General features: G+C 74.9%; 45 protein-coding genes and 1 pseudogene. 26 read left to right on the plus strand and 20 right to left on the minus strand.

Translation table 11 applies throughout. The features are described 5' to 3' along the window. Window positions 1-500: 500 nt before the first annotated feature. Window positions 501-1,133: pseudogene (locus ABZV78_RS10295) on the minus strand (MFS transporter); the annotation flags it as partial. A 44-nt stretch (window positions 1,134-1,177) separates the two neighbouring features. Between ABZV78_RS10295 and ABZV78_RS10300 the strand changes: the two are divergent. From ABZV78_RS10300 to ABZV78_RS10315, 4 genes are all read left to right on the plus strand, one after another. After that, a complete protein-coding gene (locus ABZV78_RS10300; protein WP_355637251.1) occupies window positions 1,178-1,444 on the plus strand; it encodes a hypothetical protein in 267 nt (88 codons plus the stop codon). A gap of 120 nt (window positions 1,445-1,564) precedes the next feature. Continuing rightward, window positions 1,565-2,443: a hypothetical protein gene (locus ABZV78_RS10305; protein WP_355637253.1), complete on the plus strand. Its 879-nt coding sequence runs from the start codon at window positions 1,565-1,567 to the stop codon at window positions 2,441-2,443. Between the two features lie 78 nt (window positions 2,444-2,521). Further along, on the plus strand, window positions 2,522-2,959 hold the full coding sequence (locus tag ABZV78_RS10310) for a nitroreductase family deazaflavin-dependent oxidoreductase (RefSeq protein WP_355637255.1): 438 nt from the start codon (window positions 2,522-2,524) through the stop codon (window positions 2,957-2,959). A gap of 124 nt (window positions 2,960-3,083) precedes the next feature. Beyond that, window positions 3,084-3,395, plus strand: a complete 312-nt coding sequence (locus tag ABZV78_RS10315) for a hypothetical protein (RefSeq protein WP_355637257.1) — start codon at window positions 3,084-3,086, stop codon at window positions 3,393-3,395. A gap of 50 nt (window positions 3,396-3,445) precedes the next feature. Here ABZV78_RS10315 and dacB read toward each other — a convergent pair whose 3' ends face one another. Continuing rightward, window positions 3,446-5,029 (minus strand): D-alanyl-D-alanine carboxypeptidase/D-alanyl-D-alanine-endopeptidase, encoded by a 1,584-nt coding sequence (gene dacB, locus ABZV78_RS10320; RefSeq protein ID WP_355637259.1) that lies wholly within the window; start codon window positions 5,027-5,029, stop codon window positions 3,446-3,448. A 318-nt stretch (window positions 5,030-5,347) separates the two neighbouring features. Here dacB and ABZV78_RS10325 point away from each other — a divergent pair, with 318 nt between their 5' ends. Continuing rightward, the gene (locus ABZV78_RS10325; protein ID WP_091313043.1) at window positions 5,348-5,629 is read left to right on the plus strand and encodes an iron-sulfur cluster biosynthesis family protein; all 282 of its coding nucleotides are present in this window, start codon (window positions 5,348-5,350) and stop codon (window positions 5,627-5,629) included. A 1-nt stretch (window position 5,630) separates the two neighbouring features. Here the strand turns inward: ABZV78_RS10325 and ABZV78_RS10330 are convergent, their stop codons facing one another. From ABZV78_RS10330 to ABZV78_RS10345, 4 genes are all read right to left on the minus strand, one after another. After that, the gene (locus tag ABZV78_RS10330) at window positions 5,631-6,734 is read right to left on the minus strand and encodes a hypothetical protein (protein WP_355637261.1); all 1,104 of its coding nucleotides are present in this window, start codon (window positions 6,732-6,734) and stop codon (window positions 5,631-5,633) included. A gap of 142 nt (window positions 6,735-6,876) precedes the next feature. Beyond that, complete coding sequence (locus tag ABZV78_RS10335; RefSeq protein WP_355637263.1) at window positions 6,877-7,491, minus strand: PepSY domain-containing protein; 615 nt, start codon at window positions 7,489-7,491, stop codon at window positions 6,877-6,879. A 70-nt stretch (window positions 7,492-7,561) separates the two neighbouring features. Next, the gene (locus tag ABZV78_RS10340) at window positions 7,562-8,848 is read right to left on the minus strand and encodes a HAMP domain-containing sensor histidine kinase (protein ID WP_355637264.1); all 1,287 of its coding nucleotides are present in this window, start codon (window positions 8,846-8,848) and stop codon (window positions 7,562-7,564) included. Next, window positions 8,845-9,537: a response regulator transcription factor gene (locus ABZV78_RS10345; RefSeq protein ID WP_355637266.1), complete on the minus strand. Its 693-nt coding sequence runs from the start codon at window positions 9,535-9,537 to the stop codon at window positions 8,845-8,847. Before ABZV78_RS10345 ends, ABZV78_RS10340 begins: the two co-directional genes overlap by 4 nt. Window positions 9,538-9,640: 103 nt before the next feature. Between ABZV78_RS10345 and ABZV78_RS10350 the strand changes: the two genes are divergently transcribed. Both ABZV78_RS10350 and ABZV78_RS10355 read left to right on the plus strand, forming a co-directional pair. Then, window positions 9,641-10,111, plus strand: a complete 471-nt coding sequence (locus tag ABZV78_RS10350; protein ID WP_355637268.1) for a septum formation initiator — start codon at window positions 9,641-9,643, stop codon at window positions 10,109-10,111. A 404-nt stretch (window positions 10,112-10,515) separates the two neighbouring features. Next, complete coding sequence (locus ABZV78_RS10355) at window positions 10,516-10,908, plus strand: cupin domain-containing protein (RefSeq protein ID WP_355637270.1); 393 nt, start codon at window positions 10,516-10,518, stop codon at window positions 10,906-10,908. A 27-nt stretch (window positions 10,909-10,935) separates the two neighbouring features. Here ABZV78_RS10355 and ABZV78_RS10360 read toward each other — a convergent pair whose 3' ends face one another. Next, entirely contained in the window at window positions 10,936-12,123 is a 1,188-nt protein-coding gene (locus ABZV78_RS10360) for a threonine synthase (protein ID WP_355637272.1), read from the minus strand. Window positions 12,124-12,131: 8 nt separating this feature from the next. Continuing rightward, a complete protein-coding gene (locus ABZV78_RS10365) occupies window positions 12,132-13,166 on the minus strand; it encodes a DNA polymerase ligase N-terminal domain-containing protein (RefSeq protein ID WP_355637274.1) in 1,035 nt (344 codons plus the stop codon). Between the two features lie 118 nt (window positions 13,167-13,284). Here ABZV78_RS10365 and ABZV78_RS10370 point away from each other — a divergent pair, with 118 nt between their 5' ends. Further along, window positions 13,285-14,067, plus strand: coding sequence for an aldo/keto reductase (locus tag ABZV78_RS10370; protein WP_355637276.1), 783 nt, complete (start codon window positions 13,285-13,287; stop codon window positions 14,065-14,067). A gap of 37 nt (window positions 14,068-14,104) precedes the next feature. Continuing rightward, the gene (locus tag ABZV78_RS10375) at window positions 14,105-14,506 is read left to right on the plus strand and encodes a hypothetical protein (RefSeq protein WP_355637278.1); all 402 of its coding nucleotides are present in this window, start codon (window positions 14,105-14,107) and stop codon (window positions 14,504-14,506) included. Window positions 14,507-14,557: 51 nt separating this feature from the next. On the opposite strand, the gene ABZV78_RS10380 is transcribed toward ABZV78_RS10375, so the two are convergent. Further along, entirely contained in the window at window positions 14,558-15,682 is a 1,125-nt protein-coding gene (locus tag ABZV78_RS10380) for a cellulose binding domain-containing protein (RefSeq protein ID WP_355637280.1), read from the minus strand. 342 nt (window positions 15,683-16,024) lie between these two features. On the opposite strand from ABZV78_RS10380, the gene ABZV78_RS10385 reads away from it, so the two are divergent. The 3 genes from ABZV78_RS10385 to ABZV78_RS10395 all read left to right on the plus strand — a co-directional run bounded on the left by ABZV78_RS10385 (window position 16,025) and on the right by ABZV78_RS10395 (window position 19,330). Beyond that, on the plus strand, window positions 16,025-17,131 hold the full coding sequence (locus ABZV78_RS10385) for an FAD-dependent monooxygenase (protein WP_355637282.1): 1,107 nt from the start codon (window positions 16,025-16,027) through the stop codon (window positions 17,129-17,131). Between the two features lie 129 nt (window positions 17,132-17,260). Beyond that, window positions 17,261-19,018 carry a cytochrome c oxidase subunit I gene (ctaD, locus tag ABZV78_RS10390; protein ID WP_355637284.1) on the plus strand — a complete coding sequence of 586 codons (1,758 nt, stop codon included), beginning with the start codon at window positions 17,261-17,263 and terminating at the stop codon, window positions 19,016-19,018. 150 nt (window positions 19,019-19,168) lie between these two features. Then, window positions 19,169-19,330, plus strand: a complete 162-nt coding sequence (locus ABZV78_RS10395; RefSeq protein WP_355637286.1) for a hypothetical protein — start codon at window positions 19,169-19,171, stop codon at window positions 19,328-19,330. 133 nt (window positions 19,331-19,463) lie between these two features. On the opposite strand, the gene ABZV78_RS10400 is transcribed toward ABZV78_RS10395, so the two are convergent. The 4 genes from ABZV78_RS10400 to ABZV78_RS10415 all read right to left on the minus strand — a co-directional run bounded on the left by ABZV78_RS10400 (window position 19,464) and on the right by ABZV78_RS10415 (window position 25,322). Beyond that, window positions 19,464-20,681: an MFS transporter gene (locus ABZV78_RS10400; protein ID WP_355637288.1), complete on the minus strand. Its 1,218-nt coding sequence runs from the start codon at window positions 20,679-20,681 to the stop codon at window positions 19,464-19,466. Window positions 20,682-20,745: 64 nt separating this feature from the next. Continuing rightward, window positions 20,746-21,327, minus strand: a complete 582-nt coding sequence (locus ABZV78_RS10405) for an isochorismatase family protein (RefSeq protein ID WP_355637290.1) — start codon at window positions 21,325-21,327, stop codon at window positions 20,746-20,748. Window positions 21,328-21,340: 13 nt separating this feature from the next. After that, window positions 21,341-22,627: a nicotinate phosphoribosyltransferase gene (locus tag ABZV78_RS10410; RefSeq protein ID WP_355637292.1), complete on the minus strand. Its 1,287-nt coding sequence runs from the start codon at window positions 22,625-22,627 to the stop codon at window positions 21,341-21,343. A gap of 16 nt (window positions 22,628-22,643) precedes the next feature. Next, complete coding sequence (locus ABZV78_RS10415; protein WP_355637294.1) at window positions 22,644-25,322, minus strand: LuxR C-terminal-related transcriptional regulator; 2,679 nt, start codon at window positions 25,320-25,322, stop codon at window positions 22,644-22,646. Window positions 25,323-25,522: 200 nt separating this feature from the next. On the opposite strand from ABZV78_RS10415, the gene ABZV78_RS10420 reads away from it, so the two are divergent. The 11 genes from ABZV78_RS10420 (at window position 25,523) to rdgB (ending at window position 34,672) form a co-directional block, all read left to right on the plus strand. Next, a complete protein-coding gene (locus tag ABZV78_RS10420) occupies window positions 25,523-27,088 on the plus strand; it encodes a hypothetical protein (RefSeq protein ID WP_355637296.1) in 1,566 nt (521 codons plus the stop codon). 115 nt (window positions 27,089-27,203) lie between these two features. Then, on the plus strand, window positions 27,204-27,494 hold the full coding sequence (clpS, locus tag ABZV78_RS10425; RefSeq protein ID WP_091269570.1) for an ATP-dependent Clp protease adapter ClpS: 291 nt from the start codon (window positions 27,204-27,206) through the stop codon (window positions 27,492-27,494). After that, a complete protein-coding gene (locus ABZV78_RS10430) occupies window positions 27,491-27,994 on the plus strand; it encodes a DUF2017 domain-containing protein (protein WP_355637298.1) in 504 nt (167 codons plus the stop codon). The genes clpS and ABZV78_RS10430 overlap by 4 nt, the downstream gene beginning before the upstream one ends. A gap of 55 nt (window positions 27,995-28,049) precedes the next feature. Further along, the gene (locus ABZV78_RS10435; protein WP_355637300.1) at window positions 28,050-28,535 is read left to right on the plus strand and encodes a M67 family metallopeptidase; all 486 of its coding nucleotides are present in this window, start codon (window positions 28,050-28,052) and stop codon (window positions 28,533-28,535) included. 71 nt (window positions 28,536-28,606) lie between these two features. Next, window positions 28,607-28,942 carry a MoaD family protein gene (locus tag ABZV78_RS10440; RefSeq protein WP_254331931.1) on the plus strand — a complete coding sequence of 112 codons (336 nt, stop codon included), beginning with the start codon at window positions 28,607-28,609 and terminating at the stop codon, window positions 28,940-28,942. A gap of 12 nt (window positions 28,943-28,954) precedes the next feature. Then, on the plus strand, window positions 28,955-29,920 hold the full coding sequence (locus tag ABZV78_RS10445) for a pyridoxal-phosphate dependent enzyme (protein ID WP_355637302.1): 966 nt from the start codon (window positions 28,955-28,957) through the stop codon (window positions 29,918-29,920). Window positions 29,921-30,145: 225 nt separating this feature from the next. Beyond that, complete coding sequence (locus ABZV78_RS10450; RefSeq protein WP_355637304.1) at window positions 30,146-30,892, plus strand: MBL fold metallo-hydrolase; 747 nt, start codon at window positions 30,146-30,148, stop codon at window positions 30,890-30,892. Window positions 30,893-30,985: 93 nt separating this feature from the next. After that, the gene (locus ABZV78_RS10455; protein ID WP_355637306.1) at window positions 30,986-32,125 is read left to right on the plus strand and encodes a glycosyltransferase family 1 protein; all 1,140 of its coding nucleotides are present in this window, start codon (window positions 30,986-30,988) and stop codon (window positions 32,123-32,125) included. After that, the gene (locus ABZV78_RS10460) at window positions 32,122-33,276 is read left to right on the plus strand and encodes a glycosyltransferase (protein WP_355637308.1); all 1,155 of its coding nucleotides are present in this window, start codon (window positions 32,122-32,124) and stop codon (window positions 33,274-33,276) included. Before ABZV78_RS10455 ends, ABZV78_RS10460 begins: the two co-directional genes overlap by 4 nt. Before the next feature lie 56 nt (window positions 33,277-33,332). Then, entirely contained in the window at window positions 33,333-34,058 is a 726-nt protein-coding gene (gene rph / locus ABZV78_RS10465; RefSeq protein ID WP_355637310.1) for a ribonuclease PH, read from the plus strand. Beyond that, complete coding sequence (gene rdgB, locus ABZV78_RS10470) at window positions 34,055-34,672, plus strand: RdgB/HAM1 family non-canonical purine NTP pyrophosphatase (protein WP_355637312.1); 618 nt, start codon at window positions 34,055-34,057, stop codon at window positions 34,670-34,672. Before rph ends, rdgB begins: the two co-directional genes overlap by 4 nt. A gap of 8 nt (window positions 34,673-34,680) precedes the next feature. On the opposite strand, the gene ABZV78_RS10475 is transcribed toward rdgB, so the two are convergent. Genes ABZV78_RS10475 through ABZV78_RS10505 form a run of 7 tightly spaced genes read right to left on the minus strand, consistent with a single transcriptional unit; the run spans window position 34,681 to window position 43,847 of the window. Then, window positions 34,681-35,937 (minus strand): hypothetical protein, encoded by a 1,257-nt coding sequence (locus ABZV78_RS10475; RefSeq protein WP_355637314.1) that lies wholly within the window; start codon window positions 35,935-35,937, stop codon window positions 34,681-34,683. Window positions 35,938-35,976: 39 nt separating this feature from the next. Beyond that, window positions 35,977-37,515, minus strand: a complete 1,539-nt coding sequence (hutH, locus tag ABZV78_RS10480; RefSeq protein ID WP_355637316.1) for a histidine ammonia-lyase — start codon at window positions 37,513-37,515, stop codon at window positions 35,977-35,979. Then, window positions 37,503-38,780 (minus strand): imidazolonepropionase, encoded by a 1,278-nt coding sequence (hutI, locus tag ABZV78_RS10485; protein WP_355637318.1) that lies wholly within the window; start codon window positions 38,778-38,780, stop codon window positions 37,503-37,505. The genes hutH and hutI overlap by 13 nt, the downstream gene beginning before the upstream one ends. Then, window positions 38,777-40,129, minus strand: coding sequence for a formimidoylglutamate deiminase (locus ABZV78_RS10490; RefSeq protein WP_355637335.1), 1,353 nt, complete (start codon window positions 40,127-40,129; stop codon window positions 38,777-38,779). Before ABZV78_RS10490 ends, hutI begins: the two co-directional genes overlap by 4 nt. Beyond that, window positions 40,126-41,325, minus strand: a complete 1,200-nt coding sequence (locus ABZV78_RS10495; protein WP_355637320.1) for an allantoate amidohydrolase — start codon at window positions 41,323-41,325, stop codon at window positions 40,126-40,128. The genes ABZV78_RS10490 and ABZV78_RS10495 overlap by 4 nt, the downstream gene beginning before the upstream one ends. Next, window positions 41,322-42,986, minus strand: coding sequence for a urocanate hydratase (hutU, locus tag ABZV78_RS10500; RefSeq protein ID WP_355637322.1), 1,665 nt, complete (start codon window positions 42,984-42,986; stop codon window positions 41,322-41,324). Before hutU ends, ABZV78_RS10495 begins: the two co-directional genes overlap by 4 nt. Before the next feature lie 12 nt (window positions 42,987-42,998). Next, window positions 42,999-43,847 (minus strand): MurR/RpiR family transcriptional regulator, encoded by an 849-nt coding sequence (locus tag ABZV78_RS10505; RefSeq protein WP_355637324.1) that lies wholly within the window; start codon window positions 43,845-43,847, stop codon window positions 42,999-43,001. A 251-nt stretch (window positions 43,848-44,098) separates the two neighbouring features. Between ABZV78_RS10505 and ABZV78_RS10510 the strand changes: the two genes are divergently transcribed. From ABZV78_RS10510 to ABZV78_RS10520, 3 genes are all read left to right on the plus strand, one after another. Then, window positions 44,099-46,030: a trypsin-like peptidase domain-containing protein gene (locus ABZV78_RS10510; RefSeq protein ID WP_355637326.1), complete on the plus strand. Its 1,932-nt coding sequence runs from the start codon at window positions 44,099-44,101 to the stop codon at window positions 46,028-46,030. Then, window positions 46,027-47,832: a hypothetical protein gene (locus ABZV78_RS10515; RefSeq protein ID WP_355637327.1), complete on the plus strand. Its 1,806-nt coding sequence runs from the start codon at window positions 46,027-46,029 to the stop codon at window positions 47,830-47,832. The genes ABZV78_RS10510 and ABZV78_RS10515 overlap by 4 nt, the downstream gene beginning before the upstream one ends. Window positions 47,833-48,071: 239 nt before the next feature. Continuing rightward, entirely contained in the window at window positions 48,072-48,977 is a 906-nt protein-coding gene (locus ABZV78_RS10520; RefSeq protein ID WP_355637329.1) for a glycosyltransferase, read from the plus strand. Window positions 48,978-49,016: the final 39 nt, after the last annotated feature.

The following is a 49,016-nucleotide window of genomic DNA, read 5'->3' on the forward strand; positions in this document are numbered from 1 at the left end:
CCCGCGGTGGCTCCCCGCCGACTACGAACTTTATGACGTCAGCGACTCACCCGGTCCCCGCCGACCCCGCCGGCCGCGACGGCTCGGGCGCTCGCGGCTTCGGGTCCGCGGTGGCTCCCCGCCGACTACGAACTTGATGACGTCAGCGACTCACCCGGTCCCCGCCGACCCCGCCGGCCGCGACGGCTCGGGCGCTCGCGGCTTCGGGTCCGCGGTGGCCTCCTCGCCGACTACGAACTTGATGACGTCAGCGACTCACCGGGTCCCCGCTGGCCCCGCCGGCCCCGCCGGGCGCCCGCCCCGGACACGGCCGGGGCGATGTCGGACCGGCAGCCGATCCACTCACGACATCAAGTTCCTAGTGCGCGGCGGCCTCCCCCGCCTCCGGCGCCGATGGCGTGTCGCACTCCACGCCTGCACGATCTTGGCGAGTCTCCGTTCGTAGCGAACGGGAACTCGCCAAGATCGCACGCCGCTCGTGGAGGCCGGGGGCGCGGGGGTCAGCGGGCGGGGCAGGCGTCCGGGACCGCAGCGGTGGGGAGCGGGGCGGGGCGGCGGACGCGGGCGGTGAGGAGGGCGACCAGGAGGGCGGCGGTGACCAGGCCGGCGGCGACCGCGAAGGCGGACCGGTAGCCGAGGGCGAGGGCGGCGACCTGGTCGGTGCCGGCGGCGCGCAGCGCCTCGGTGCGGCTCGCCGCCAGGGTGGCCAGCACGGCCAGCCCGAGCGCCCCGCCGACCTGCTGGGTGGTGTTGGCCAGCCCGGAGGCGAGCCCGGCGTCGGCGGGCTCCGCCCCGGCCATGGCCAGGGTGGTGACCGCCGGCAGGGTGAGCCCGCCCGCGACGCCGAAGACCAGCAGCGCCGGGAGCACGTCGGCGGCGTAGCGGGCGTCCACCGGGAGGCGGGCCAGCAGCAGGAACCCGGCCACGGCGAGCGCCAGGCCGCCGACCAGCACGGTCCGGGCGCCGAACCGGGCCACCAGGCGCCCGGCCAGCCCCAGCGAGACGGCCGCGATCGCCAGCGGGGTGGGCAGGAAGGCGAAGCCGGTGGCGGCCGGGTCCAGCCCGAGGACGAGTTGCAGGTGCAGGGCGAGCAGGAACTGGAAGCCGAAGTAGGCGGCCACCATGAGGAACTGGGTGACGTTGGCGGTTCCAGCGTGGCACGGGAAAGAGCTTCGCGTTGAGCGTGGCCGGCAGCGGCGACCTGCGGACCGTCCGGCTCTTCGTCGGCGCGTTCTCGGCCGGCGCCCGCCTCGACGTGCGGCTCTTCGGTGGCGGCGACCCGGCCGTCCGCGAGGTCGCCCTCGCCGCCGGGGACCGCTTCTTCCAGTACGTCGTCCACTTCCGCGCGCCGCGCGGCGAGCGGCTGCTGCTCACCTGGCGGGCGCTGAGCGTGGTGGGCGGGGAGAACGACGGGGTGACGCTGGAGGCCGTCACGGTGAGTTGAGTCGCCGTCGCTACCGATTGGTAACGAAGTGGAAACTGCCTCCCGCCGACATATGGCGCACCGCCGCCCATGATGGAAACGTGAACCGGCGGCCGGAGCGCGGCGGTGAGCGGAGGTTCGGTGGGGCAGCAGGACCACGGTCGGGGCGGCGACCGGGCGTCGTTCCCGCACGGGCAGACGCGGTCGGCGCTCCGGCGGCTGGCCCGGACCCGGCGGCGGCGCCGCTGGCTGCTGGAGGCGCTGGCCGCGATCGTCTGCCTGACCGCCCTGGTGGCATATCTCGGCGGCGAGCAGCACGACACGCCCCGCGACGAGCCCGCGGTGCTGCCCGTCGCGCCGACCGGCCGTCCCGTGCTGCCGCCCCCGGGCAGTGCCCAGGCCGGGGCCGTAACGCCGGGCCTGCGCCCCCGCCAGCGCCCACCCTCGCCGAGCCCGTCACCGTCCACGCCCGCGGTGCCGTCGACGCTGACCGTGAGCCAGGCCGACGTGCCGGCGCGGGTCGACCTCAGCGCGGTGGGCGCGGTCGACTGGGTCCAGTGGGGACTGCTCGGCGCCCGGACGCCGGTGCGCAAGCGGCACGGCTCCGGCGACATCCGCGACGAGGGCGGTCGGGGCGAGCGGCAGAGCTACGACAACAACCCGGAGGCGTACGCCTGGCGCGACGGCGCCCCGGTCGGCTCGGCCGACGGCACCCTGTCCGGGGTGTACACCTGCGACCGGGGCAACGGGTTCACCCTGGCGGTGGCCGCCGACGGGCGGCCGCGCACCGTGCACCTCTACGCCGGGGTGTGGATGGCCCGTGGCCGCCTCGACCTGCGGATCTCCGGCGGCGGGCCGGCCAGCACCCTGCGCCTGGAGGACCCGCACACCGCCCGGACCGCCGACTTCACCATCCGGTTCCAGGCCCCGGCCGGCGCGAAGCTGCTGCTGACCTGGACGGTGGAGGAGTCCCTGGGGGACTGCGGCAACGTCAGCCTCCAGGCGGTCGCGCTGCGCTGACGCCGATCGTCCGGTGCCCGGCTCCGGCCGGGAGTAGCGTGGGCCCGGCGGGCCGACCGACGATCCGGGAGGGACACCATGACCCCGAGCGAGCAGGTGCTGGACAGCCCCGAGGGTTGGGTCGCCGAGCACATCCGGCGATACGTGCGGACCGGCGGCGCGGAGGGCCACGAGTGGCGTCCCGGCGTCTTCACCCTGCTGCTGACCACCCGGGGCCGGCGCTCGGGCAAGCTGCGGCGCACCGCGCTGATCTACGGCCGGGACGGCGACGCCTACCTGGTGGTGGGCTCCCAGGGCGGCGCCCCGCAGCATCCCGCCTGGTACCTCAACCTGCTCGCCGACCCCGAGGCGCAGGTGCAGGTCGGGCCGGACACGTTCCCGGTCCGGGCGCGCACCGCGACGGCGGAGGAGAAGCCGCGGATGTGGCGCACCATGACGGCCGCCTGGCCGGCGTACGACGACTACCAGACGAAGACCGACCGAGAGATCCCGGTGGTGGTGCTGGAACGGGTCTGACCGCGGCCCGGATGGGCGCCGCCGCCGGGCCGAGCCGCGGGGACAGTTTGTCCGTCGCGGCCGGGGCGGGCCGTCGTACGTTGCCGAGGTCCCCATCCGGCCATCCGCTGTGGAGGCTCACCCGATGAGCAGCAGTGCCCGCGTCGTCCGTTCCCTCGCGCCGTCCGACGGCCACGTGCTGCGGGAGATCCCGCTGCCGCCGTACGTGACCGGCGAGGACGCCCAGTTCGCGGTGCGGGCGGTGGTGGTGCACGCGCCTCGGCGCTGGTCGGGCGGGACGATCTGCCGCAACGACGCCAGCCCGCACCCGTGCCGGCTGCACCGCTGGGGGCGGCGGGTGCTCGCGCTGCGCGGCCTGCCGCCGGCCGAGATCGACGCGCTGATCGAGCGCGGCGACCCCGCAGCCGAGCCCCGCCCGCCCCGGCCCGGCGCCTGAGCCGGCCGCCCGGTGCCCCTGCCCGATCCCGCGGGCAGGGGCATCGGGTCTCAGCAGAGGGCGGGCTTCACCCAGGAGCACTCCAGGCCCTCGGGCACCCGGGGCGACTCCGGCGCCGTCGGCACCGCCAGCCGCGCCGTGGTCGTCCCCTTCTCGGTGTACGAGGCCAGTGCGATCGCGATCTGGTCCTCCAACCCCTTGACCGACGAGGTCAGGTAGTTGTTGAGCACGACGGAGAAGGCCAGCACGTGCCCGTCGGCGTCGGTGGCGTAGCCGGAGAGGCTGGAGGCCCCGGTCAGGCTGCCGGTCTTGGCGTGCACGTTGTCGGCCGCGGCGGTGCCGCGCATCCGGCTGCGCAGCGTGCCGCCGACGAATCGCTCGGGGTTGCCGGCCACCGGCAGGGCGGCGTACCAGGTGTCGAACCAGGGCTCGGCGCGGACCGCCGCGAGCAGCGCGACGAACTGGGCGGGCGGGATCATGTTGCGCCGGGACAGCCCGGAGCCGTCGCGCTGGCGCAGCGTGCCGGTGTCCATTCCGGAGTCGCCGACGTACTCGCTGATCGCGGTCAGCCCGGCGGACCAGGTGCCGGAGCCGGAGAGCACCCGGCCCAGCTCCTTGGTGAGCACCTCGGCATGGCCGTTGTTGGAGAGCTTGAGGAACGGCACCATGAGGTCGGCCAGCGGCATCGAGTCGTGCCGGGCGACCGGCTTGGCGTCGGCCGGGGTGGCCTGGCCGAGCACGGTCCCGCCGAGGACCCGCACCCCGTGCCGGTGCAACGCCGACCGGAAGACGTCGGCGGCGTACCCGGTCGGTTCCCAGACCGTCATCCAGTCGCTCTCCTCGGCCTGCCCGACCGCGATCTGGCCGGTCACCACGATGGTGTTGCCACCGTGCTCGCGCTCGAAGGAGATGGTCGTCTCACCGGTGGCGACCGTCTCGGCCCGGTTGTCGATCCGCAGCCAGCCGTTGGCCGGTGTCATGGTGATCTTCGGCCGCGCGCCGGCCTGCCCGCCCGGTGCGGCGTGCATGATGACCGTGCCGGCGTCGTAGTCCGTGTCCGGGGCGACGGTCAGCGCGGAGACCTGCGCCGCGTAGTAGTAGGACTCGTCGTCCCAGGTCCAGTCCGGGCCGAGCCGCGTCCTGTCGTAGCGGGTGTCGTCGGCGACCAGGTTGCCGGTCACCACCCGCACGCCCGCGGCGGCCACCTCGGCGGCCAGCCGGTCGTAGTCCTCGGCCAGCATGGTGGGGTCGCCCCCGCCGCGCAGGTAGAGGTTGCCGGAGAGCAGTCCGGCCCGGCGTACGCCGTCGCCGGCCACGTCGGTGGTGAAGCGGTGCCCCGGGCCGAGCAGTTCCATGGCCGCCGTCGAGGTGAGCAGCTTGGTGTTCGAGGCGGGGATCAGCCGCCGGTCGCCGTTGCGGTCGTAGAGGGTCTGCCCGGTGGTGGTGTCGACGACGACCACGCCCGCCTGCGCCCCGGCGAGCCGGGAGTCGGCGAGGATCGCGTCGATGGTCGCGTGCAGCCGGGTCTGCGCCGGGGTGGGCGCTTCGGCCGTGGCGGTGGGGGCGCCGGCGGTGGCCGCGGTGGCGACCAGCGCCAGCACCGCGAGCGCCCGGGGGAAGAGACGACGATGCATGTACCGATGCTGCCATGGAGCTTTCCTCCAGAGAAGGCTCCATCGCGAAAGTTATTGCCGGGTGCGGATCGAACCCGCCGGAATACCCCCAATACGGCGGGGAAAACATTCGCCGGCACGGCGTCACCGGTCCGGTGTCGACTGACCCGGCTCTATTTGACGGATGCCCGGGCAGGGGGCACCGTAGGCCATGAGGGGCTGTTCGAGCTGCCCCGGTTTGCACGGCGAAGCCTGATTCGCCTTCCCCGGGTCCCGACCGGCCACGTGGGCCGCGTCGACCGCCCGCGATTCCCGCACCAGCCCACGAGGAGTTCCGCCATGCTGACGATGACCGAAAACGCCATCCTGGTGATCCGCGACCTCGCCAACCAGCAGGACGTCGCCGAGGCCGGTGGGCTGCGCATCGCCGCCGACACCGACGCCGGCTCGCTCTCCATCGAGCTGGTCGAGCAGCCCATCCAGGGCGACCAGGTGGTGGACAACCAGGGTGCCCGGATCTTCCTCGACGCCGACGCCGCCGAACTGCTCAACGACACCTCGGTGGACGCGACGGTCGACGACGAGGGCATCGTCCAGTTCGGTTTCACCGAGAAGGAGTGACTCACCCGGCGCGGCGGGTCTCGCCGCCGCGCTGCGGCCGGCCGGCGCGCCCCCGCTCGGGGCTGTCCTGGTCGGCCCGCCACGGCCCGCCGCGCTGCTCCCGCTCCGGACGAAGCAGCGTGGCCAGCACGTGCGCCAGGTGGTGCGACGTGCTCCAGGCGACCCAGTTCGCCGGCGACCCGGCACCCGCGCCGCGCCGCGCCCGGCGCAGGATCTCGTGGTCGCCCCAGGAGAAGCTCGCGCCCGCGGCCGGCCAGTGCGGCGCCGCGACGAGCGTGCGGCAGAGGTCGGAGAAGCGGTCGTCGCCCCGGCCGCCCCGCCGCGACCACCGGTAGACCCACCACGCCCCGGTCGTGGTGTAGCGCAGCGTCGGCAGCCGGTCGCCCGGCCCGTCCGTCCCGGGCACCGCGCAGCCCACGCCGTAGTCGGCGTAGCCGAGACCGAGGTCGGCCAGGCGCTGCCAGAGCTGCCAGTCGAAGCGGTCGAGGGGCACCGGCTCGTCGGTGGGGAGCCGGGCCAGCGTCGGCGGCATCCCGCCGGCCGCCACGGTCACCGAGCGCCAGGCGTGCCGCCGGGCCCACTCCGCCAGCCGGCGGACCCGGGGCTCGGCCAGCCGGACGTCGGCCGGGCAGCACACGTCCCCCGCGTCGATGAGCAGGTCGCACTGCTCCGGCACCAGCCGGGCCAGTCGCCACACGCGTTCCACCGCGGCGGTGGTTGCGTCCGGCCCGGCCCGGTCCTGCCCGGTCCGCAGCCGGACCACCGCTCGCCGCGCGTACGCCCGGGCGGCCGCGCCGTGTGCCACCAACCGCCGGTTGCCGTCCGCGAGCCCGATCACCGGCACCAGCGGTACGCCCCAGCGGACCAGCTCGCTCTCCGGCGATTCCGGCAGCACCGACACGTCGACGGCGGGGAGGAGCCCGGCCGGCAGCCGGCCGAGCAGGTCCACGGTGCACGGATCCACCGCGTGGACGTCGATGACCGGAGCGAGCAGCGGAGCGGTGGCGTCGTCGAGATGGGCCAGCGCTTCCAGCTCACCCCGGCGACCGGCCAGCAGTGGGCGGTAGACCGGTTCCGCCGCCCGACCCCCGTGGGCGGGCACCATACTTCAATGTAGCGACCCGCTCGCGTTCCGCCACAGGCTTTCCGGCCATCGTCGACGCGCCATCCGTTCCGGTGCCCGCACCCGTGCCCCGACGCTGGCGGGTCCGGGCGGAACCCGTCCGCCCGGACCCGGGACCGGTGGCTCAGTCGTCGCCGCCGGACCGGTCCCCGCCGTGGTCGTCGTACCGGTCGTCGCCACCGTGGTCGTCGTACCGATCGTCGTCGCCGCGGTCGCCGCCGCGGTCGCCGCCGTGGTCGTCGTACCGGTCGTCGGTGCCGCGCCCGTCGTCCGCGCGACGGTCGCCGTCGGCCCGCCGCTCCACCTCGACCACGGCGCCGTCGCCCCGGTCGACCTTGACCTCGTACGTGCCGCCGGCGCGGGCCACCTTGACACTCCACACCGGACGGCCGTGCTCCGTCTCGGCCTCGATCTCCACGATCCGGCCACCGCCGAGCCGGGCCAGCGCGACCTTGCCGGCCCGCTGCCGATCGACCCCGCCGCTCGACGGTCCGGCGGCGCTCGGTGCGCCGCCCGGCCGGCCGGCGGTCGCGGAGTCGTCCGGCCCGGGGCTGTCGTCCGCCGTTCCGGTGTCGTCGCCGCACCCGCCCACCGTTGTCGCGAGGTCGTCGACGGTCACGGCGGCCGGCGCGGTGCCCGGAGCTGACCGGTCGGCCGCGGTCACGCCGACCGCCACGCCGGCGACCGCCAGCACCGCGGCCCCGCCCATCGCCGCCAGGACCAGGGAAGTTCGTCGCATCGTCCCCACCTCTCCTCGGGTTGTGTGTCGAGGATCGGGCCGGGACGGCTAGCGGCGGGCTACCCGAGCTCTAATCCCGGGTTAAGGCCGCGCCGGCAAGGAGCCGGAGCGTCACGGCCGCCCCGCCGTCGGGGCCGCCGCCCAGCTCCAGCCGGCCGCCGCCGGCCCGGGCGGCCCGGTCGGCGATGTCCAGGCCGAGCCCGGTCGACCCGGCCCGGCTGGCGCCCCGCCGGACCGAGCCGGGCGGCAGGCCCGGGCCGGCGTCCGCCACGCTCAACGCCACCTGCCCGGCGTCCGGGGCGAGCCGGACGGTGAACGGCGTGCCGTCCGGGGTGTGCGCGAAGACGTTGCCCAGCAACGCGTCCACGGCGGCCGCCAGCTCGTCGCCGGTCAGCCGCACCGGCAACGGTCCGGGCGCGAGGTCGAGCGTGACGCTCCGCCCGGTGTCCTCGGCGAGGACCGACCAGAACGCCACCCGCTCGCCGACCACCGCGGCCGCGTCGCAGCCGCCGCCCTCCGCCGCCGCACTGCGCCAGCGGGCCTGCCGGATCACGCCCGTGACCGCCCGTTCCAGGCCGTCCACGGCGGTGGTGAGCCGCGCCGCGTCGTCCGGATCGCGCAGCGACTCGGCCTCCAGCCGCAGCACGGTCAGCGGGGTGCGCAACCGGTGCGACAGGTCGGCCACCTGCTCGCGCTCCTCGCGCAGCAGCACCTGGATCCGCTCGGCCAGGTGGTTCAGCGCGCCCGCGACCTCCCGCAGCTCGGCCGGTCCGGCCGGCTCGACCCGGGCGTCCAGTTCGGCGTTGGCGAGCCGGTGGGAGACCGCCCCGAGGTCGGCGATCGGCCGGACCAGGGTGCGGGCCAGCCGGTCGGCGACGACCAGCCCGACCAGCACCAGGAGCACGCCGAGCAGCGCCAGCACGAGCCAGGCCCGGGTCACCCCGGCGGTCAGCTCCGCCCGGGGGACGACCGTGCGGATCACCGCGGTCCCGTCCGGCCGGCCCTGGACCGCGATGACCACCTCCCGGCCGGCGGCGGACTCGACCGTGAGGCTCTGCCCCCGCGCCGCGAGGGCCACCGCCGGGGTACGCGGCACCCGCGCGCCGAGCACGCTGCCGTCCGGCAGGAACACGCTCACCTCGCGGCCCGAGTCGGCGGCGAGCTGCTCGACGGTCAGCCGGACGGTGTCCGGCTCGGCCGTGCCCACCACCGGGACCAGACCCTGCGCGTCGGCGGCGGCCCGCACGGTCGCCCGGTCCGCGGCGACGGTGCGCACCAGCACGGCCAGCGGCACCAGGAACGCGACCATGACGAGCACCCCGACCGCAGCGACCAGCAGCGCCAGTCGGCCCCTCACCGGGCGCCCCCCGGGGCGTCCAGCCGCACCCCGACTCCCCGGACGGTGTGCAGGTAGCGCGGTTCCTGGGCGCTCTCGCCGAGCTTGCGGCGCAGCCAGGACAGGTGCACGTCGACGGTTTTGTCCGCCCCGCCGTAGGGGATCCGCCACACCTCGGTGAGCAGCTCCCGCTTGGTGACCACCTGCCCCGGCCGGCCGGCGAGGTGGTGCAGCAGGTCGAACTCGCGGGGGGTCAACTCGACCGGGGCGCCGTCCAGCATGACCTGCCGGGCCCGCGGGTCGATCCGCAGCCCACCGACCACAAGCACCGGGTCCGTCGCCGGGTCGCCGGCCGAGCGGCGCAGCACGGCCCGGGCCCGGGCGTCCAGCTGCGCCGCGGTGAACGGCTTCACCAGGTAGTCGTCGGCGCCGGCGTCGAGCATCCGGACGATCTCCGCCTCGTCGTCGCGGGCGGTGGCCACGATGACCGGCACCGAGCTGACCGCGCGCAGCATCCGCAGCAGCTCACCGCCGTCCAGATCGGGCAGTCCGAGGTCGAGAACGACGAGGTCGGGCCGGTCGTCGAGCGCGTCGCGCAGCCCGTCCAGCGCGGTCGAGGCGGCCGCGACGGCGTGTCCGCGTTCCCGCAGGGCCCGGAGCAACGGCGTACGGATGGTCAGGTCGTCCTCGATGAGCAGCAGCCGGGCCACGGTTGGCAGGTTAGCCCCTGCCGCCGCCCGGACCCGCCCCCGTTAACCGAGCCTTAGCGTTCCCCCGAGCCCGGCTCAACCCGGAATCGGGCAGACTCGGGACATGGGCCGTCGTCCGCTCGCCGCCGCCGCCGGTTGGCTGGCCACCACCGTCGCCGCGACCCTCGTCGGGCTGGCCGCGATCCAGTTGGTCGGCGCGGGGATCACCGGCACCCCCGGCGGCGTACGCGACGAGCGGGAGGTGGCTCGGGCGCTCGCCTCGCCCGCGCCGGCGACCACGACGCCGGCGAACCCCGCGGTGGGCGCGACGCCGACCGCCACGCCGGCGAGCCACCCGCCGGATGCGGGCGGGGCCCGGCGCAGCTTCGTCACGGACGGGGGCACCGCGGTGGCCGAGTGCGGCCCGGCCGGCGTACGCCTGGTGTCCTGGTCCCCGGCCCAGGGCTATCGGGTGAAGGACGTCGACCGGGGGCCGGACGACCACGTCGAGGTCCGCTTCGTCGGCACCGAGGGAGAACACGAGCTTCGCCTGCGCTGCCGTGGCAGCGAGCCGGTCGCCACCCCCCACGACTGAGTTTTCCCAGGTCAGAGGTCGACGCGAACGGCACCCTCATCCGTGGGCTCGGCGCCACCTCGGCCACACCGACCGCCCGTTCCACCTGGCCGTGCTCGCCTGACCCACGCGGGGCGTATCCCTGTGACAGCAGCTGCTGGCCGGGTGCCGGTGGGCGGAACGGGTGCACACACGAGCGCACGGCGCCGCCCGACCTGGGTCGTAACGTCGCCGCGCTCTGGCCGTCTCCCACCATCGCAGCCGTACGGCGGTACGAGAGCGGGGACCTGGCTCGACCGGCCTGTGCACCGGTCTCGTTGGCAGCACATGCCCGTCGAGAGGGGATCCAAACCCCGAGCGGGTGGGGAATTCCACCATTTGCCAGTCCCGGCGTGAGCGGCGCGGGGACCGGGTATGAGCGGGCCATGGAGCATTTCACGATCGCGACCGTCGCCGAGAAGAGTCCCGACTTCCGCCGCGTGCTCTGGACCGGGCAGCACACCCAGCTGGTGATCATGACGATCCCGGCGGGCGGGGAGATCGGCGAGGAGGTCCACGAGGACATCGACCAGATCCTGACCTTCGTCAGCGGGACCGGTGAGGCGCGGGTGGCCGGTGAGAAGAAGGAGGTCGTGGCGGGCGACCTGGTGGTCGTGCCGGCGGGCACGAAGCACAACTTCGTCAACACCGGCCCCAACCCGCTCGTGCTGTACACGGTGTACGGCCCGCCGGAGCACGCCGACGGGGCGGTGCACCGGACCAAGGAGGAGGCCGACGCGGCCGAGGCCGCCGGCGAGGACGAGCCGCCCACCTCCTGACCGCCCGCCGCTTGCGAGGTGCCCGCGTCACACCGTCGGCACGCCGGAGACGTCCACCGTCTCCGGGTACTTGATGCCCGCGCCGGTGTTCAGCACCACCACCCGCTCGCCGGAGCGGATCCAGCCGCCGGCCCGCAGGTGCCGGGCGGCGGTCAGGCAGGCCGCCCCCTCGGGGCAGAGCAGCAGCCCCTCCCGGGCGGCGAAGTCGCGCAGGTCGACGAGGATCTCCTCGTCCTCGACGGCGATCGCGGTGCCGCCGCTCTCCCGCAGCGCGGCCAGGATCAACTCGTCGCCAAGCGGGGCGGGCACGGTGATGCCGAACGCCAGGGTGTGCGCGTCCGCCCACGGGGTGGCCCGCGGCTCGCCGGCCGCGAACGCCCGGACGATCGGCGCGCAGCCGGTGGACTGCACGGCGACCAGCCGGGGCAGCCGGTCCTCCACCCAACCCAGCTCGCGCAGCTCGTGCAGCGCCTTGTGGATGCCGATCAGCCCGACCCCGCCCCCGGTCGGATAGATGATGACGTCGGGCACCTGCCAGCCGAGCTGCTCGACGATCTCGTACCCCATGGTCTTCTTGCCCTCGAGGCGGTACGGCTCGCGCAGCGTGCCGGCGTCGAAGACCCGCCCGCCCGACTCGGCGACCAGCCCGGCCACCCACCGGCCGGCGTCGCTGATCAGGCCGTCCACCAGCCGCAGGTCCGCCCCGGCGGCGACGCACTCGCGCCGGCAGATGGTCGGCGCGTCCAGCGGCATGGCGATGGTCGCGCCCATCCCGGCCCGGGCCGCGTACGTCGCCCAGGCCGCCCCGGCGTTGCCGTTGGTCGGCATGGCGATCCGCTCGACGCCCAGCTCCCGGGCCCGGCTCACACCGACCGCCGCGCCCCGGGCCTTGAACGACCCGGTCGGGGTCAGCCCCTCGTCCTTCACGATCAGGTCCGGGATCCCGATCTCGTGCCCGTACGTCGGGGCGCGCAGCAGCGGCGTCCAGCCCTCGCCCAGCGTGGTGACGAAACGGGGATCGGCCACCGGCAGCAGCTCCCGGTAGCGCCACAGGTCGGCCGGGCGGAGCCCGAACTGCTCGGGGGTGACCTCGGCGGCCACCGCGGCCAGGTCGTAGCGGGCCAGCAGCGGGGAGCCGCACTCGCACAGGTTCTGCAACTTGTCGGCCGGATGCTGCTCACCGCAGCGCGGACACTCCAGGTGCGTCAGGTGCACGGTGCTCCTCAGCTCGGGTCGAGGCTCAGCCAGTGCCGGCTGCGCCGACCCGGCTCGTACTCCGAGTCCAGGCGCTTGGCCACCACTCCGGGGAGCCCCTGCTCGCGGGCGGTCCGCAGGGCGTCCGCGCCGACTCCCGGGAACCAGGGCGGAGTCTGCCAGTGCGGGCCGGTCAGCGCCAGACCGTCGAGCAGCTCCCGGCGCTGCCTGTACGGCACGTCGAGGCTGGTCACGCCCTCCAGCCAGAGCAGGTCGACGGCGAGGAACTGCCCGTCTCGCTTCGTCGGCGGCTTGACCCGCCCGCCCGGGTCGATCCGGACCAGCACGCCGTCCAGCACCGCCTCGACGGGGGCCAGCTCCTCGGCCATCGCCCGCAGCCAGGGGTACGCCCCGGTGATCTCCTCGTCCGAGGCGTCGAGCAGCCGGAGCCGGCCGCCGGAGACGTACCCCATCGCCCGCACCCCGTCCCAGCGCAGCTCGTACCCCCAGGCGGCCGCGTCCTTCGGCAGCCCCTTGCCGGGGGTGGCGTGCATCGGCCGGACCAGCTCGGGCATCGGCGTCCAGCCCTCGGGGGCCGGGTCGGTGCGGCGGACCATCCAGTCCCGGCCCCGGCCGCCGGTGGCGAAGAGGACGTACCGCCCCTTCGTCCGCCCGCCGTCCAGGACCACGATCACCTCGTCGTCGCGCCACTTCTCCAGCCGGTAGGTGCCGGTGTCGTGGACGGTCATCCGGCCGCCGCCGTACTCGCCGGCCGGGATCTCGCCGTGGAAGGTGAGGTACTCCATCGGGTGGTCCTCGGTGTGCACGGCGAGGTGGTTGCGGCCCGGGTCGCGGGGCAGGCCGCGCGGCACCGCCCAGGAGGCCAGCACGCCGTCGTGCTCCAGGCGCAGATCCCAGTGCAGGCTCCGGGCGTGGTGCTGCTGGATCACGAACCGGGGCTTGCGCCGCGCGGCCCGCTTCCGCTCCGGGGTCCGTTCCGGCACCGGCTCCGGGGTACGCGCCGCGTCCCGTTTCCGCCGGTACTCCTCCAGCCGGTCAGCCACCCCCGCATTGTCCGGCAGGTCCGGCCCGATCGCCCGGTTCCCGCCGCTTCTGTCCCGTTCGGCCGCCGGTCGGCGGGTCGGCGGCATGGCGGCGGCCAACACGGGTAGAAGCGTCGGTATGGACCTCGACCAGCCCACCGTCCCGCTCACCGGCGACGTCCGGATGCCGCTGCTCGGCTTCGGCACCTGGCAGGCCACCGGCGAGGCCGGGTACGACGCCGTGCTCGCCGCGCTCGACGCCGGTTACCGGCACATCGACACCGCCACGATGTACGGCAACGAGAAGGAGGTCGGCCGGGCGGTCAAGGAGAGCGGGCTGCGCCGCGAGGACCTCTTCATCACCACGAAGCTGCCGCCGGACCGGGTGGGCCGGGAACGGGAGACCATCGAGGCGAGCCTCGCCGCCCTGGACACCGACCACGTCGACCTGTGGCTGATCCACTGGCCGCCGTCCGCGGCCGCCGACAGCATCCCCGTCTGGCGCGAGATGCTCGCCGCCCGCGACGAGAACCTGACCCGGGCCGTCGGGGTGAGCAACTACAGCATCAGCGAGATCGACGAGCTGATCCAGGCCACCGAGGAGACCCCGGCGGTCAACCAGATCCGCTGGAGCCCGTCCCTGTACGACCGGCAGGTGCACGCCGCCCACCGGGACCGGGGGGTGGTGCTCGAGGGCTACAGCCCGTTCAAGACCAGCGACCTCTCCAACCCGGTGCTGGTCCGGATCGCCCAGGCGCACGACGTCTCGCCGGCGCAGGTCGTGCTGCGCTGGCACATCGACCACGAGATCGTGGTCATCCCGAAGTCGGTCACCCCGGACCGGATCCGGGCCAACGCCGACGTGTTCCGCTTCTCGCTCACCGCCGAGGAGATGCGCGACATCGACGCCCTCGGCCACTGAGGGCCGCACCCTGGCGCGCAGCCGTTACAGTGCTGCGGTGTTCGACCGGCTGCGAGACCTCGGGACCGTTCGGTCCTGGTGGGGGTTGTCCGTCCCGGTGGCCGCCCGCGTCCTCACCGCCGCCCAGCTCCGCGGGCTGGTCGAGACCGAGCTGGCAAGCGGCTTCGGCCGGCGCGTCAGAGACCTGCCGGTCGAGCCGGACCTGGAGTACCTGCTGTTCCCGCATACGCCCGAGCTGTCTCCGGTGCCGTCCTGGAAGTGCGTCGCGGTCGTGCTTCCTGCCGGCGGCGTGCTGGTGCCTGGCTCCGGCCGGAAGATCCGGTACGGCCACCTGGACGTCTCGGTCGAGGAACTGCGCCGGCTGCCACGCGCGAGCCGGCGACGGCGGGACGAACTGCTGCACTGGCTGGCATACGAGGCGGCCTGGCGACGGCGCTGAGCGGAGGGGTGCGATCCGGTTCGGACCGCACCCCATGGTCGCTCGGCCCGCTCAGACGCGGGTGCAGGCCGCCCCGTTGAGGGTGAAGCTGGAGGGCGTGGAGAACGCGCCGTTCAGCGTCGCCTGGTAGCCGAAGCTCGTCGAGGCTCCGGGGGCCAGCGTGCCGTTGTAGCTCAGGTTCCGGGCGGTCACCGCGGACCCGCTCTGCGTCACGGTGGCGTTCCACGAGCCGGTGATGGTCTGCCCGGACGGCAGGTTGTAGTTCAGGGTCCAGCCGTTGACGGTGCCGGAGCCGGTGTTGGTGACCGTCACGTCGGCGGTGAAGCCGTTGTTCCAGACGTTTGTCGTGTACTTCACCGAGCAGCCGGCGTTGCCCGGCGGCGGGGTGGTGGCCGGCGGCGTGGTCGGCGTGGTGCCGCCGGTGTTGACGCTCTGCGAGAACGAGTTGACCGCCAGGCCGACGCCGCCCTGCCACGGCTCGAAGCCGGCCTGGATGCTGGTCAGGTACCAGTCGCTGGTGATCGCGCCCCGGCTCTTCGTGTCGTTGATGAACGCCATCGCGTCGAAGCTCATGCTGGGGATCGCCGACGGGGCCACGTACGAGATGACGTTGTTCGAGCCGTTGCTGCCCCGCCAGACGTCCCAGGTCCGGCCGGCCACGCTCGCGGTGCCCACCGACGAGCCGATCGGCTGGATCGGGCCCTGCCGGTTGAGCCAGATCATGATCTCCATCTGGTTCACCCCGTCCCTCTTCGGCGACGGGTCGAGCCAGATGTCGTACGCGGCGTCGTAGATCGCGCCGCTGACGTAGTTGTAGCTGATGCTGGCCGGCGCGCTGCTGATGCTCTTCACCTGCACCGGCAGGTTGGTGCCGGGCGAGCAGTTCGTGTAGTGGCAACCCACGAAGACCGACGGGTACGAGACCGGCGCGCCGCTTGTCGATCCGACGCCGTCCTGGCGGGTGATCGAGAAGCCGGTGGAGGTCACGTTGATGCACTGCTGGGCGCTGGTGCCCCAGCGGTTGTTCTGGACGACGTACTTGCCGCCGATGGTGGTCGACCCGTACTGCTCGCAGATCTGGGTGTCGGCGGAGGCGTTGCCGCCGAGCGCGACGGCGACGATCGAGCCGGCGGCCAGCAGGCCGGCCGCCACGAGGGCCCTCAGTGGACGCTTCATGATGCTCCTTGGCTCGGCGCGGGCGGCGCCGGTTCGTGTCGGGGGATGCGGCCGGGAGCGCTCCCAAGCCGGGGACAATACATTTGCATGTCTGAAACTGACGCGCAACCACACCGACCGATCCGATTGTTTCGGCAACCGCCCGTGAGCGACTGGTAGCTGACTGCTGCGGCGGCCGGTGCCCGGCTCACCCGGTCGGGGCGGGATTCCCGCCGGTGGGAGGGCTCCCGGTCGCTGACCGGGCGTCGACGCCAGGGCCGATGGGCACTTCCCCCCGTTGGTTGCGGCGAGTAATGTCTTGCCTCCAACGCGTTCCGAACCCCTCCGGAGGCGTACCCCACGATGGGTGGTTCCCCCCTGCGCATCCTCGTCGTCGGCGCGGGCATCGCCGGTCTCGCCGTGGCCCGGGCGCTGCGCCTGGCGGGGTTCCGCCCCGACGTGACCGAGAAGCTGCCCCCGACCGAGCGCGCCGACATCGGCCTCTACCTCCCGGGCAACGCGGCCCGGGCGCTGCGCCGGCTCGACCTCGACGGACCGGTACGCCCGCTCGGCGAGGTGATCCACCGGCAGCGCTTCCTGGACGCCACCGGCGCGCCGCTCTGCGAGGTCGACCTCGACGCGCTGTGGGCCGGGGTGGGGGAGTGCCGCGCGCTGCCCCGCGCCGAGCTGCACCGGGTGCTGCTGACCGGGGCCGGCGGCGCCGTTCGGCACGGGGCCGAGGTCAGCACCGTCGAGCCGCTGCCCGGCGGCGTCGCGGTCGGCTTCACCGACGGCACCAGCGGCGAGTACGACCTGGTCATCGGCGCCGACGGCCCCCGCTCGGCGGTGCGTACCCTGGCCGCGCTCGGCGGCCCGCCCCGCCCCGCCGGCCAGGTGGTCTACCGCAGCGTGGTGCGCGGCGGCCCCCGCGTGGCCGACTGGACGGCCCTGCTCGGCCAGCGCGCCGGCTTCCTGGTCGTGCCGCTCGGCGCCGGCCGGCTGCACTGCTACGCCGACGAGGCCGGCACCAGCCTGCCCGCCGACCCGCTGGCCCGGCTGCACGAGCTGTTCGGCGACTACGGCGGCCCGGTCCCCGAGGTGCTCGCCGCCCTGGAGGCGGTGGACGTGGAGCTCACCACGGAGGTCGAGCTGGGGCGCTGGTTCCACGGCCGGGTGCTGCTCGTCGGTGACGCCGCTCACGCCACCGCGCCGACGCTCTCCCAGGGCGCCGCCATGGCGCTGGAGGACGCCGTCGTGCTCGCCGAGTCGCTGAAGGCCGCCGGCAGCGTCGAGGCCGCCCTGCTGGCGTACGAGAGTCGCCGCCGCCCGCGTACCCGCTGGGTGCGGGACCGGACCCGGGACCGCAACCGCACCCGCGACGTGCCGCCGGCGCTGCGCGACCCGTTGCTGCGCGGGCGTGGCGGACGGATCTTCCAGGAGCACTACCGGCTGCTGACCGGCCCGCTGTAGAAGCGGCGGTGATCGTAGCCGCCCACCCCACGCGGCGGGGCCACCTTCCGGGGACTATCCTCCTTGCGGATGACGGCCGCGCAGATGAACAGCGCGCCGAGCGGGACAACCCAGAACCGGAGGCCACTCGTGACCACCGTCGCACCCAAGCCGGTCGTGACCCGGCCCTGGCCGGTCCGCGAGCCGGTCAAGGGGTCGGCAATCGCGCGGCTGCTGCGCACCACGGACGCGAAGCAGATCGGGATCATGTACATGGTCACCGCGTTCGCGTTCTTCATGATCGGTGGGCTGATGGCCCTGATCATGCGCGCCGAGCTGGCGCGGCCGGGCCTGCAGTTCCTGTCGCCCGAGCAGTACAACCAGCTCTTCACCATGCACGGCACGATCATGCTGCTGTTCTTCGCGACGCCGATCGTGTTCGCCTTCGCGAACTACGTGGTGCCGCTGCAGATCGGCGCGCCCGACGTGTCGTTCCCCCGACTGAACGCCTTCGCCTACTGGCTGTACCTGTTCGGCGGCACCATGGCCACCGCCGGCTTCATCAGCCCGGGCGGTGCGGCCGACTTCGGCTGGACGGCGTACACGCCGCTGAGCACCGCCGAGCACGCGCCGGGCGTCGGCGCGAACATGTGGGTGGTCGGCCTGGCCATCTCCGGTCTGGGCACCATCCTCGGCGCGGTCAACCTGATCACCACGATCCTGACCCTGCGCGCCCCCGGCATGACCATGTTCCGGATGCCGATCTTCACCTGGAACATGCTGGTCACCAGCCTGCTCGCGATCCTGGTCTTCCCGCTGCTGGCCGCCGCGCTCTTCGCGCTCGCCGCGGACCGCCTGATCGGCGCTCACGTGTACGACCCCGCCACCGGCGGCCCGATGCTCTGGCAGCACCTGTTCTGGTTCTTCGGGCACCCCGAGGTCTACATCATCGCGCTGCCGTTCTTCGGCATCATCACCGAGATCATCCCGGTCTTCTCCCGGAAGCCGATCTTCGGTTACAAGGGCCTGGTGGCCGCGACCATCGCCATCGCCGCCCTGTCGATGAGCGTCTGGGCGCACCACATGTTCGCCACCGGCCAGGTGCTGCTGCCGTTCTTCAGCTTCCTCAGCTACCTGATCGCCGTGCCGACCGGCATGAAGTTCTTCAACTGGATCGGCACCATGTGGCGGGGCCAGATCACCTTCGAGACGCCGATGCTCTTCGCGGTCGGCTTCCTGGTGACCTTCCTCTTCGGTGGCCTGACCGGTGTGCTGCTGGCCAGCCCGCCGCTGGACTTCCACCTGCACGACTCGTACTTCGTGGTGGCGCACTTCCACTACGTGCTCTTCGGCACCATCGTGTTCGCCGTCTTCGGCGGCATCTACTTCTGGTTCCCGAAGATGTTCGGCCGGATGCTCGACGAGCGGCTCGGCAAGATTCACTTCTGGCTGACCATGATCGGCTTCCACACCACCTTCCTCGTGCAGCACTGGCTCGGCGCCGAGGGCATGCCCCGCCGGTACGTCGACTACCTGCCCGGTGACGGCTTCACGTTCCTGAACACGCTTTCCACGGTCGGCGCCTTCATCACCGGCATCTCGACCCTGCCGTTCATCTGGAACTGCTGGAAGTCGTACAAGACCGGCCCGGTGGTCGAGGTCGACGACCCGTGGGGCCACGGCAACTCGCTCGAGTGGGCCACCAGCTCGCCGCCCCCGCTGCGGAACTTCGACCGGATGCCGCGGATCCGCTCCGAGCGGCCGGCGTTCGACCACAAGTTCCCGGAGCTGGCCGCCGGCCACTCCCTGGCCGGCCCGCCCGAGGGTGGCGCCAAGCCGCTGACCAGCGAGTCCGACGGTGGCGCCAGCTACCAGGAGGACACCGAGGGCCGGCTCGACAAGAGCTGACCCGCACCAACCGCCCGATGGGCGCCGCACCCACTGGGGGCGGCGCCCGTCGCCGTATTCGGCCCCTCCGTGGACGGGCCGAGCTGACGCAACCCGGCCCGGTCGGTCACCGGACCGGCGGCGCTCCCTTTCGGCGTATCCTCCGGCCTCGTGGACAACGACAACGGAGCTGATCCGACCCCGCCGCCCAGCTGGCCCGCCGGCCTGATCGACGCCTTGGCGGCCCTGGTCGCCGCCGAGCTCGGCGAGCCCGCGCCCGTGCGCCGCCCGGCCTGTCGCCCCGTGCCGACCAGTCGGCGTCGCCGACCCTGACCGCTCCGCCTGCTCCACGAACGAAGCCCCCGCCGCCGGACCGCGCCCGGCTGCAGGGGCTTTCGTCGTTCACACGCAGGGTCGGTCGCAGCGTGTGGTGGGAACCGGTCGCGTCGCGGCTGGCGAGCGGGAGTCAGGGGAGGGCGGGGGCGAGTTCGGGTTCGGGGGTGGTGGTGGCAGCCGCGGCGCGGCGGTGGCGGAGTTCGATCGGCAGGACGGCCAGGGCGACCAGCACGCCGATCGCGCCGGTCACCGCGAACCCCCAAGCCGGCGCCGAGGCGTCGATCACCGCGCCGGCCAGCGGCGCGCCGAGCGCGATGCCGACGGTGACGGCCGAGCCGTGCAGGCCCATGGCCTCGCCGCGGACGCCGGCCGGGGCGAGCCGGCTCACCGCGTCGGAGGTCGAGGCGATGGAGGGCGCGCAGAGGGCGCCGGCCGGGACGAGCGCCAGGCAGAGCAGCCACCAGTGCGCCCCGCCCAGCCCGACCGGGATGGTGGTCAGGCTCAGCGCCGCCACCAGGGCCAGCGGGGAGAGCGAGCGGGTGACCGCCCCGTACGCGAAGCCACCCACCAGCGAGGCGACCGCCCACATGGCCAGGACGGCGCCGGTCCAGCCGACCTCGCCGCCCTCGCGCAGCACGGCAACCACCGCTACGTCGGTGCCGCCGAGCACCAGGGTGGCGGCCAGGCTGACCGCCAGCACGGCGAGCAGCCGCGGGGTGAGCCACTCCCGCCGGGGCACCTTGCGGGCCGGACCGGCCGGCTCGTCGGCGGCGCGGGTGGGCGGGTCGAGCAGCCAGAAGCAGATGCCGGAGGCGACGATCCCGGCGCCGACCGCCCACATGGTGAGGCGGGGCGACACGGCGGCGGCCATGGCCACGGCCAGCGCGGGGCCGACCATGAACGAGAGCTCCACCGACATCGAGTCGAGGGCGTACGCGGGGCGGCGCCGCTCGGCCGGCACCAGCGCGGCGACCGACTGGCGGACCACCGAGAAGACCGGCAGGGCGAGCAGCCCGGCCAGGAACGCGGTGGGCAGCAGCACAGGGTAGGACAAGCTCGGCGCGCTGGCCCAGAAGACGCCCTCGGCGACCGTGGTGAGCAGCAGCACCGGGCGCAGCCCGCGCCGGTCGACCAGCCGGCCGAGCAGCGGGGAGCCGAGCGCGGCGCCGACGGTGGAGGCGGCGCCGACGAGCCCGGCCGCGCCGTAGCCGCGACCGAGGTCGAGCACGACGTGGAAGGTGAGCGTCACGCCGGTCGCGGTGAGCGGGATGCGCGCCAGCACCGAGATCAGCAGCAACGACCGCAGACCGGGCAGGGCGAGTGCCTCCCGGTAAGGCTTCAAGTTCACGACGGTCCGTACCTCCGGCCGCCATCCTCGACCGGGGGTACGACAGCCGCAACCAATTACCTGCTCAAGCGGTCCTGATCACAGGTTCGCCGACCAGGGTGACCCCGGCGCCGTCGAGTGCCCGCAGCGCCACGTCCAGCGTGTCGGGCGCGACGGCGGCGGTCAGGTCCAGCAGCACGGTGGTCCGGAAGCCCTCCTGGGCGGCGTCCAGGGCGGTGGCCCGGACGCAGTGGTCGGTGGCGATGCCGACCACGTCGACCCGGTCGACGTCGTGCCGGCGCAGCCAGTCGGCCAGGCACTCGCCGTCGTCGGCATGCCCCTCGAAACCGGAGTACGCGGCCGCGTGCTCGCCCTTGTGGAAGATCACCTCCACCCGGTCGGTCACCAGGTCGGGGTGGAAATCGGAGCCGGAGGTGCCCACCACGCAGTGCCGGGGCCAGGAGTCGACGTAGTCCGGCGGATCGCCGAAGTGGGCGCCCGGGTCGATGTGGTAGTCCTTCGTCGCGACCACGTGGTCCCAGCGCTGCGGTTCGGCGGCGAGCAGCCGGGAGATGCCGGCCGCGACGCCCGCCCCGCCGGTCACCGGCAGCGAGCCGCCCTCGCAGAAGTCGTTCTGCACGTCCACGACGATCAAGGCGTTGGCCATCGGATCGCTCCTCTCAGCTCGCGGGTACGACGGTCACCGGGACGGCCGGGTCGCCGCCGGAGAGCTTGAGCCCCTCCCACGGGATGGAGATCAGGCACTGCCGCAGGTGCTCTCGGGACTCGTCGAGGCTGGGCAGCGCCACCGGCTCGCCCTCGACCACGAACGAGCGCTGGAGCAGGCGGTCGTTGGGCTGCCGGTCCGGCACCCCCTGCGGCACGATGACCTCCTCGGTGGCGGTGCCGGTCGGCTTGTGCCGGCGGACGGCCACCTTCCGGCCGCCGATGGTGGCCTTGTGCTCGGAGCGCTTGACCACCGGGCGCCCCTCCACCTCGACCAGCTTGTAGACCAGGCCGGCGGTGGGCGCGCCCGAGCCGGTCACCACGGCGGTGCCCGCTCCGTACATGTCGACCGGCTCGGCGGCGAGCGAGGCGATCGCGTACTCGTCGAGGTCGCCGGAGACGATGATCTTCGTCTCGGTGGCGCCGAGCGAGTCGAGCAGCTCGCGGGACTGCTGGGCGATCACCGCGAGGTCACCCGAGTCGATCCGGACCGCCCGCAGCTCCGGCCCGGCCACCGCGATGGCGTTGCGGATGCCCTGGCTGATGTCGTAGGTGTCGACCAGCAGCGTGGTGTCCTTGCCCAGCGTGGCGACCTGCGAGGCGAACGCCGCCTGCTCGTCGTCGTGCAGCAGCGTGAAGGCGTGCGCGGCGGTGCCGGCGGTGGGGATGCCGTAGCGCTGGCCGGCGGCCAGGTTGGAGGTGAACCGGAACCCGGCCAGGTAGGCCGCCCGGGCGGCGGCCACCGCGGCCCCCTCGTGCGCCCGGCGGGAGCCCATCTCGATCAGCGCCCGGCCGCGGGCGGCGGTGACCATCCGGGCCGCCGCGGCGGCCACCGCGCAGTCGTGGTTGAGCACCGACAGCACCAGCGTCTCCAGCACCACGCACTCGGCGAAGGTGCCGGAGACCGTGAGGATCGGCGAGCCGGGGAAGAACAGCTCGCCCTCGGCGTACCCGTCGACGTCGCCGCTGAAGCGGTAGTCGGCCAGCCACTGGGCGGCCCGGTCGTCCACCACGCCGGTGCGGCGCAGGAACTCGATCTCGTCGGAGTCGAACCGGAAGTCGCGGATCAGGTCGATCAGCCGGCCGGTGCCGGCGACCACGCCGTAGCGGCGGCCGGCCGGCAGCCGCCGGCTGAACACCTCGAAGACGCAGCGACGATCGGCCGTGCCGTCCCGCAGGGCGGCGCTGACCATGGTCAGCTCGTAGTGGTCGGTCAGCAGCGCGGGGCGAAGGGTGCTCACCGCCTCAGCCTAGAGTTCAGGCGGGATCCGTGCCGTCGTGGCCCGGCATCGACCGCAGCGCGGCCCGCAGCTCCGTCCGGCCGGCCACCCCGAGCTTGCTGTAGACCCGCTGGAGGTGGTTCTCCACGGTGCGGGTGGACAGGAAGAGCCGCTCGGCGATGGTGCGGCTGGTCACGCCGTCGGCAGCGAGCCGGGCGACCTCCCACTCGCGCTCGGTGAGCGTCGGGCGGAGCAGCCGCAGCGCCGGCGTGGACATCTCGTCGCAGCGGCGGAGCAGGTCGGCGAGGCGCTCCCGGGCGGGGCCCGCGGCTCCGGCCCGGCGGCGGCCCATCCGGTGCAGCGCCATCGCGGTCGCCTCGGCGGCGTAGACGGTCAGCTCCCGGGCGGCGAAGCCGTCGGCCACGGCGAGCAGTTCGTCGGGGCAGTCGTCGACGCTGGCGCGGGCGTACCGGGCGACCAGCGGCGGCAGCACCCCGTCGACCTGCTCGGAGAGCTCGGCCACGCGCTGCGCCACGCTCCGCCGGCCGCCGTCGGTGCAGGTCGGCCCGACCGCCGCGGTGGCCTGGTCGAACCGGACCAGGTCGAGCAGCACGAGCAGCTCGTGCCCGGCCAGGCCGTCCTCGCGCAGCCGGTCGGCGAGCGCGCAGAGGTGCTTGGTGGCCGCCGGCAGGTCGCCGGCCGCCGCGTGCACCGCGCCCCGGGCCTGCTCCAGCCAGGGGTAGAGCACGGCCATCCCGGGCGCGTGGGTCCGGTCCGCCTCGGCCATCGCCTCCACCGCGTGCGTCGCGTCGCCGCGCAGCGCCGCCGCCTGGGCGCGCTCGGCGTGCGCCAGGCCGGCGTAGACCCGGCTGGTCGCGAGCACGGCGCAGGCGCCGAGGCTGGTCTTCAGCGCCTCGTCGCCGCGCCCGCGCAGCCGCGCCGCGTACGCCTTGAGGATGGCCAGGTAGCCGGTGCCGAGCCGGAAGTCACCGGCGCCGGCCAGGTCGGCGAACTCGTCGGCGACGATCGCGTCGATGCCGGCCAGGTCGCCGGAGAGCGCCAGCCGGGTGCCCCGGGCCAGTTCCATGGCGAGTTGGAGGTAGGGCATGTCGCCCCGCCAGTACGCCGCCTCGGCCTGCACCCGGGCGACGGCGGTGGCGCTGCGCCGGTACTGCCCCTGTGCGGCGTGGAGGTGCGCGAGGGTGCTGCGGGCCAGCTCGCGCGCGGCCGTCGGGGCGGCCGGCCGGTCGAGCACCGCCTGGGCCAGCCGGACCGCGGCGTCGGTGTCCAGCCGGTGCAGCCGCATGATCGCCTCGAAGGCGCGGACCCGGGCCCGGTCGGCGGGGTCGGTCAGCTCGGCGGCCCGCGCGGCGATCTCCTCCACGGTGGACTCCCGGCTGAGGCCCCAGTAGCTGACCATGCCCCGGGCGGTCAGCCAGCGGCCGCGCCGCCGGTCGTCCTGGATCTCCCCGGCGACCTGGTCGAGGACCTCGACGGCCTCCTCCGGCCGGTCCGCGAACATGAGGATGGTGGCGAGCAGTTCGGCGGCGTCCGAGCCGCCCCCGCCGTCCAGCGCCGCCCGGGCGAGCCGGGTGGCCAGCGGCACGTCGTACCGGCCGAAGGCCTGGGCGGCCGCGTCGAGCAGCAGGGCCGGGTCCTGCGCCGTGCCGGAGTCGAGCCGCCACACCGCGACCCGCAGCAGGTCGTCGCGGCGCCGCTTGCCGACCCGTTCCAGCAGCCCGGCCAGGGTGGCCTGGAGCCGGCGGGTACGGCTGACCGGGCACTGCCGGCGCATCACCTCGCCGTAGAGCGGGTGGGCGAGGCGGACGTTCAGCCGCCGGTCGTCGCGCACCATGGAGATCAGGCCACGCTCCTCGGCGACCTCCACGTCGGCCGGGTCGACCGCCTGCTCCAGCAGTTGCAGGCCGAGCGGCTCGCCGAACGCGACCAGCTCGACCACCGCCCGCACGCCCGGCGTGAGCTGGCCGATCCGGGTGTCGATCAGGTCGGTGAGGCTGGGCGCCAGTTCGAGGCGGCCGGTCCACTTCCAGATCCCGTACGTCCGGCTCAGCTCGTCGCCGCCGGAGGCGGCCAGCACCAGTTCGCGCAGCAGCAGCGGGTTGCCGGCGGAGAGCCGGAACAGCCGCTCGGAGGAGCCGGCGTCGACCGGCCCGCCGAGGATCGCGGCGAGCAGCCCGGTGGTCTCGTTCGGGCCGAGCGGCTCCAGCTCGACGAGGTCGACCAGGTCGTCGGTCCACAGAGCGCGGATCGGCAGCGGGATCTGCTCGCCGTTGCGCAGCGTGCCGACCACCGTGGCGTTCTCCGAGCGGGCGATGAGGTGCGCCAGCGCCGCCGACGGCGGGTCGAGCAGGTGCGCGTCGTCGATCGCCAGCACGATCGGCCGGCCGGCGGCCTGCTCCTGGAGCACGTCGACCGCCCAGCGCAGGACGCCGGCGGGGGAGAGGCCCTGCGGCTGCGCGGCCGGGAGCACCTGGACCAGCCCGCCGAACGGCAGGGCGGCGGTGGTGGCGCTGGCCGCGACGGACCAGATCGCGTAGCGGTCCGTGGAGAGGGCGGCGACCCCCTCGCGCAGCAGCCGGCTCTTGCCCACCCCGGCTTTGCCGCTGAAGAACAGCCCGCGTCCCTCCGGACCGCCGACCGCCGACAACAGGCGGTTGAGTTCATCCGTTCGGCCGACGAAGTCCCACCGACTCATCGGTGCAGCATATAGACGGTGTTCCGTCCGCGTGTACACCGTCACGCAGCGAAGTTGAGTAATCTGTCGATTACTCGTGAGTATCGGATGTGTTCGGTGTCGGATCCGCGACAGCCGTACTCTTCCGGCATCCCCCCTGCGACCAGGGAATTTCCACGCGACCGGACCGCAACCCGGCCGCCTGACCGGGAGACCACCTGATGAAGCCAGGTCCACTCCCCTCGGTCGACGTGCCCGAACCGGGCGAGCTGGCCGAGCCGCCCCGCTGCGCGCCGTTGCCCACCCGGCTCGGGGTGACGGAGCCGGGGCCGGACGAGCCGCTGGCCGTCGTCGTCACCGGCCCGGCCGGCGCCGGCCGGCGCGAGCTGCTCGCCGGCCTGCTCGGGCTGGACCCGGGGATGCTCGCCGTGCCCGCCGGCAGCCACCTTCTCGTCCACCACGCCAAGGCGTCCACCCGGGCCGCCTACGTGCCGGGCTACCGCCAGCCGCACTCCTACGGCGCCGACCCGCTCGCCGCCGGCCCGGCGCTGGCCCGCCCGCCGCGCCGGGTGGAGCTGAGCCTGCCGGACCCGCTGCTGCGGCACTTCGCCGTGCTGGACACGCCGGACACCGGTTCCCTCGGCGTGGCCGGCGGCCGCGTGCTGCTCGACGCGGCGGGGCGGGCCGGAGCCCTGCTCTTCGTGATCTCCGCCGACCAGGCGTTCAGCGCGGCCGAGCTGCACCTGCTTTCCGAGGTGGCGCGCACCCGGGTCGAGGTGTTCTTCGCCGTCACCCCCGGCGTGGCCGGCTGGGCGGCGCCGGCGGACGGCACGACGACGGACGACACGGGGGCGTCCGGGTCGTCGGCCGGCCGATCCGGCCCGCCCGGCCCCGCCGCCCGCGGCTACGACCCGGTGGACGTCTCCGTCGCGGCGCACCGGGCCGCGCTGCTGGCCGCGGTGCCCGCGCTCGCCCCGGCCGGCTGGTTCCCGGCCCGCCAGGGCGAGCACTCGGTGCTGCGCCGCGCGCTGGTCGGCTGGGCCGCCGACGAGGGGCTGCGCCGGGCCAGTTCCCGCCCGCCCGAGCCGCCCGGCGCGCACGGCCGGGTGCCCGTGGTGGCCGGCGCCGAGCCGGCCGACCTCACCGACCGGATCGACCGCCAGGCCCGCTCGTGCGCCCAGCGGATCCGCCAGCACCTCGCCCTGGAGTTGGCCAACGTCCACCTCCGGGTGGTGCAGGAGATCGTCTTCGGGGTGGGCTGCGCCGGCCTGCCGCAGCTGCTCGACCGCGAGATGGAGGCGCTGTCGCTGCTCGCCACCGCGCAGTGCGACGAGGCGGTCCGGGGCATCGTCGACGAGGCGGCCGCCCGGGTCTTCGGCGCGCCGCTCGCCGAGGGGGTACGCCGGCGGATCGTGCACGCCGTCCGCTGGGGCCTGGCCGACCACCCGGACGGCCGGGAGCTGGACCGCGTGCTCCTGGTCACCAGCACCGCCGGGGTGGCCGGGCTGGCCGGCGCCGGCGCGCTCGACGCGCTGGCCGGCTACCCGGACGCCGAGCGCGACGAGGCGCTCCCGCCCGTCGGCGTGGCCCTCAACGGCGGGTGCTGGCAGCACTGGCGGGTCCCCGCCAACGCCGACCCGAACGCCGCCCGCTCCTGGGCTCAGCGGGCGCTGCGCGAGGTGGAGCTGGAGCTGTCCCGCCAGGTGTCCCGTCGCTTCGAGGTGATCCGCCTCTCGCTGGGCGCGGTCCTCACCGATGCTCTCGATCACGGCATCCTGCTCGCCTGAGGTGGGGGCCGCCGCACGGCCACCCGGGTCGGCGCACGCGGCCCGGGCGGGTGATCCCGACCGCCGCGCCGTTCCGGTTCATCGGTTCCCCGGATCCGGTGGCACGATGGGGGGCATGGCGGCTCCACAGGTTGCGCCGGTCGAGACGCCGGACACCGAAGAGGTGCCGGTCTCCGACCGGCCGTGGGTGACCATCGTCTGGGACGATCCGGTCAACCTGATGACGTACGTGACCTGGGTGTTCCAGAAGCTCTTCGGATACAGCCGGGAGAAGGCCGAGCAGCTCATGCTGGATGTGCACCACAAGGGCAAGGCGGTCGTCTCCAGCGGCGCCCGGGAGCGGATGGAGCACGACGCGTCGCAGCTGCACGCGTACGGCCTCTGGGCGACGGTGGACCGGTCATGAGCATGTTCCGTCGCGAGGGCGACCGCTACGTGGCCACCTTCGCGGTGGACGAGGTCCGGGTGCTGCGCAAGGTCGCCTCCGAGGTGGTCGGCCTGCTCACCGACGGCTTCGACCACGGCGACCCGGTGGTCGGGCGGCTCTTCCCCGAGGTCTACCCGGACGACGCCGCGGGCAGCGCGGAGTTCCGCCGCTACACCGAGGGCGACCTCAAGACCGGCAAGATCGACCAGGCCGGGGCGATCCTCGCCGGGCTGCCCGACGGCGAGGCCGGCGGCGAGGTGCGGCTGGACGCGGAGGCGGCCGAGGCGTGGCTGCGCGCGCTCAACGACGCCCGGCTGGCCATGGGCGTCCGGCTGGAGATCAAGGACGGCACCGACCTGGGCGAGGAGCTGGACGACGCGGTCGCCGAGGACCCCACCTCGTCGCGGGTGTTCCAACTGTCGGTCTACGCCTACCTGGGTTACCTCCAGGAATCCCTGCTCAACGCCCTGATCGACTGAGCCGTGACGGCCGCCACCTCGCGGCCTCGGACCGCCAGGCGCTAGGCTGGGCGGCGTGCTGAGCATCGACCGGTCGATCATCGACGCGATCGTCGCCCACGCGCGTCGGGACCACCCGGACGAGGCGTGCGGCGTGGTCGCCGGTCCCGCCGGCAGCGACACCCCGACCCGGCACATCCCGATGGACAACGCCGCCCGCTCCATGACCTTCTACGAGTTCGACTCGATGGAGCAGTTGCGGGTCTGGCGGGAGATGGACGACCGCGACGAGGAGCCGGTCGTCATCTACCACTCGCACACCGCGACGGAGGCCTACCCGTCCCGCACGGACGTCTCCTTCGCCGGGGAGCCGGGAGCGCACTACCTGCTCGTCTCGACCCGCGAGCCCCACACCGAGGAGATCCGCTCCTTCCGGATCGTCGACGGCGTGGTCACCGAGGAGCCGGTCGAGATCGTGGCCGCCGTGGACCCGCACGCCGTCCAGTCCTACATGTTCGGGCAGAGCCCGGCGACGGTCGACTACGAGTGTTCCGACCGCTGATTCTCCAGCGCCGGCACACCTTTTCTTCTTCCCGTCACCTGGCACGACCCGAACAAGGAGCACGAGACATCATGGCCATCGAGGTTCGCATCCCCACCATCCTGCGCAGCTACACCGGCGGCGCGAAGGTCGTCGAGGGCAGCGGCGACACCCTGGGCGACCTGCTCGCCGACCTGGACTCCCGGCACGCCGGCCTGCGGGCCCGGCTGGTCACCGACGCCGGCGCGCTGCACCGGTTCGTCAACGTCTACGTCAACGACGAGGACGTCCGCTTCCTCGGCGCGCTCGACGCCAAGCTCAACGACGGCGACAGCGTCACCATCCTGCCGGCCGTGGCCGGTGGCGCGTTCGGCTTCGCGGCCGCCGCCGCGATCGCCGGTCACCGCGCGGCCGTCGCCGCCCGCTGAGGGCGGGCGGCCATGGCGCGGTACGACAGCCTGCTCGACGCCTGCGGCGGCACGCCCTTGGTCGGGCTGCCCCGGCTCTCGCCGACGGTGCCCGACGGGGCGCCGCCGGTGCGGCTCTGGGCGAAGCTGGAGGACCGGAACCCGACCGGCAGCATCAAGGACCGGGCGGCCCTGTTCATGGTCCGCGCGGCCGAGGAGGCCGGCCGGCTCCGCCCTGGCGACACCATCCTGGAGCCGACCAGCGGCAACACCGGCATCTCGCTGGCCATGGTGGCCAAGCTGCGCGGCTACCGGCTGGTCTGCGTGATGCCGGAGAACGTCTCCACCGAGCGGATCCAGCTGCTCCGGATGTACGGCGCGGAGATCATCTTCTCGCCGGCCGCGGGCGGTTCGAACCAGGCCGTCGCCACCGCCAAGCAGATCGCCGCGGAGCACCCGGACTGGGTGATGCTCTACCAGTACGGCAACGAGGCGAACGCCCGGGCGCACTACGAGACGACCGGGCCGGAGCTGCTGCACGACCTGCCGACCATCACCCACTTCGTGGCCGGGCTGGGCACCACCGGCACCCTCATGGGCGCCGGGCGCTACCTGCGGGAGAAGGTCGACGGCATCCAGGTCGTCGCCGCCGAGCCCCGCTACGGCGAGCTGGTCTACGGGCTGCGCAACATCGACGAGGGCTACGTTCCTGAGCTCTACGACGCCAGCGTGCTCTCCCGGCGTTTCTCGGTGGGCACCCGGGACGCGGTGCTGCGGACCCGGCAGCTCGTCGAGGTGGAGGGGATCTTCGCCGGTTTCTCCACCGGGGCGATCCTGCACGCCGCCCTCGCGGTGGCGCACGAGGCGGTCCGCGACGGCCGCCGCGCCGACGTGGCCTTCGTGGTCGCCGACGGCGGCTGGAAGTACCTGTCGACCGGGGCGTACGGCGGCACCCTGACCGACGCCGAGGACGCCCTGGAGGGCCAGCTCTGGGCCTGACGGCCCGGTGGTCGGTTCGGTCTGCGCCCGCCCTGGACCGAACCGACCGTCACCTCCCGGGACCGGACGCGTGCGGGTGTCACGTTGATGACAACTTCCGGCAGTTGATTCTTGCCCGACCGGGCCGACGCGTAGGCTGCGCAGCGTGGTGAACGCGTCGGTAGAGATCATCGGCGGGGCGACCGCCGGCGTGTCGACTACCGAGCGTGAGATCGAGGCGACCGGATGCGACTGACCGTCCTCGGCTGCGCCGGCAGCTTTCCCGGGCCCGAGTCTCCCTGCTCCGCCTACCTGCTGGAGGCCGAGGGGTTTCGGCTCCTGATCGACTTCGGCTCGGGGTCGCTCTCCACCCTCCAGCGCTACGTCGGGCTGCACGCCCCGGACGCCATCCTCCTGACCCACCTGCACTGCGACCACATGCTCGACGCGGTCACCTACGTGGTGGTGCGCCGGTACGCCCCGGACGGCCCGTACCCGCCCCTGCCGATGTACGCCCCCTCCGGCGCGCCGGACCGGCTGGCCAGCGCCTACGGGCAGGAGGACAGCACGGTCGAGGACGTCTACCAGTTCTACGGCCTCCAGCCGGGCACCTTCCCGATCGGCCCGTTCACGGTCACCGTCGACCGGATGAACCACCCGGTCGAGACGTACGGGGTGCGGCTGGAGCAGGGCGGCCGGGTGTTCTGCTACTCCTCGGACACCGCACCCTGCGACGCGCTGCTGCGCCTGGCCCAGGGCGCCGACCTGTTCCTCTGCGAGGCCAGCTACCTCGACGGGGTGGAGAACCCGCCGGATCTGCACCTGACCGGCCGGGAGGCCGGCGAGGCGGCCACCAAGGCGGGGGTGGGCCGGCTGCTGCTCACCCACCTCGTCCCCGCCTGGGGCAGCGAGTCGCACACCGTGGAGTCAGCGGCCGGGGCCTACACCGGGCCGCTCGAGGTGGTCCGCGCCGGCGCCTCCTACGAGGTCTGACCACGCCGGTCGGCGCGCCGCGTTGCCGCAGTGTTCGCCGGCCGGTCAGCGTCCGGTCGCCTGGCGCACCCGTCCGGCCCGCATCCTCGGGCCATGCGGATCGCCATCGTGACCGAGTCGTTCCCGCCGGACGTCAACGGCGTGGCGCACTCCGTCCTCCGGGCCGCCGAACACCTGGTGGCGCGCGGACACGAGCCGCTGGTCATCGCGCCCGCCCCGGCCGGCGGCCGGCGCCGCGAGGTGGACGGGCACGCGTACCCGGTGGTGCGGATCCCCAGCCTGCCGGTGCCCCGCTACCACGGCTTCCGGCTCGGCGTGCCGGGCGCCGGGCTGGCCGGCGCGCTGCTCGGCCACCGGCCGGACGTCGTCCACCTGGCCAGCCCGTTCGTGCTGGGCGCGGCGGGCGCCGCCCTGGCCGCCCGGCACGACCTGCCCACCGTCGCGGTCTACCAGACCGACGTGGCCGCCTACGCGCGGGCGTACCGGGTGGGCTGGGGTGAGGCGGCCGCCTGGCGCCGGCTCCGCGAGATCCACAACTCGGCGCAGCGGACCCTGGCCCCGTCGACCCGGGCCGCCGCCGACCTGATTGCGAACGGGGTCCAGCGGATCTGGCTGTGGCGGCGCGGCGTCGACGCGGAGCGGTTCCACCCGGAGCGGCGCGATGACCGGCTCCGCCAGACCCTGGCCCCCGGCGGCGAACTGCTCGTCGGCTACGTGGGGCGGCTGGCCCCGGAGAAGCGGGTGGACCTGCTGGCCGCGACCGCCGGGCTGCCGGGCGTACGGGTCGTGGTGGCCGGCGACGGACCGGCCCGCCGCCAGCTCGAGCGGGCCCTGCCCGGGGTGCGGTTCCTCGGCGTCCAGCAGGGCGAGGCGCTGGCCCGGCTCTACGCCAACCTCGACGTGTTCGTCCACACCGGACCGCACGAGACGTTCGGGCAGACCCTCCAGGAGGCCGCGGCCAGCGGCGTGCCGGTGGTGGCGCCAGCCAGCGGCGGCCCGGTCGACCTCGTCGAGTCGGGTGTCACCGGGCTGCTGGTGCCGCCGGGCGACGGCGACGCGCTGGCCGCCGCCGTGGCCGAGCTGGCAGCCGACCCGGCGCGCCGGGCCCGGTACGGCGCGGCCGCCCGGGCGGCGGTCAGCCGGCGTAGCTGGCGGGCCGTCGGCGACGAGCTGATCGGGCACTACGAGGCCGTGCTGGCCGGCGCCCCGCTGGCCGGCCGGCTCGCGGCGTGACCGGGCCGGCCGCCCACCCGGCCCGGATCGTCCGGGTGGCGAACTTCGTGACCGGCCGCTCGGGCGGGCTGCGGACCGCGCTGCGCCACCTCGGCACGGGTTACCTGGCCGCCGGCCAGGAGCCGGTGCTGGTGATCCCCGGCGAGCGGTACGGCGACACCCGCCGGCCGTGGGGCCGGGAGATCACCCTGCCCGGGCCGGAGCTGCCGGGCACCGGCGGCTACCGGGTGCTGGCCGACCGCCGGGGGTTGGCCCGGCTCCTCGCCGACCTGGCCCCCGACCGGCTGGAGGTCTCCGACCGGAGCACCCTGCGCTGGACCGGGCGGTGGGCCCGCGAGCACGGGGTGCGCTCGCTCATGGTCTCCCACGAGAGCCTGACCGGGCTGCTCGGCCAGTGGCGGCTGCCGACCGGGGTGGCCCGGCGGGCCGCCGACCGGCTCAACCGGGAGACCCTGCGCCGCTACGACCGGGTCGTCTGCACCACCCGCTGGGCGGCCGAGGAGTTCGCCCGGCTGGACGGGCCGCCGGTGGACCTGGTGCCGCTCGGCGTCGACCTGGCCACCTTCCATCCCCGCCGCGCCGACCCGGTGCTGCGCGAGCGGTACGCCGACCACACCGAGGTGCTGCTGGTGCACTGCGCCCGGCTGTCGGTGGAGAAGCGCCCCGAGCTGGCGGTGGCCGCGCTCGCCCGGTTGCGTCGCGCCGGCGTACCCGCGGTGCTGGTGCTGGCCGGCGACGGGCCGCTGCGGCCGGCGCTGGCCCGGCGCGCGGCGGGCCTGCCGGTGCACTTCACCGGCTTCCTGCCGGACCGGGCGGCGCTGGCGGCGCTGCTCGCCACCGCGGACGTGGTGCTGGCCCCCGGGCCGGTGGAGACCTTCGGCCTGGCCGGCCTGGAGGCCCTGGCCTGCGGCACGCCGGTGGTGGCGAACGCGGCCAGCGCGCTGCCCGAGGTGATCGGCCCGGGCGGGCTCGCCGCCTACGGCACCCCGGCGGCGCTCGCCGCGGCCGTGGTCCGGCTGCTGGACCGTCCCGAGGCGGACCGCCGGGCCGCCGCCCGGGCCCGGGCCGAGGAGTTCGGCTGGCCGGCCGCGGTGGCCGGTTTCCTCCGGGCGCACGGCGTCGACGCCGGTCCGGTGCCGGCGGCCGGCTGACCGGCTTCCCGGGCACCCGGGGCAGGTTCGATCACGGCACCGCATAAGGTGCAGGCATGGCGCGACCTGACGGGCGGCGGCCCGACCAACTCCGACCGGTGACCCTGACCCGGGGCTGGAGCACCCACCCGGAGGGCTCGGTGCTCGTCGAGTTCGGCGCGACCCGGGTGCTCTGCACGGCGAGCGTGACCGAGGGCGTGCCCCGCTGGCGCAAGGGCTCCGGGCTCGGCTGGGTGACCGCCGAGTACGCGATGCTGCCCCGGGCCACCAACACCCGCTCCGACCGGGAGAGCGTCAAGGGCCGGGTCGGCGGCCGGACCCACGAGATCTCCCGGCTGATCGGCCGCAGCCTGCGGGCCTGCGTCGACCTCAAGGCGCTCGGCGAGAACTCGGTGGTGCTCGACTGCGACGTGCTCCAGGCCGACGGCGGCACCCGGACGGCCGCCATCACCGGCGCGTACGTGGCGCTGCACGACGCCGTGACCTGGCTCGCCGAGCGCAAGGCCCTGGCCGGCCGGGTGGAGAAGGTGATGCACCGGTCGGTGGCGGCGGTCAGCGTCGGCATCATCGCCGGCGAGCCGCGACTCGACCTCTGCTACGAGGAGGACGTGGCGGCCGAGGTCGACATGAACGTGGTCTGCACCGGGACGGGTGACTTCGTCGAGGTGCAGGGGACGGGCGAGGCCGGCGTCTTCGCCCGGGAGCAGCTCGACGCCCTGCTCGACCTGGGCGTGGCGGGCTGCCTGGAACTGGCCGACGCGCAGCGGAAGGCGCTCTCATGAACACCGTGCTCCTGGCCACCCGCAACCGGAAGAAGCTCGTCGAGCTCCAGCGGATCCTCGACGGCGCGCTCGGCGCCCACCGGATCGCCCTGCTCGGCCTGGACGACGTCGAGGAATACCCGGAGCTGCCCGAGTCCGGCCTGACCTTCGGCGAGAACGCGCTGATCAAGGCCCGGGAGGGCTGCCGGCGGACCGGCCTGCCCACCATCGCCGACGACTCCGGCCTGGCGGTGGACGCGCTCAACGGCATGCCGGGCGTGTTCAGCGCCCGCTGGGCCGGCAGCCACGGCGACGACCACGCCAACCTCCAGCTCGTGCTGGACCAGATCGCCGACCTGCCGGACGAGCACCGGGGTGCCGCCTTCGTCTGCACGGTGGCGCTGGTGCTGCCGAGCGGCAAGGAGCACCTGGTCGACGGCCGGCAGTCCGGCCGGCTGCTGCGCACGCCGCGCGGCGACGGCGGCTTCGGTTACGACCCGATCTTCCTGGGCGACGGGCAGGAGCGGACCAACGCCGAGCTGACCCCGGAGGAGAAGGACGCCGTCAGCCACCGCGGCAAGGCGCTGCGCGAGCTGGCCAAGCTGGTGGCGAAGGTGCTACCGCCGGCCGCCTGACCGGCCGCTCAGCGGTGGTGCAGCGTGGTCAGCTCGCCGCCCAGCTCGCGCACGGCCACCCGGTCCTCCACGGCCAGCGCCGTGAGCACCCGCTCCACCTCGGCCAGGGTGGCGTACCGGCCCACCGAGACGGCCGCCTCGGTGTCGAGGTGCTCCACCCAGAGGCCGCCGGGCTCCCAGGCGGCCTGCACGCAGGCGCCGGAGCGGCCCACGCAGGTGAGGCAGTCGTAGCTGGACGGGCGCAGGGACCGAACCCGGGCCAGCAGCTCCGCCAGCTCCATCGGCACGTCCCGGTCCGACCCCTTCGCGTGGTCGCCGGTCACCTCGACGTAGCCGACCGGTGCGGGCACCGGCTGGCCGGCCGGGGGCAGGCCGCGCAGCGCCCGGACCAGCGCCAGTCCGTCGTGCCGGCCCACGGTCAGCTCCGGCATGTCCGGGTCGTCGTAACTGCCGACCAGCGCGTCGCCGCTGCGCCGGACCTCCACCGCGCGGCCCTCCCACTCCAGGCGGACCGGGGCGGCGGCCGGCAGCCACGGCAGCTGCAGGGCGGTGAACCGGCCGGCCGGCACCGGTCCCTCCGCCGGGGCGTGCACGCCGGTCCACCTGGCGAGCAGCTCCACGTCGACGTCGACGTCGTCCGCCACGACGGCGGGTACGGCGGCGAGCCGGCCGATCCGCCGCCGCCGCCACCGCAGCGGCACGTGGATCCGCCGGCCGACCTCCCCGTCCCAGTTGGCCGTCAGCCCGGCGGCCCGCAGCGCAGCCGCCACCTCCGCGCCGATTTCCGCCGCGGACGCTCCCTCGAACGCCCCGTAGGCGAGCCACACCCCCGAGCCTTCGACGCCGCGTTCGGCGTCCTGCCGGTGGTAGAAGGTGTAGCCGCGCGGCTTCAGGCCCCGCCGCGCCTCGGCGCCGATCTCCTCGACTCCGCAGTTCTGGCAGCAGGTGAAGCTCTCCCGGGCCACGATCCTGGCCGCGTCGAGCGCCCGGAACGCGGCGGTGAGCCGGTCGCTGTCGGTCACCTCCGGCCAGGTCTCCTGGTCGGCCAGGTGCGCGGTCAGCTCCTCGGCCACCACCGCCCAGGCCAGGTCCGCGAGCCGATCCTCCCCGGCCTCGCCGTCGAGGTACTCCACCGTCTCGGTGACGATGGCGGCCGCCGGCAGCTCGGCCAGCGCCACCTGCCCGCGTACGAAGGCCCGGATCGCGCCGAGCAGGCTGTCCTCGTCCGGGCCGGCAACCGCCGGCGCGGCGTCGTCGTGGGTCACGGCGGCGAACGCTAGCAGCCGCGGCGACGGCGTCACCGCTCAGGCCAGCGGACCGACCTCGCGCTCGATCGCGGCGCGCAGCTCGGGGCCGCGCACCACCTCGCGGGCCGCCTCCATGAGCGGGGCCAGGAACACGTCCGGGCCCGGCTCGCCGACCGCCCCGCCGAGCGCGGCCAGCGCGGCCCGGCCGGCCGGGGACGGGGTCAGCGGGGCGCGGAGCTGGAGCCCGCGCACGGCGGCCAGCAGCTCCACCGCGAGGAGGCTGGTCAGGTTGTCCAGCACGGTGCGCAGCTTCTTGGTCGCCGCCCAGCCCATCGAGACGTGGTCCTCCTGCATGCCGCTGGTGGGCAGCGAGTCGACCGAGGCGGGGGCGGCCAGCCGGCGGTTCTCCGCGACGATCCCGGCCGCCGTGTACTGGGCGATCATGAGGCCGGAGTTGACCCCGGCGTCGGGGGAGAGGAACGCCGGCAGCTCCCGGGAGCGGGTGACGTCGAGCAGCCGGTCCACCCGGCGCTCGGCGATCGCGCCCACCTCGGACGCGGCGATGGCCAGGTAGTCGGCGGCGAAGCCGAGCGGCGCGCCGTGGAAGTTGCCGGTCGACTCGACCCGCCCGTCCGGCAGCACCACCGGGTTGTCCACCACCGACAGCAGCTCCCGCCCGGCCACCACCTCGACGAAGTCGAGGGTGTCCCGGGCCGCTCCGGCCACCTGCGGCGCGCAGCGCATCGAGTAGGCGTCCTGCACCGCGTGCGCCAGGTCGTCGCGGTGCGAGTCCATCACCGCCGAGTTCTGCAGCAGCTTGTGGATGTTCGCGGCCGAGGCGGCCTGGCCGGGGTGCGGCCGGATGGCGTGCAGCTCGGGCAGGAACGGCCGCTCCGAGCCGAGCATCGCCTCGATGGCCAGCGCGGCGGTCACGTCCGCCATGGCGAACAGGTGCCGGGCGTCGTGGATGGCCAGCAGCAGCATGCCGAGCATGCCGTCGGTGCCGTTGATCAGCGCCAGCCCCTCCTTGGCGGCCAGCTCCACCGGCTCCAGCCCGACCCGGCGCAGCGCGTCGCCGGCCGGGATCCGGCCGCCGGCCGGGCCGAGCACCCAGCCCTCGCCGAGCAGCACCAGCGCGCAGTGCGCCAGCGGCGCCAGGTCGCCGGAGGCGCCGAGCGAGCCGTGCTCCGGCACCCACGGGGTGACCTCGTGGTTGAGCAGGTCCACCAGGGCCTCGGCCACCAGCGGGCGGACCCCGGAGCGGCCGAGGGCGAGCGAGCGCACCCGCAGCAGCATCATGGCCCGCACCACCTCGCGGGGCATCGGCGCGCCCACCCCGGCGGCGTGCGAGCGGATCAGCGCGTGCTGGAGCTCGGCCCGCCGCTCGGGCGCCACGAAGGTGTTGGCGAGCGCCCCGAACCCGGTGGAGACGCCGTACACGGGCCGGCCGGCGGCCTCGATGCCGTCCACGATGGACCGGCTGGTCGCCATCGCCTCCACGGTGGCGGGGTCGAGGACGACCTTGGCGGTGCCGCGGGCCACGGCGAGCACGTCGGCGGGGGAGATCCCGGTGGGCTGGATGACTACGGTCGACATTGCGGCACTCCGTTGTGCAGAACCTGGCGGATCAAGGGAACGCCCGGCCGGTAGGCCAGGTGCAGGTGGGACGGGGCGTCGAGGATCATCAGGTCGGCCCGCGCGCCCCGCGCGAGCCGCCCCACGTCGTTGCGGCGCAGCGCCGCCGCACCGCCGGCCGTCGCGGCCCACACCGCCTCCGCCGGGGTCATCCGCATCTCGCGTACGGCGAGCGCGATGCAGAACGGCATCGACGACGTGTACGACGACCCGGGGTTGCAGTCGGTCGCGAGGGCCACGGTGACGCCCGCGTCGAGCAGCCGGCGCGCGTCCGGATAGGGCGACCGGGTGGAGAACTCGGCGCCGGGCAGCAGGGTGGCGACGGTGGCGGTGTGCAGGCCGTCCGGGCACATGCAGTCGACCCGGCTCGACGCCAGCGCGTCGATGTCGGCGTCGGTCAGGTGGGTGCAGTGGTCCACGCTGGCCGCGCCGAGTTCCACCCCGAGCTGCACGCCCGGCCCCGGGCCGAGCTGGTTGGCGTGCACCCGCACGCCCAGCCCGACGGCCTGCCCGCAGGCGAGGATCGCCCGGGCGTGGTCCACGTCGAAGGCGCCCCGCTCGCAGAACACGTCGATCCAGCGCGCGTGCGGCGCGGCGGCGGCCAGCATCGGCCCGCACACCATGCCCACGTAGTCGTCGGGGCGGTCGGCGTACTCGGCGGGGACCACGTGCGCGCCGAGGAAGGTGGTGTCCTTGGTGAACTCCGCGGCGATCCGCAGCGAGCGGGCCTCGTCGGCGACGGTGAGGCCGTACCCGCTCTTGATCTCGACGGTGGTGGTGCCCTGCCGCATCGCCTCGCCGCGCAGCCGCCGGACGGTGGCCCGCAGCTCGTCGTCGGAGGCCGCGCGGGTCGCGCCGACGGTGGTGCGGATGCCGCCCCCGGTGTAGGGCTCGCCGGCCATCCGGGCGGCGAACTCCGCGGCCCGGTCGCCGGCGAAGACCAGGTGGGCGTGGCTGTCCACGAAGCCGGGCAGCACGGCGCCGCCCTCGGCGTCGATCCGCCGGTCGGCGGCCGGCGCGTCCCGGGCCGGCCCGACCCAGGCCACCTGCCCGTCCTCGACCAGCACGGCGGCGTCGCGTCGGAGTCCCAACGGGTCGCCCGCCCGGGGGTCGTTGGTGACCAGTTCGCCGATGTTGTCGACGAGCAGGCTGCCGGAGTTCCGCACTCCCGGCCGGAGCCGGTCGCCGGGCCGCACCGGCCGCTCCGGGAAGCCGTTGGCGCTCATGACGTCACCTCCGCGATGGCGGCGCGCAACTCGGCCGGCACGTCCACGGTCAGGTGCCGGCCGTCGGCCACCACCGTCCGCCCGTCGACCACCACGTGCGTCACGTCGGCGGCGGTGGCCGCGAAGAACGCCCCGACCGGCGGCACCCCGGCGGTCCGGGCGCTGTCGAGCCGGACCGTCACCAGGTCGGCCCGGTCACCGACCGACAGCCGGCCGGCGTCGCCCCAGCCGAGCGCCGCGTGCCCGGCGACGGTGGCCGCGCCGACCAGCTCGGCGGCGGCGAAGTGCCCCCGTCTGCGGGTGCGCAGCCGCTCGTCCAGCTCGACCGCGCGGGCCTCCTCGAAGAGGTCCACCACGGCGTGGCTGTCGCTGCCCAGGCTGAGCGGGCTGCCCGCCTCGGCCATCCGCCGGGCCGGCCCGATCCCGTCGGCCAGGTCCCGCTCGGTGGTGGGGCAGAGACACACCCCGGTCCGGCTCTCCCCGAGCAACGCGACGTCGGCGCTGGTCGGGTGAGTGGCGTGCACCGCCGTGGTGTGCTGGCCGAGCACCCCGTGCTCGGCCAGCAGCCGGGTCGGGGTGCAGCCGTGCACGGCCCGGCAGGCGTCGTTCTCGGCCGGCTGCTCGGAGAGGTGCACGTGCAGCGGCACGCCGTTGCGGTCGGCCCAGCCGGCCACGGTGGCGAGCTGCTCGGCGGGCACCGCGCGCACCGAGTGGATGGCCGCGCCGACCCGGGCGTGGTCGTCCTCCGGGCGGAACGCGTCGACCCGCTCCGCCCAGCGCAGCGCGTCGCCGTCGCCGAACCGGCGCTGCGTCCCGACCAGTTCCGCGCCGTCCACGCTCGCGGTCAGGTAGGCCGTGTCCAGCAGGGTGAGCCGGATCCCGGCGTGCGCGGCGGCCTCGACCAGCGCGGCCGACATCGCGTTCGGGTCGGCGTACGGCTTGCCCTCCGGGCCGTGGTGCAGGTAGTGGAACTCACCGACGCAGGTGATGCCGGCGAGGGCCATCTCGGCGTACACGGCCCGGGCCAGGGCCAGGTAGGAGTCGGGGTCGAGCCGGGCGGCGACGTCGTACATGACGTCCCGCCAGCTCCAGAAGTCGCCGCGCCCGCCGTGGGTGCGCCCGCGCAGCGCCCGGTGGAAGGCGTGCGAATGGGCGTTGGCCAGGCCGGGCAGGGTGAGCCCGGGCAGGCGGGCCGCGTCGCCGAGCACCTCGACCCCGGCGGCGGGCGCGCCGCCGCCGACCAGCGGGGTGACCGCGGTGATCCGCCCGCCCTCGGCCTCGATCAGCACGTCGGGGGTGGGCTCGGCGTGGTCGGGCAGCCAGGCGTAATCGGCCAGCCAGCGGGTCAGCGGCATGCCAGCTCCTCCAGCACCCGGGCCAGGGCGGTCACCCCGGCGGCGCAGTCGGCGTCGGTGGCGGACTCGGCGGGGGAGTGCGACACCCCGGTCGGGTTCCGCACGAAGAGCATCGCGGTCGGCAGGTGCGCGGCCAGCACCCCGGCGTCGTGCCCGGCCCCGGTGGGCAGCACCGGCGCGTCGAGCAGGGCGGCCAGCCGGTCGGCCAGCCCGCCGTCGAAGGCCACCAGCGGGGTGGCCGACTCCTGGGTGCAGGTCAGCTCGGTGCCGTCCCGCCGCGCCCGCTCGGCGGCCTTGGTCCGGACCGCCTCGACCAGGCCGTCCAGTGTCGCCGGCTCGGCCGCCCTGGCGTCCAGCCAGCCGGTCACCCGGGACGGGATGGCGTTGGTGGCGTTCGGCTCGACGGCCACCCGGCCCACGGTGGCGTGCGCGTCGCGCAGCCGGGCCTCCTTGTTCGCCGCGAGCACGGTGAACGCGTAGGTGAGCATCGGGTCGCGGCGGTCGGCCATCCGGGTCGTACCCGCGTGGTTGCCCTCGCCGGTGAAGTCGAAGCGCCAGCGGCCGTGTGGCCAGATGGCGCTGGCCACCGCGACCGGCGCGCCGAGGTCGACCAGCGCGCGGCCCTGCTCGACGTGCAGCTCCACGAAGGTCGCGAAGCGGCCGAGCAGGCCGGGGTCGGCGCCCGCCGGCCGGTCGCCCAGCGCCTCGGCGAAGCTCACCCCCGCCGCGTCGCGCAGCCCGGCCGCGCGCTCCACCGCGATCTCGCCGGTGAGCAGCCGCGACCCCAGGCAGGGTACGCCGAACCGGCCGCCCTCCTCCTCCACGAACGCGGCCACCGCCACCGGCCGTACCGGGGTGACCCCGGCGGCCCGCAGCTCGTCCACGGCCAGGAACGCGCTGACGATGCCGAGCGGCCCGTCGTACGCCCCGCCGTGCGGCACCGAGTCGAAGTGGCTGCCGGTGAGCACGGCGTCGCCGGCCGCCGGGTCGCCCCACCAGGCGAACAGGTTGCCGTTGCCGTCCTCGGTGACCGGCATGCCGCGCTGCTCGGCCTGCTCGCGGAACCAGGCGCGCAGCGCGAGCTCCGGCTCGGTGAGCGCGTAGCGCAGGTAACCGCCGCTGCCGGCGTCCCGCCCGACGGGGGCGAGCTCGTCCCACAGCTTGCGGAACCGGACGGCCAGGTCGGTCACGCCGTGCCCTCCGTGCCCTCCGTCATGGGGACCCGGACGCCGGTGCGCTCGGCGACCTCGCGGGCGTCGTCGTAGCCGGCGTCGACGTGCCGGATGACGCCCATGGCCGGGTCGTTGGTGAGCACCCGCTCGATCTTCTGCCCGGCGAGAGCCGTGCCGTCGGCCACGCAGACCTGCCCGGCGTGGATGGACCGGCCGATGCCGACGCCGCCGCCGTGGTGGATCGACACCCAGGACGCCCCGCTGGCGGTGTTGACCAGCGCGTTGAGCAGCGGCCAGTCGGCGATCGCGTCGGAGCCGTCGGCCATCGCCTCGGTCTCCCGGTAGGGGCTGGCCACGCTGCCGCAGTCCAGGTGGTCCCGGCCGATCACCACGGGCGCGCTCAGCTCACCGGAGGCGACCATCTCGTTGAACCGCACCCCGGCCTTGTCCCGCTCGCCGTAGCCGAGCCAGCAGATCCGCGCCGGCAGGCCCTGGAAGGCGACCCGCTCGCCGGCCATCCGGATCCACCGGGCCAGGGACTCGTTCTCCGGGAACAGGTCGAGGATGGCCCGGTCGGTGGCCGCGATGTCCCTGGGGTCGCCGGAGAGCGCGGCCCAGCGGAACGGGCCCTTGCCCTCGCAGAACAGCGGCCGGATGTAGGCCGGCACGAAGCCGGGGAAGTCGAAGGCCCGCTCGTAGCCGGCGAGCTTCGCCTCGCCACGGATCGAGTTGCCGTAGTCGAAGACCTCGGCGCCGGCGTCGAGGAAGCCGACCATCGCCTCGACGTGCTTGGCCATCGAGGCGCGCGCCCGGTCGGTGAACTCGGCCGGCTTCGTCGCCGCGTAGTCCCGGGCGTCGGCCAGCTCCACCCCCTCCGGCAGGTACGACAGCGGGTCGTGCGCGCTGGTCTGGTCGGTGACGATGTCGATGGCGACGCCCCGGCGCAGCAGCTCCGGGAAGACCGTCGCGGCGTTGCCGACCACACCGACGCTGAGCGCCCGTCGGTCCCGCTTCGCGGCGAGCGCCCGCTCGACCGCGTCGTCCAGCGAGTCGGCGATCTCGTCCAGGTAGCGGTCGTGCGCCCGGCGCTCCAGCCGGCTGCGGTCCACGTCGACGATGAGGCAGGCGCCGCCGTTCATGGTGACCGCCAGGGGCTGCGCCCCGCCCATCCCGCCGCAGCCGGCGGTCAGCGTCAGCGTCCCGGCCAGCGAGCCGCCGAACCGCTTCTCGGCCACCGCCGAGAACGTCTCGTAGGTGCCCTGGAGGATGCCCTGGGTGCCGATGTAGATCCAGGAACCGGCGGTCATCTGCCCGTACATGGTCAGGCCGAGCGCTTCGAGCCGGCGGAACTCCGGCCAGGTGGCCCAGTCGCCGACCAGGTTCGAGTTGGCCAGCAGCACCCGCGGCGCCCACTCGTGGGTCCGCATGACGCCCACCGGGCGGCCGGACTGCACCAGCATGGTCTCGTCCTCGCGCAGGTCGGTCAGCGTCCGGACCAGCGCGCGGTACGACGGCCAGTCCCGGGCCGCCTTGCCGGTGCCGCCGTAGACCACCAGGTCCTCGGGGCGCTCGGCCACCTCCGGGTCGAGGTTGTTCATCAGCATCCGCAGCGCGGCCTCCTGCGGCCACCCCTTCGCGGTGCGTGCGGTGCCGCGGGCGGCGCGGACGGGCTGGTGCATTTCGTACTCCTCTCAGCCGAGGAACAACTGACGACGGGTGGCGGACGACTCGAACGCCTCGAGCCGGGCCTGGGTTTCGGCGGGGGTGGCGTCGCAGATCGCATGGAGCACCACCATGGCCAGGGTCATGGGGGCGGTGTGCAGGTCGAAGACCAGGTCGGTGCCGACGGCGGCGGGGAGCACCACCTCGGCGTGATCGGTGGCCGGGCTCACCGGGGAGTCGGTGATGGCCACGACGGTCAGCCCGGCGTCCCGGGCCTCGCGCAGCGCGTCCAGGGTCTCCCGGGGGTAGCGGGGCAGCACGAAGGCGAGCAGCGCGCCCGCCCCGGCCGCGGCGGCCTGTTCGAGCCGGTCGGCGAGGAGGCTGCCGCCGTCGTCGAGGACCCGCACGTCCGGGTGCACCTTCGCGGCGAAGTACGCGAAGTACGCCGCGAGGGGAGCGGCGGCGCGCAGCCCGAGCACCGGCAGCGGGCGGCTGGCCGCGAGCAGCCTGCCCACCTCGGCGATCCGGCCCGCGTCGGCGAGTTGCCCGGCGAGCCGGTCGAGGTTGCCCATCTCGGCGTGGACCGCCCGCTGGAGGGCGTTGCCGGCGTCGACCGGGTCGGCGGCCCCGGTGGTGGTCAGTTCGCGCACCCGGCGGCGCAGCGCGGGGTAGCCGTCGTGCCCGAGCGCCATGGCGAACCGGGTCACCGACGGCTGGCTGACCCCGGCCAGCTCGGCCACCTCCGCCGCGGACAGGTACGCCGCCGCGCCCGCCTGCTGGACCAGGCAGTGCGCGATCCGGCGCTGGGTCGGTGTGAGCCGGACGCCGTGGAAGAGGTCGAGCAGGCGGTCGGTGGGTGCCGCGCCGCTTTCATTCACGGCCTGACTCTATGCATGAAAACTTTCAGAGCGCAACCTCCGGCCTGTCGCCGGCCGCCGACCCGGCGCCGGCGGCCGCCGACGGGGGCACGGTCCACATGCGACCAGAGGTCCTGGCTGGTCGGCGCCGGTGGGCCGGATGTCGGTGCCGCGGTGGCCTTCCGTCCTGCGGGCGGGCGGTGACCGGAGGGCAGAGTCGCGGGCGTGGTCTCTGTACTATCCGCACGGCGGGTGAGCAGAGGAGTCGTGGGATGCAGCCGGTTGGTCCGTACAGGTTCACCGAGGCGCTCGGCGTCTGCCAGGTGGGCACGGCGTGGTGGGCCATCGACGGGCAGGACCGGCTGGTGACCGTGGCGGTGCTCGACGGCGCCGCGGCGACGGACCAGCCGTGGCGGGAGGCGTTCGCGAACGCCGCGAACGCGATGGCCCACGCCCAAGGTGGACTGCGCTACGTCAACGCCGACTTCGCCGGCCCGCGGCCATGGGTGGCGTACCCCGCGGAGGAGGGGATGGGCGCGCAGCGCCTGTTCCAGAACCTCGGCATGGACCTGCACCCGGCGGAGGCGCAGGCGGACATCCTGATTCCGGCCGCCGGCACGGTCACCGAGCCGCCGCGGCAGGTCTCCGCGGCGCCGATCTCACCGAGCCCCACCTCCGGCCCCCCGCAGCTGCCGTGGGCCATGCACGCCGCCGTGCCGCAGCAGCAGGGCGCGATTCCGCCGCAGCAGACCCCGGTGCCGCAGCAGGCCGTCGCGCCGCAGCAGCCGGCCCCGGAGCCGGTGCCGACCTCGCCCGCCCCGGTCGCGATGCCCGTCTCGGTCCCGCCCGCCGACCCGTTCCACCAGCCCGTACGCCGGATCCAGCCCACCGAGTCCGGCGCCCGCGGCGCGGGGCGGGGGGCCGCGCTCTGGCTCGCCGTCGCCGCGCTCGCGCTCGGCATCGTCGCGGCGGTCGGCGGGGTGGGCGTGACCGCGGCCGGCGGCGGCGACGACCCGGGCACGCCGGCCCCGGTCGACGCCTTCCCGACCGCCGCCCCGGCGGACCCCGGCCTGACGCCGTGGAGCCAGTTCCCGCCGTCCAGCCCGCAGGAGCGGGCCGTGGCCGTCGCCGGCCCGTCGCTGGTCTTCTTCGAGGCCGTCTTCACCGGTTACCTGCGCGACAAGGTCAGCAAGGCGCCGCTACGGGCCGCGCCGATCGTCTTCAACCGGCGGTGCACCGGGTTCGTCGTCAAGGGGGACGGCCACGTCCTGACCAGCAGCTCCTGCGTCAAGCCGGACGAGGAGTTCGCGCGGCGGATCGCGCTCGACGGGGCGGCCCGGATGATGGTCCGCGAGGGCAGGCTCACCGCCGCCCAGGTCCAGGGCTACATCACGGCCAACCTGGAGAAGACCCTGTTCACCGGCGTCGACCCGGGCACCGAGCCGAGCAGCCAGCTGTACGCCCAGCTCACCGAGGCCAAGGGCAACATCACCGAGGACAAGGCCGTGCCGGCCCGGGTGGTCGCGGCGCAGACGGCCGCGACGGGCAACGTCGCGCTCGTCAAGCTCGACCGGAGCAACCTGCCGGCCGTGGAGCTGAACCCGGGCGCCGCGGTCACCGAGAGCGGCAAGCTGCTGATCCTCGGCTTCGGCGCCGACGACACCGACCCCCGCGTCGCCACCTACCTGCCCCGGGCCAAGGAGGTCAGGATCGCCGGCACCGGCCGGCGGGGCGCGGCGTCGATGTGGCGCCTCGCCGACGACATCGGTGGCACCTCCTACGGCGGCATCGCCGTCGACACGGCCGGGCGCGTGATCGGCATGCTCGACCAGGACCTCGCCCGCCCGGACCGGGCGAACCGCGTGGTGCTGCCCCCGGCGGCCTTCACGGAGCTGCTGAGCGGCGCCAACGTGACCCCCGGCCTCGGCGACTCCGACAAGCTCTACCGCGAGGGCCTCGACGCGTACTTCACCGGCCGGTTCCCGGCCGCCGTCGAGCGGCTCGCCACGGTCGCCGAGGGGGCGCCGGAGAACCGGATGGCCGAGGCGTACCGGCAGAACGCCGCCAACCGGCAGCAGTTGGAGGGCGGCACCGAGGCGGCCGAGGCGCCGCAGTGGGCCCGGTGGCTGCTGGCCGGCGCCGGCACCGCGCTGGTGCTCGTGCTCGCGCTGCTGGTCGCGGCGCTGGTCCGGCGGCGCGGGTGAGCGCGGACGCCGCGACCCCGGTCACCCGGCGTCCCGTCGGCGACCCCCGCTCGTCCCGGCTGTCACACCTGCTCTCGATCGCCATCGTGGTGGCGGTCGGGGCGCTGCTCGTGCACGTGCTCTTCGAGACCTGGGCGCAGGTCCTCACCGGACCCACCAGCGCCGACCCCCGGGTCAACCTGGACACCGCCGCGCAGTGGCCCAAGCAGCTCAAGACCGGCCTCTACGCGGTGCTGGCGGCGCTCACCGCCGTGAAGATCGTGGTGGACCGGCTGTGGCGGCGGTTCCGCACCGCGGCCGATCTCGCGCTGGTCGTGCTCGGCCTGGTCATGGTGCTCGCCGGCCTGGTCAACGACTCCTCGATGAGCCTCATGGGCCAGGCGCTCTTCGTCTACTTCCGGGGCGTGCTGGTCTTCTACGCCCTGCGCGCGGCCGACCTCCGGCCGGAGCAGGTCCGCCGGCTGCTGCTCGTGGTGGCCGCCGTCGTCGGGCTGAACGTGCTGCTCGCGCTCGTGCAGATGGTGGTCGGGACGCCGGCGTACCGGGCGCTCGGCTGGGTCGACCTGACCTGGGCCGGGCAGAGCCGGGCGCAGGGCCTGCAACCGCACCCGAACCACCTGGGGCACCTGCTCGGGCTCACCCTGCTGGGCTTCATCGCCTGGGTGGCGGTGCACCCGCGGGTCCGCTTCGCCTGGTGGGCGGTGGCCGGGGTGGTGGCGCTGGCACTGTCCGCGAGCCAGTCCCGGGAGTCGCTGCTGGGCGTCCTCGCCGCCGCCGTGGTCATCGCCGTCCTGGTCCGGGGCAGCGCCCGGCGGGTCCTCACGGTCTGCCTGATCCTGGTGCTCTGCACGGTGGCGCAGATCGCGGCCCGGCCCGACAACCGGGCCGAGTGGGAGCGCCGGATCGGCAACGCCTTCTCCGGCTTCCACCACCCGGCCGGCAGCGAACACCGGGCCACCCCGACCGCGCCGTCGGCCTCCGCCCGGCCGCCGTCGCAGGCCGCCGGCCCGTCGGCGTCCGCCCGGCCGCCGTCGGCCACCGCCCGCCCGTCGACCTCCGGCCGCCCGCCGTCCGCGACGGCCCGCCCGTCGGGCTCCGCCCGGCCGTCGAACGCCGCCACCCCCACGCCCTCGCCGGCGCCGGTACGCGAGATCCGGGTGCTCTACCTCCAGCAGGCCGCCGACATCCTGCCCCGGCAGCCGCTGCTCGGCTTCGGCATCGGCCAGTTCGGCGGCGTGGTCGCGGAGAAGAACAACCCCGACTGGCACAAGAACCCGAAGTTCGGGCCGGAGGGCTTCCGCCGCTACGGCTTCCAGGCCGTGCAGATCGACTCGTTCTGGCTGCACCTGGTGATGGAGAGCGGCGTCCTCGGGCTCATCGCGTTCCTCGTCTGGCTGTTCTTCGTGACGCGGCCGCTGCTGCGGGCGACCCGCCGGCCGGCCCGCACGGCCAGCCACCGGGGCCCGCCGTCGGCGGCGGTGGTCTGGGGGATCGGCGCGATGCTCTTCGCCGTCCTCGTCGCCTTCCTGTCGCCGGCGTTCGAGGATCCGCTGCTGCCGGCTCTGCTGTGGACGATCGTCGGCCTGGCCTGGTGGTCGTGGCGCCGCTCGCGCGAGGCGGAGGCGTCGCTCTACAACGCCGCCACGGCCATGCTCCCGGTGGTCCGCGATCCCTCGGACGTCCGCGACCGCGACACCGACATCCTCGCCACCGACGACATCCTCGCGCTGGCGAGACGGGTGCGCAGGCCCGGCCCGGACGGCCCGGCGACGGCGACCCGGGGCGACGACCCCGGGAGATGAGACCCACCCGTCCGGTGGTTCCAGGACACGGGCGCGCCTGCGTACAATCCTGATGCCTGGCAACAGGCCGTGACCGTAGAGTGTCTCACCGGAGTGGTCGTCCGGTATGGACCGGTCGACCCGACCTCGCTATGACAGACGCACACGGGGGTGGCGCCAGACATGGGAACACGAGATCGCACGCCGACAGGGGGCCGGGCGGTCACGCCGACCACGGCCGCGGCACGTCACCGCCGTCCATGATGGCCGCCTCGCCCGCCGCCCCGCCGCAGCCGCTGGGTGACGCCGTTCCGCGTCCGCCCCTACCGCACACTCCGGCGCAGCCGGCCGTCGACCCGTACGCCGTTGCGGCGCCCCCGACGACCCCGGCCATCTCCGTCTGCATCGCCGTCCGGAACCGGCCGGCCCTGCTGGTCAAGTCCGTCCGCAGCGTCCTCGACGGCACGTTCGACGACTACGAGGTGGTCATCGTCGACGACGGTTCGACGGTGCCGGTCCAGGAGGGGCTGGCGGCGGCCGGCCTCCTCGCCGACGAGCGGATCCGGCTGGTCCGCCAGCGCCCCTCGGGGATCAGCGCGGCCCGCAACACCGCGCTCAAGGTGGCCCGCGGCCGCTACGTCACCGTGCTGGACTCCGACGACGAGTTCGCCCCGGACGGCCTCGCCCGCATCCACGAGGTCCTCCAGCGCACCGGTGCCCGCTGGGTCTACACCGACTACGAGGAACTCACCGCCACCGGCGGCCGGGTCATCCGGCTGCCGGCCTACCGGTCGCCGCGGCGGATGCTGTGGGCGGTGCTGAGCCGTCCGCGCCTGCCGTTCAAGCACTCCGGCATGTCGATCGAGCGGTCGGTGCTCACCGGCATCGGCGGCTACGACGAGAACACGCCCATCAAGGTGGACGTCGAGCTGGTCCTGCGCGCCCTCGCCGGCGGGGTGGCCCTCGTGCACCTGGCCCACCCGGTCGTCCGGTTCCACCGGCACGCCGACAACATCAGCCGGCGCCGCGTCGCCGGCCTGCGGGTCTGGTACCGGCTGATCAACACCTACAGCCGGCCCCGGATCCCGGGCCTCGCGCTGACCCTCGTGGCGCTGCGCGCGCTGAGCGAATTCGGAAAGGCGCTGGTCACCGCCCTGGGGCGGTGACCAGCGGTGGCCGAGACCCGCGCCCGAGGCGCCCGCCCG

Source organism: Micromonospora sp. NPDC004540 (assembly GCF_040610095.1).
GTDB lineage: Bacteria > Actinomycetota > Actinomycetes > Mycobacteriales > Micromonosporaceae > Micromonospora.

What these genes read in the sequence shown, in the direction of transcription:
- ABZV78_RS10310 (WP_355637255.1), top strand. Translation starts at nt 2,522, where the DNA reads ATGACCCCGAGCGAGCAGGTGCTGGACAGCCCCGAGGGTTGGGTCGCC.
- ABZV78_RS10315 (WP_355637257.1), top strand. Translation starts at nt 3,084, where the DNA reads ATGAGCAGCAGTGCCCGCGTCGTCCGTTCCCTCGCGCCGTCCGACGGC.
- dacB (WP_355637259.1), bottom strand. Translation starts at nt 5,029, where the DNA reads ATGCATCGTCGTCTCTTCCCCCGGGCGCTCGCGGTGCTGGCGCTGGTC.
- ABZV78_RS10325 (WP_091313043.1), top strand. Translation starts at nt 5,348, where the DNA reads ATGCTGACGATGACCGAAAACGCCATCCTGGTGATCCGCGACCTCGCC.
- ABZV78_RS10330 (WP_355637261.1), bottom strand. Translation starts at nt 6,734, where the DNA reads ATGGTGCCCGCCCACGGGGGTCGGGCGGCGGAACCGGTCTACCGCCCA.
- ABZV78_RS10335 (WP_355637263.1), bottom strand. Translation starts at nt 7,491, where the DNA reads ATGCGACGAACTTCCCTGGTCCTGGCGGCGATGGGCGGGGCCGCGGTG.
- ABZV78_RS10350 (WP_355637268.1), top strand. Translation starts at nt 9,641, where the DNA reads ATGGGCCGTCGTCCGCTCGCCGCCGCCGCCGGTTGGCTGGCCACCACC.
- ABZV78_RS10355 (WP_355637270.1), top strand. Translation starts at nt 10,516, where the DNA reads ATGGAGCATTTCACGATCGCGACCGTCGCCGAGAAGAGTCCCGACTTC.
- ABZV78_RS10370 (WP_355637276.1), top strand. Translation starts at nt 13,285, where the DNA reads ATGGACCTCGACCAGCCCACCGTCCCGCTCACCGGCGACGTCCGGATG.
- ABZV78_RS10380 (WP_355637280.1), bottom strand. Translation starts at nt 15,682, where the DNA reads ATGAAGCGTCCACTGAGGGCCCTCGTGGCGGCCGGCCTGCTGGCCGCC.
- ABZV78_RS10385 (WP_355637282.1), top strand. Translation starts at nt 16,025, where the DNA reads ATGGGTGGTTCCCCCCTGCGCATCCTCGTCGTCGGCGCGGGCATCGCC.
- ABZV78_RS10405 (WP_355637290.1), bottom strand. Translation starts at nt 21,327, where the DNA reads ATGGCCAACGCCTTGATCGTCGTGGACGTGCAGAACGACTTCTGCGAG.
- ABZV78_RS10415 (WP_355637294.1), bottom strand. Translation starts at nt 25,322, where the DNA reads ATGAGTCGGTGGGACTTCGTCGGCCGAACGGATGAACTCAACCGCCTG.
- ABZV78_RS10420 (WP_355637296.1), top strand. Translation starts at nt 25,523, where the DNA reads ATGAAGCCAGGTCCACTCCCCTCGGTCGACGTGCCCGAACCGGGCGAG.
- clpS (WP_091269570.1), top strand. Translation starts at nt 27,204, where the DNA reads ATGGCGGCTCCACAGGTTGCGCCGGTCGAGACGCCGGACACCGAAGAG.
- ABZV78_RS10430 (WP_355637298.1), top strand. Translation starts at nt 27,491, where the DNA reads ATGAGCATGTTCCGTCGCGAGGGCGACCGCTACGTGGCCACCTTCGCG.
- ABZV78_RS10440 (WP_254331931.1), top strand. Translation starts at nt 28,607, where the DNA reads ATGGCCATCGAGGTTCGCATCCCCACCATCCTGCGCAGCTACACCGGC.
- ABZV78_RS10445 (WP_355637302.1), top strand. Translation starts at nt 28,955, where the DNA reads ATGGCGCGGTACGACAGCCTGCTCGACGCCTGCGGCGGCACGCCCTTG.
- ABZV78_RS10450 (WP_355637304.1), top strand. Translation starts at nt 30,146, where the DNA reads ATGCGACTGACCGTCCTCGGCTGCGCCGGCAGCTTTCCCGGGCCCGAG.
- ABZV78_RS10455 (WP_355637306.1), top strand. Translation starts at nt 30,986, where the DNA reads ATGCGGATCGCCATCGTGACCGAGTCGTTCCCGCCGGACGTCAACGGC.
- rph (WP_355637310.1), top strand. Translation starts at nt 33,333, where the DNA reads ATGGCGCGACCTGACGGGCGGCGGCCCGACCAACTCCGACCGGTGACC.
- rdgB (WP_355637312.1), top strand. Translation starts at nt 34,055, where the DNA reads ATGAACACCGTGCTCCTGGCCACCCGCAACCGGAAGAAGCTCGTCGAG.
- hutH (WP_355637316.1), bottom strand. Translation starts at nt 37,515, where the DNA reads ATGTCGACCGTAGTCATCCAGCCCACCGGGATCTCCCCCGCCGACGTG.
- hutI (WP_355637318.1), bottom strand. Translation starts at nt 38,780, where the DNA reads ATGAGCGCCAACGGCTTCCCGGAGCGGCCGGTGCGGCCCGGCGACCGG.
- hutU (WP_355637322.1), bottom strand. Translation starts at nt 42,986, where the DNA reads ATGCACCAGCCCGTCCGCGCCGCCCGCGGCACCGCACGCACCGCGAAG.
- ABZV78_RS10510 (WP_355637326.1), top strand. Translation starts at nt 44,099, where the DNA reads ATGCAGCCGGTTGGTCCGTACAGGTTCACCGAGGCGCTCGGCGTCTGC.
- ABZV78_RS10520 (WP_355637329.1), top strand. Translation starts at nt 48,072, where the DNA reads ATGATGGCCGCCTCGCCCGCCGCCCCGCCGCAGCCGCTGGGTGACGCC.